Origin of the sequence: Amycolatopsis sp. w19 (genome assembly GCF_051373225.1) — a bacterium.
GTDB classification, from domain to species: domain Bacteria; phylum Actinomycetota; class Actinomycetes; order Mycobacteriales; family Pseudonocardiaceae; genus Amycolatopsis; species Amycolatopsis japonica.
In genome coordinates this window covers 1-56,739 of the sequence record NZ_JBPQFM010000014.1, presented here as the reverse complement: position 1 = coordinate 56,739, position 56,739 = coordinate 1, and the positions used below count along the sequence as shown (strand labels likewise).

Here is a 56,739-nt window from a genome sequence, read left to right as displayed (position 1 = left end):
CCGTCCGAAACGCCCGCCAGGTTGAGTTCGAAGGTGAATCCCTGCTCGAAGCGGTAGCTGCGGTGCACGGGCTGGACGTCGATGCCGTTGATGGCCTGTTTCGCGGCGCGGATCACGCGAGTGTCCTTCGCCGCGATCTGCCGCGCGACGCCGAGCGCGGTTTCGTCGAGTTCCTCCCGCGGGACGACGGCGTACACCGAACCGTGGTGGTGCAACTGGGCCGCGGTGATCGTGGAAGCCGTGTAGTACAAGGCCCGCATCAGATGCTGGGGGACCAGGCGTGCGAGATGGGTCGCCGCGCCCAGCGCGCCGCGATCGACCTCGGGCAGCCCGAAAGTGGCGTCCTCACTGGCGACCACGACGTCCGCGTTGCCGACCAGGCCGACCCCGCCGCCGAGACAGAAACCCTGTACCGCGGCGATCACCGGGACCGCGCAGTCGTACACCGCGGAGAACGCCGCCGCGCAGCCCTCGTTCGCGCCGATCAACGCGCCGTACCCCGGATCGCGCTGGATCTCCTTGATGTCGACCCCCGCGTTGAACCCGCGGCCTTCCGCGCGCAGCACCACCACATGGGTCGCGGGGTCGCGCCCGGCGTCGGTGACGGCGGAGGCGAGGGCGAACCATCCCTTCACGCTCAGCGCGTTCACCGGGGGCGCGTCGACCGTGACCACGGCGATGCCGGGCTCCGGTGAGTGGGTGGAAACGGTCATCGGGCACCCTTCTCCGCTACCAAACCTAGCACTTGCTTGGTACGTTAGCAGGACGTCCGGCCCGGGTACAGCGACCGTGAAGGAGGCCCGGCATGGCACTCGAACTCCGGCTCGATGGCGCCGTGGTGCTGGTGACCGGTGGGGTCCGCGGCGTCGGCGCCGGTGTCACCAGGACTTTCCTGCGCGCCGGCGCCGAAGTCGTCACCTGCGCCCGCACCGAACCCGAGCGGGCGGTGTGCGCCGGGGAGAAGGCGTCGACCTTCATCTCCTGCGACGTCCGGGACGCGGGCGAGGTCGACGCGCTCATCGAGGAGATCGTCCGGCGCCACGGCAGGATCGACGTCGTGGTCAACAACGCGGGCGGCGCGCCGTACGCCGAGGCGGCGCACGCCTCGCCGCGGTTCCACGAGAAGATCGTCGCGCTGAACCTGCTGGCGCCGCTGGCCGTCGCGCGTGCGGCGAACGCCGTCATGCAGGAGCAGGAAAGCGGCGGCGTCATCGTGAACATCAGCAGCGTCAGCGCGACGAGACCGTCGCCGGGGACGGCGTCCTACGGCGCGGCGAAAGCGGGCTTGGACAACCTGACCGCGTCGCTCGCCGTCGAGTGGGCGCCGAAGGTGCGGGTCAACGGGCTCGACGTCGGCATGGTGCGGACGGAGCACTCGCATCTGCACTACGGCGACGAGGCGGGAATCGAGGCCGTGGGCGCGACCGTCCCGTTAGGACGGTTGGCGGATCCGGACGAGATCGGTTCCTGTGCGGTCTTCCTGGCGTCCCCGCTGGCCTCCTATGTCAGCGGTGCCTGCCTGACCGTCCATGGCGGGGGAGAGGTGCCTGCCTTCCTCGCCGCTTCCAATTCCCTGGTGAAAGAACGAAAGGAGCCGGTGTGAGCGGGATCGCCGACGGCCGGATCGTGGTGGTGACCGGAGCCGGTCGCGGTATCGGACGGGCGCACGCGCTCGCGTTCGCCGCCGAGGGCGCGCGGGTGGTGGTGAACGACCTCGGCGCCGGGATCGACGGAAGCGGCGGATCGGCCGGGCCCGCGCAGGACGTCGTCGACGAGATCGAGGCGCTCGGCGGCAAAGCGGTGGCGAACACCGACGACATCGCTTCCTGGGACGGCGCCGCGGCGTTGGTGCGGACGGCCGTCGAGACCTTCGGCGGGCTGGACGTCCTGGTCAACAACGCGGGTTTCCTGCGCGACCGGATGCTGGTCAACCTCGGCGAGGACGAATGGGACGCCGTCATCCGCGTCCACCTGAAGGGGCATTTCGCGCCGACGCGGCACGCCGCCGAATATTGGCGAGCCGAGGCGAAAGCGGGCCGGACCCGGGTGGCGCGGGTGATCAACACCAGCTCCGGGGCCGGCCTGCTCGGCAGCGTCGGACAGGGGAACTACGCGGCCGCGAAATCCGGCATCCTGGGTCTCACGCTGGTCGCGGCGACCGAATTCGCGCGCTACGGCGTCACCGTGAACGCGATCGCCCCGGCCGCCCGCACCCGGATGACCGAAGTCGCCTTCGCCGACGACATGGCCGCCCCGGACGACGGTTTCGACGCCATGGCACCGGAAAACGTGTCGCCGCTGGTGGTGTGGCTCGGCAGCGAGGAGTCGTCCGGGGTCACCGGCCGGGTGTTCGAGGTCGACGGCGGACGCGTCTCGATCGCGCAGGGCTGGCGGCACGGCGCGGTGCGGGACAAGGGTTCCCGGTGGGAGCCGGGTGAACTCGGTCCCGTCGTGGCGGAACTGCTGGCGGACGCTCCCGTGCCTGAACCCGTTTACGGCACCGCACTCACGTGACGCTCTCGAGTACATGAAGGCCCCCTTCCTTGCGCCAGGCGCAAGGAAGGGGGCCTTCATGTACTGGGGAAGATGTGAAGGTCGGGTTTCCTCGGCTGAGCCGAGGGATGGGGGCCTTCACGCGTCAACGTTGTGACTGTTGTGGTCGCTGGTACGGGTGAGTTGCAGGTGACGAACCCCTGAGGAGTGGCGAAGGCCTCCTTGCCTACCTTCAGAGTAGGCAAGGAGGCCTTCACGGACCCGACCCGCGATCAGCCACAGCCAAAGTCCAGTAGGTACATAGGACACGGTTGACTCTAACCCGAAACGCCGCTCACGAGGCGTTTCGCGTCAGGTCCCGGGTCTCGGGCCACGGCCGGAACCCGCCCGATTTGTAGGTCGTCACGGCGCCGACGTTGGAACTGGGCGTGTTCACGGCCGCGCTCGACGAGCCGAGCTCCTGGAGCGCGGCAGCCGCGGCGACGGTGATCGCCCGGCCGTATCCGTGACCGCGCTGGTCCTGGTGCACGCCCATCGGTTCGAGCAACCCTGGCCTGCCGGGACCGGCCGACCACACGGCCACCGCCGCGACGGCGTCACCTCGGTCGTCGAAGCCGAGCAGGCACCGGGCATCGGCGTACGGCGCCGCGGCCGCCATCGTCCGCCACGTTTCGGCGGTGAACGTCGATCCGCCGAACGCCGCTCCGATCACGTCGGCCCACGCGGCCGCCAGATCGGGTCCGACCGTCTCGATCCGCAGGTCCGGGGCCTTCACCGGCTCGGTGAGGTCGAGGCTCAGCGGCGTCCATGGCTCTTCCTCGTCGACGTGCCAGCCGTGTCCGGGCAGCACGTCCTGGAGCAACGCGTCCATCGGCGCCTCGACGGAAACCTGCCCGGCCGGCAGGACACCACGCTCGGGCGCCGCCACATCCTCGGCCACACGCTGCGCCAGTTCCTCGTCCCGGCGGACGTCCGGCGCGGTCGTGAGCCGCAGGAGGTCGGCCCCGTCCAGGAATCCGACGGCGAGGATCCTGCCGTCCCGGCGCCAGATCCGGACCGCCTCGGCCGTCGCGGCCGCGCCCTTGCGCCAGTACCAGCCGAGGTCACCGGGATGCAATTGCCAAGCCACGCCTTCGGATTGCCACTCCCGCAGCGCCTCGACGGCCTCGTTCAGTCCGTCGGGTCCCGGCTTCTCCAAGCTGATCACCATCTCGTGATCACACACCATGTCGCGAAGCGCCGCATCCGGTTTTCGGCCAGGCAAGATGGGGGAGTGAAGTCACTTCAGCGCCGTCTCTGGGAAGCGGTCGAGCCGCTGCACGCCGTCGTCTACTTCGCCCCGGAGACCGCGGCCGCGGCCAAGGCGGCGGGACTGCCGGGCTGGTGGATGGGCTACTTCGCCGGCCGGGTCGCCCCGCTCGGGCCGCTGCCGGAACCACCCGCGACCGCGATGCTCTTCGGGTTCGCGCCGAGGATGGTGGCGCGATCCCTGCCCGACGCGTGGAAATACGCCGAACCGGAGGTCGTCCTCCAGAGCCGGTTGGAAGCCGTCGAGGAAGCCTTGAACCGGATCCTTCCCGCCGACGCGCCTCTCGGGGAACTCGCCGATCTGCTCGAACAGGCCGTCACCGGCTGCGATTACGCGGCCAGGCCGCTCGCCGCCGCCTGGTCCTCGGTCGCCAGGCCCGCGACGACGGCGGGCCGGGTCTGGCTCGCGGCGACGGTGCTGCGCGAGCATCGCGGGGACGGTCACGTGCTCTCCGCCGTCACCGCCGGGCTGCGCGGGCTTGACACGACACTGACCCACATCGGCAGCGGGGCGGTGACCCGCGAGGTCATCCAGATCAACCGCGGCTGGTCCGACGAGGAGTGGGACGCGAGTGTCGCGCGGCTGTCCGAACGGGGAATCCTCGACGGCGATCTCCAGCTCACCGGCCCGGGAATCGAGCTGCGCCAACGGATCGAGGACGAGACCGATCGACTCGCCGCCGGCCCGCTCGACGCCTTGGGGGAGGACGGGGTGGCCGAGCTGGTGCGGATCGCCGTCCCGCTGAGCCGCCGGATCTTCGACACCGGCGCGATCCCGCTGCCGAACCCGATGGGGGCGCCGCGGCCCTGACCGCTCGAAACTGTCGGACCCCGGTGGGACGCTGGTGCGCATGGCGACGTGGCAGCGGTTCAGTGAAGAGGCACCCGCGCTGGCGGAGAAGATCAAGGAACGGTTCACCGCGGTGAAGTCGCATGTGCTGGCGACGGTCCGGCGGGACGGTTCGCCCCGGGTCAGTGGCAGTGAGGTCGATTTCCGTGAGCAGGACCTGCTGATCGGTTCGATGATCGGCGCGATGAAGGCGAAGGATCTGCAGCACGACGGCAGATTCGCGATCCACGCCGCCTCGGCGATCGACGAGGGCGGCGCGGACGCGAAGGTGTCGGGAAAGGCCGTCGAGATCACCGATCCGGCGGAGGTCGCCCGCCTGCAGGGTGACGACGGGGAGGCACACGTCTTCCGGCTCGACCTCACCGAGGCGGTGCTGACCTGGGTCGAGGGCAACACCATCTATTTCGACTTCTGGAAGGAGGGTCAGGGGCTCAAAAGGCTCGCGAGGCCGGACAACGGTCCGGTGGTCGAGGTCGGCTCGAACTAGATCCGTTCGATGATCGTGCCGGTGGAAAGCGCGCCGCCGGCGCACATCGTCACCAGCGCGGTGCTCGCGTCGCGGCGTTCCAGTTCGTGCAACGCCGTGGTCAGCAGGCGGGCGCCGGTGCTGCCGACGGGATGCCCGAGCGCGATCGCGCCACCGTTCACGTTGACCTTGGCCTCGTCGGGCCGGTGCACCCGCTGCCACGACAACACGACCGAAGCGAACGCCTCGTTGACTTCGAAGAGGTCGAGGTCGCCGATCGTCATCCCCGCCTTGGCGAGGACGCGTTCGGTCGCCTGCACGGGGCCGTCGAGGTGGTAGTACGGCTCCGCGCCGACCAACGCCTGCGAGACGATCCGCGCTCGCGGCTTGAGGCCCAGTGCCTTGGCCCGGTCCGAGTCCATCAGGAGGAGCGCGGCCGCGCCGTCGGAGATCTGCGACGACGTCCCGGCCGTGTGCACGCCGCCTTCGAGGACGGGCTTGAGCTTGGAGAGGCCTTCGACGGTCGTGTCGCGAAGCCCTTGGTCGCGCGACACCAGCCGGGTCTCGCCGGTCGGCGTGCCGTCCTCGGCGAGCACGGGTGCCTTCACCGCGACCACTTCGCGGTCGAAACGCCCCGCGGCCCATGCGGCGGCGGCCTTGGCCTGCGACTCGGTCCCGAACCGGTCGACGTCGAGACGGGTGATCCCGCGGCGTTCCGCGATCCGCTCTGCCGCGCCGTACTGGTTCGGCATGTCGATCGACCACGACTGGGGCCTCGGCGTGCCGATGCCCTCGCCGCGGTTCGCGCCCAGCGGGACCCGGCTCATCGCCTCGACACCGCACGAGACGCCGGCGTCGATCGCGCCCACCGCGATGAGCCCGGCGATCAGATGCGTCGCCTGCTGCGCCGAGCCGCACTGGGCGTCGATGGTCGTCGCGCCCGTGGTCTCCGGGAGCCCGGCGTGCAGCCACGCCGTGCGCGTGACGTTGCCCGCCTGCTCGCCCGCCTGGGTCACGGCGCCGCCGATCGCCTGCTCGACCAGCGCTGGGTCCACGCCCGCGCGTTCGAGCAGGGCGCGCTGCGCCGCGCCGAGGATCTCGGCGGCGTGCAGCCCCGCCAGGTGCCCCCTGCGCTTGCCGATAGGGGTGCGGACCGCCTCGACGATCACCGGACTACCCACGTTCGCCTCCTGGGAAACACTGTTCACTACCGAGAAAAGTAGAACACGTTCTTGATTTGGGCAAGCGATCCCAGGGTTGGCCGGATTTTGATCACTGGTCGCCGTTCCCGCTTCTTACAGGGATCGCAAGATCCGCGTGGGCCGAGTAAACGGGTTTCACTGAAACTCTTCACTTGGTAAACGCCGTATGCTTCAATCGGGTCTAGAACGTGTTTCATTGGCGAACCGCGTAGGAGGTAGCCCGTGGCCGCTCCCCTGATCCCCGCCGGTTTCGATTTCACCGATCCGGATCTGTACGCCACCAGACTGCCTCTGGAGGAGTTCGCCGAACTCCGCCGCACGGCACCGGTCTGGTGGAACCCTCAGCCGCACAACACCGCGGGCTTCCGCGATGACGGCTACTGGGTGGTCAGCCGGCTCGATGACGTCAAGGCGGTGTCGAGGGACAGCGAGCTGTTCTCCTCGCGGGAGAAGACCGCGATCATCCGGTTCGACGAGAACATGACCGACGACAGTCTCGAAGCCAACCGTCTGGTCCTGCTCAACATGGACGCCCCGCAGCACACGAAGCTGCGCCGGATCGTGTCGAAGGGCTTCACTCCGAGGTCGATCGCGAAGCTCGAGGACACCCTGCGTGATCGCGCGGAGCGGATCGTCAGCGAGGCCAAGAAGAAGGGCTCCGGCGATTTCGTCGTCGACGTCGCGTGCGAACTTCCCTTGCAGGCCATCGCCGAACTGATCGGCATCCCGCAGGAAGACCGCCTGAAGATCTTCGACTGGTCGAACCAGATGGTCTCCTACGACGACCCCGAGTACGAGGTCGAACCGCTCGCCGCGTCGGCGGAGATCGTCGGCTACGCCTGGAACATGGCCGAAGAACGCCGAAAATGCCCGATGGACGACATCGTCACGAAGCTGGTGCAGGCCGACGTCGACGGCGAATCGCTGGCGTCGGACGAGTTCGGCTTCTTCGTCATCCTCCTCGCCGTCGCCGGCAACGAGACCACGCGCAACGCGATCACGCACGGGATGAAGGCGTTCCTCGATCACCCCGACCAGTGGGAGCTGTACAAGAAGGAGCGCCCGAAGACCGCGCCGGACGAGATCGTCCGCTGGGCCACCCCGGTGGTCGCCTTCCAGCGCACCGCGACCCGGGACACCGAACTCGGCGGGCAGCACATCCGCAAGGGCGACCGGGTCGGGATGTTCTACAGCTCCGCGAACTTCGACCCGGACCACTTCGAGCAGCCGGACAAGTTCGACATCCTCCGCGAGGACAACCCGCACGTCGGTTTCGGCGGCACGGGTTCGCACTACTGCATCGGCGCCAACCTCGCGCGGCTGGAGATCGACCTGATCTTCAACGCCATCGCCGACGTCATGCCGAACATCGCCGAGCTCGCCCCGCCCGACCGCCTCCGGTCGAGCTGGCTCAACGGGATCAAGCACTACCAGGTCCGCTACGCCTGACCGGCCGGGACCGCGGTCGTGGGGCACCATGGGGCCATGGGTCCCCACGTACAGGTCGACGTCGAAATGTCCTTCCGGGTCACGAAACCCGGCCCCGCCGCGTTCGTGATCGCGCTCGCCGGCGGGGCCGGGCAAGAGGAGTTCGCCTATCCCGCGCCGCCGCGCCAGGTGGCGTTCGAACACGGGACCCGGGCCCAGGTCGTCGATCTGCCGCCCGGTGACCACGTCGTGCGGTACCGGGCCGAACGCACACTCGACCCGGCCGACGCCGAGCCCGTCGGCCTGGACGACGTCATCCGCTACACCAGGCCCAGCCGGTACTGCCCCTCGGACCGGATGGGCGGGCTCGCGCTGTCCCGCTTCGGCGGCCTGCCCGACGCGCGCGCTCAAGTGGAGGCGATCGTCCGGCACGTGGGCGAGCACCTGTCCTATGTGGTCGGTTCCGGTTCGCCGACCGATGACGCCGTCGACACCTACCTCGCAGGGGAAGGGGTCTGCCGCGATTACGCGCACGTCTGCATCTCGCTGTGCCGCGTGCTCGACATCCCCGCCCGGTTCGCCGCCGTCTACGCGCCCGGACTGTCCCCAATGGACTTCCACGCCGTGTTCGAAGCCGCGATCGACGGCCGCTGGTACGTGTTCGACGCCACCGGCCTCGCGCCGAGGCAGAGCCTCTGCCGGATCGCCACCGGACGGGACGCCGCCGACACCGCGTTCCTCTCCACCCTCGGCTGTGAGCTGGACTTTCTCGGCAACACCGTGCTGGCGACCGCGGGCCCGTCGCTGCCGGAGGACGACGGCTCGCGGCTGATCGCGCTCGCTTGATCGCGTGTTGCCCACGAGCCGTGACCTCGCTGAGTGTCTGTCGGTGAACCCGCATCCGCGATCGACGTCGGCAGGGCACGGCCGGGTGGTCATGTCACGATGGGTGAACGGGTGCCCTGCCACCGCGATAGCGGGGCCTTCGGCCGGGGCGGGTTCACGCGTTTGGCCGCTTTGAGGGTGAGTCTCCAGCTCCGCCAACTGGCTCTGAGGTAGACATTGGCGTGTGAGGGAGAAGAAGGCACCGACGAAATGGCAGCGGCTGCGTGCCCGCCACCGCTGGCTGGACCACGTGGCGCGGGCGGTGAACCGCTACATCGAGTACGGCGGCTACCACTACGTCGCGTCGATCACCTATTTCAGCCTGTTCTCGCTGGTGCCCATCCTCATGGTCGCGGTTTCGGTGGCGGGTTTCGTGCTGGCGAGCCAGCCGCAGCTGATCGAGTCGATGCTGAACGCGATCACCGGCACCCTGCCCGGCGGCCTCGGTGACAAGGCGGGGGAGCTGCTCACCGGATTCGTCGAGCAGCGCACCAGCGTCGGGATCATCGGTCTGATCATCGGCTTGTACTCCGGCTGGAACTGGATGAACTCGCTGCGGGACGCGCTCACCGCGCTGTGGGGCCAGAACCGGTCGGATCTCCCGCTGCTGCGCACGATCGCCGCGGACCTGCTCGCGCTGCTCGGCCTCGCGAGCGCGCTGCTGCTCTCGTTCGCCATCACCATCTCGGGGTCCGCGCTCGGCCGGTATCTGCTGGGGCTGGCCGGGGTCGACGACACCGCCTGGGGCCACAACGTGCTGTCGGCGATCTCGATTCCGTTGGCGCTGCTGGCGAACTGGCTCGTGTTCCTCTGGGTGCTCACCCGGTTGCCGCGGAAACCGGTCGGGGTCCGCAGCGCGATGCGCGGCGCGGTCGCGCTGGCGCTGGGCTTCGAACTGCTGAAGCAGGCGGGTGGGATCTACCTGCGCCTGATCGGGAACTCGCCGACCGGGGTCGCGTTCGGTTCCATCATCGGTCTGATCTTCTTCATCTCGCTGGTGGCGCGGATGCTGGTGTTCGTCACGGCCTGGACGGCGACCGCGCGCGACGCCCCGCCGGACCCGGTCAAGCCGCCGCCTCCCGTGGTGGTCCGGCCGGTGGTCGCGGCACCCGACCGGCACGGGCTCAAGCCGGCGCTGGTCGGCGCGGTGACCGGGGTGGTGGCGACCTTGGCCGCGCAACGCCTCCGGCCCCGGCGTCGCCTCTGACCCGAAGGAGGATTCGATGTCGAGTGACCGGATACCGTCTCTGGCCGATCTCGAGGGTTCGCGGGTGGATGAGGCGCGCTCGATATGCGAGGCCGCCGGGGTTCGAGGTCCAGGTGGTCGACCGGGAACGCCACGAATTCGTGACCCTGGACCACCGCCCGAACATCGGACGGTCGCTGGTTCAGGAACCGGGCTTCGCCGACCCCACCACCCACATCGAGAAGAACTGCGAACCGCCGCCGTACGCGTGCCCGAGCGCGATCCGCGCGCCGTCGACCTGGTAGTCCCCGGCCCGGCCCATCACCTGCTTGGCCGCTTCGGAGAACCGGAGCATCCCGGACGCGCCGATCGGGTTCGACGAGAGCACCCCGCCCGACGGGTTGATCGGCAGCCGTCCGCCGAGTGCGGTCTCGCCCGCCTCGGTGAGCTTCCAGCCCTGCCCCTCGTCGGTGAAGCCCAGGTTCTCCAGCCACATCGGCTCGAACCACGAGAACGGCACGTAGATCTCGGCGGCGTCCACTTCGGACAGTGGATCGGTGATCCCGGCGTCGCGCCACAACGCGGCAGCGGCGTCCCGGCCCGCCTGGGGGTTGACCTGGTCGCGTCCGGCGAACGTGGTCGGCTCGGTGCGCATCGCGGCCGCGTGGATCCACGCGGCGCCACCGGGTACGGCGTCGCCCGACGCCTCGTCCCCGATCACCATCGCGCACGCGCCGTCCGAGGACGGGCACGTCTCGTCGTAGCGGATCGGATCCCACAGCATCTGCGACGCCTGCACCGACTCCACCGTGATGTCGGCCTGCCGCAGATGCGCGTACGGATTCAGCGCGCCGTTGCGGCGGTCCTTGGCCGCGACGATCGCGCCGACATGGTCGGGCGCGCCGGATCGCCGGATGTAGGACCGCACGTGCGGCGCGAAGTACCCGCCCGCCCCGGCGCCCACCGGCATCTGGAACGGCGGCAGGATCGACAGGCCCCACATCGCGTTCGACTCGGACTGTTTCTCGAAGGCCACGGTCAGCACGCGTTCGTGCACGCCCGCCTGCACCAGCGACGCCGCCACGAGCGCGGTCGATCCGCCGACCGAACCCGCGGTGTGCACGCGCAGCAACGGTTTCCCGGTCGCGCCGAGCGAGTCGGCGAGGAACAGCTCGGGCATCATCACGCCCTCGAACAGATCCGGCGCCTTGCCGAGGACGACCGCGTCGATGTCGTCCCAGCCGGTCCCCGCGTCGAGCATCGCGCGGTCGATGGCCTCCCGGAGCAGGCCGGGCATGGACACGTCGGTGCGTTTGGCCTTGTGGTGGGTCTGGCCGGTTCCCAGTACGGCCGCGAGGTGCTTCACGAGAGGACCTCCAAGGTCGCGACCAGGTTCTGCTGGAGGACGGGGCCGCTGGTCGCGTGGGCGAGGGTCTTGCGCGCGGTGCCGTCGAGGACGCGGTTCGCCGCCTCGCCGATCCGCGCCAGCCCCGCCGAGAACATCGGATTGCCGGTCAGGACGCCGCCGGAGGGGTTGATCCGCACCTGGTCGCCGAGGCCCAGCGCGTCACGCAGGATCAATTCCTGATGCGTGAAGGGCGCGTGCAGTTCGGCCACTTCGACACCGTCGAGGTCGAGCGCCCGCCCGGCGGCCGCCGTCGATGGCGACTTGGTGAGGTCCCGGACGCCGAGCGCGGGGGAGTCGACGCGGTGCTCGATCCCGGTGATCACCGCGGGGCTGTCGACGAGGTCCGCCGCCCGTTCGGCCGAGGCGAGCACGAGGACGGCGGCGCCGTCGGTGATAGGGGCGATGTCGTGGGCTCGCAACGGATCCGCGAAGTACGGGGCGTCGAGCAGCTCCGCGACTTCGACCGTTCCGGAGAGCTGCGCCGCGGGATTGCCCGCGGCGTCGGCGCGGCTGCGCGCGGCGACTTCGGCGAGGTCCTTTTCCGACCACAGCCCGGATTCGAGGCCCAGCCGCGCCTGGATCCCGGCGACGCTCACCGAATCCGGCCACAACGGCGCGACGACGTAGGGATCCATCTGCAGGGCGAGCACCCGCCGCAACTGCCCGGCGGACGACTTGCCGAAGCCGTAGACCAGCGCGGTGTCGACCTCGCCCATCCGGATCTTCAGCCACGCCTCGTACAACGCCCAGGCGGCGTCCATCTCGACGTGCGACTCGTGGATCGGCGGGAAGGCGCCGATCGCGTCGACCGCGGCGATGAACGAGAACGCGCGGCCGGCGAGGTAGTCCGAGGAACCCGAGCACCAGAACCCGATGTCCTCTTTGGACAGACCGGTGCGCTCGAAGACCTCGGCGAAGATCGGCACCAGCATTTCCACGCCGTTGGTGGTGCCCGGGGTGCTGCGGACGTTGGGGGCCTGCGCGAAGCCCACGACTGCTACATCTGGCACTGTGGTCCTCACAGATGGTGGGCGAAGGATTCGTACGGCGCGTCGGGTTCGCCGGTCGGTTCGAAATGGCCGATGTTCTCCAGCGACGTCCACCATTCGTCCCGCGGTTTCCAGGAGGCGCGGACCCGCATGCCCATCCGGACGTCGGCGGCGTCGCAGCCGAGGACGAGGTGCAGGAACGCGATGTCCGCGCCGTCGAGCAGGATGTACGCGGCCACGTACGGCGGTTTGATCTTCTGGCCGAGGAACGGCACGTTCACGATGCAGAACGTGGTGACGATGCCGGTGTCGGGCAGTTCGACCTCGTCGGTGGTCGGCACGCCGTCGGTCGGGCACGCGCCGCGCGGCGGGATGTAGACCTTCTCGCACGACGGGCAGCGCTGTCCGATCAGCTTCCCCTCCGCGAGCCCGCGCAGGTACCGGCTTTCCTCCGGCGACGCGGAATGCTCGTAGCGCAGGTGGATCGGCGTGATCACCACGCTGACCGGCGCGCCCTCCTCGCGTTTCGCGACCGGGGGAGGCGCCTCGGTGGGTTCGGTGTCGGGCCCGTCGGCGGGGACGAAGTAGGCGATGTCCCGGATGTGGCCGACGGTCTCGTCCGCCCAGCGGATCCGCACGCGTTGTCCGGTGTGGACTCCTCCGGGCGTGCCCGCGTCGACGGCGTGCAGGATCGAGGTGTCGGCGCCGTCGAGCCGGATCAGCGCCCACGCGAACGGCCGCGACAACGGCTGGCCGTCGACGGGTTCGGCGATCCAGGACCAGGAGACGATCTCGCCCTCGGAGGCCACCGGGACGAACTCGGACAGGGCTTCGGCGGTCACGGGGTCGTACTCCAAGGGGGGCACGTGGACGCGGCCGTCGCTGCCCCGGACGCCTTCGACGCGGCGCTCGCGCAGGGCGTCGACGAACCGGCCGAGTACCGGGCCGACCGAACGCGTGTAGTCGAAGCCCACGTTGAGCGGGGCCGACAGCGGGAGTTCAGGTGCGCTCACATCCTGAGTGAAACATGTTCTCGATTTTCCGGCAAGGCACATCATCTGGGCCGTGCTGGCGGTTGCTCTTGAGTGGAACGCGTTCTAGATTCGCGGGTATGTCGACTGCTACCGGGACCCTTGGGGTCTGGAATATCGCCGCGCAGGAGCCCGAGCGGGTCGCGCTCGTCGATCCGGACGGCCGCTCGATCGGCTACGGGGACCTCGCCGCGAAAGCGAACGCGTACGCCCGAGGCCTGCAGGCGCTCGGGCTGGAGGCCGGGGACGTGGTCGTCGTCCTGCAGCCCAACGGCGACGAACTCGTGGCGGCCTATTTCGCCGCCATCCAATCCGGTCTGTACATCGTGGTGGTCAACTGGCATCTCGTCGCGCCGGAGGTCGCCTACATCCTGTCCGACAGCGGCGCCAAGGCCTTCCTCGCGCACGAACGGTTCGCCGACGTCGCGATCGCCGCCGCCGACGAGGCCGGGATCCCGGAACGCGGCCGGTTCGCCGTCGGCGACGTCGAGGGCTTCCGCCGGATCGAGGAACTCGGCTCCGGTGAGGGCGACGGGCGTCCGGAGCGGCGCACGGCGGGCTCGCCGATGCTCTACACGTCGGGGACGACGGGGCGGCCCAAGGGCGTCCGGCGGCCGCTGACCGGCGCCGACCCCGACTCCGTACCGGCCGCGTCGACGTGGTTCTTCGGGATCTTCGGGCTGGCGCCGCACGACGCCCATGTGCATCTGTGCGGATCGCCGCTCTACCACACCGCCGTGCTCAACTTCGTCGCGATCTCCCTGCAGCTGGGCCATACCGCGGTGCTGATGGACCGCTGGGACGCGGAGGACATGCTGCGGCTGATCGACCGGCACCGCGTCACGCACAGCCACATGGTCCCGACGCAGTTCCGCCGCCTGCTCGCCCTGCCGGACGACGTCCGCGCGGCCTACGACCTGAGTTCGCTGCGCGTGATGATCCACGGCGCGGCGCCGTGCCCGCTGGAGGTCAAACGCCGGATGCTCGACTGGTGGGGCCCGGTCGTCACCGAGTACTACGCGGCCACCGAAGGCGGCGGGACGGCGATCTCGGGTGAGGAATGGCTGAAGAAGCCGGGTTCGGTCGGGCTGCCGTGGCCGGGTTCGACGATCAAGATCCTCGACGACGAGGGCACGGAACTGCCCGCCGGCGAGACCGGCACGGTGTACATGAAGATGGGCGACTCGAAGTTCGAGTACCACAAGGACCGGGCGAAGACGGACAAGGCGCGGGTCGGGGATCTGTTCACCCTCGGCGACGTGGGGCACCTCGACGAGGACGGCTACCTCTTCCTGCACGACCGCAAGGCCGATCTGATCATCTCGGGCGGGGTCAACATCTATCCGGCGGAGATCGAGGGCGAGCTGGTGATGCATCCGAAGATCGCCGACGTCGCGGTGTTCGGCGTCCCGCACGAGGACTGGGGTGAGGCGATCAAGGCCGTCGTCGAGCCCGCGGACGGGGTCGTACCGTCCGAGGAGCTGACCTCGGAGATCCTCGAGTACGCGGCGTCGCGGCTGGCGAAGTTCAAGCTCCCGCGTTCGGTCGACTACTTGCCCGAACTCCCGCGCGATCCGAACGGGAAGCTCTACAAGCGCAAGCTCCGCGACCCGTACTGGGAAGGCCATCGCACCCCCTGACGCGTTTCGTCCTCTGGATGCGGTAGTTCGCCGGTGAACTACCGCATCCAGAGGACGAAACGCAGGGGGTCAGCGGCCCCGGAAGACGGGCTTGCGCTTCTCGGCGAAGGCGCGGGGGCCTTCCTTCGCGTCATCGCTTGCGAAGACCTCGATGCCGTACTGGGCGTCGAGTTTGAAGGCCTCGTCCTCGTGCATGCCCTCGGTGTCGCGCATCGTCTTGAGGATCGCGCGGACCGCCAACGGCCCGTTGGCGGAGATGAGGCTTGCGAGTTCGAGCGCTTTGTCGAGTGCCTTGCCATCCGGCACGACGTGGCCGATCAGGCCGATCTCCAGCGCCTCGGGCGCGGTGATGTGGCGTCCGGTCAGCAGCAGATCGGCGGCGACGGTGTACGGGATCTGGCGGGGGAGCCGCACGGCCGAACCGCCCATCGGGAACAGGCTCCATCGAGCCTCGGACACGCCGAACTTCGCGCTCTCTCCCGCGACGCGGATGTCGGTACCTTGAAGGATCTCGGTCCCGCCCGCGATCGCCGGGCCTTCGACGGCCGCGATCAACGGCTTCGTCAGCCGCCGCCCCTTCAGCAGGCCCTCGATCTTGCTGGGGTCGAAAGTGCCCTTCTCGAACGAATCGGACGGCGAGTTCTTCGACATCGACTTCAGATCCGCGCCCGCGCAGAACGCGCCACCCGCTCCGGTGAGCACGCAGCACCGGACGTCGTCGTCCTCGTCGACCCGGTTCCACGCCTCGACCATGATCCCGAGCATCTCGCCGCTGAGCGCGTTGCGGGCCTCCGGTCGGTTCATCGTGACCACGAGGGTGTGTCCGATCTTTTCCACCAGCGCGTGCGGTTCGCCCACTTGAACCTCCCGTAGAGCGGCCATTGCCCAGAACGATAACATGTTCTACTTTGAGGACGTGGCACTCAACATCGCGGATCTACTCGAGCACGCCGTCGACGCCGTGCCGGAGCGCATCGCGGTCGTCTGCGGCGATCGGCGGGTCACCTTCGCCGAATTGGAAGAGCGCGCCAACCGGCTGGCGCACCACCTCGCCGCACACGGCGTGGGACCCGGATCCCACATCGGTGTCTATTCCCGGAACTCGATCGAGGCCCTGGAATCGATGATCGCCGCGTACAAGCTGCGCGCGATCGCGGTCAACGTCAACTACCGCTACGTCCACGGCGAACTGCGGTACCTGTTCGACAACGCCGACCTCGTGGCACTGGTCCACGAACGCGGGTATTCGGACAAGGTGGCCGCCGTCCTGCCGGAAACCCCGAAACTGAAACACGTTGTCGTCGTCGACGACGGAAGCGACGGCGACTACTCGTCCTACGGCGGCGTGGACTACGAAGCCGCTCTCGCCGAAGGCTCACCCGAGCGGGACTTCGCCGAGCGCAGCGCCGACGACATCTACATCCTCTACACCGGCGGCACCACCGGCTATCCCAAGGGCGTCCTGTGGCGCCACGAGGACATCTGGCGGGCGCTCGGCGGCGGAATCAACTTCGTCACCGGCGAGTACGTCCCGGACGAGTGGACGCTCGCCGAACAGGGCAAGTCGGGCAGCCTGGTCCGGCTCCCGGCCGCGCCGCTGATCCACGGCGCAGCGCAATGGGCCGCGTTCGGCGCGCTGTTCACCGGCAGCCCGGTCGTGTTCGTCCCGAGGTTCGACGCGCACGACGTCTGGAAAGCCGTGCAGGACAACAAGGTCCAGGTGCTCACCATCGTCGGCGACGCGATGGCGCGGCCGCTGATCGACGCCTATCGCGAGGGTGATTACGACGCGTCGTCGATCGTGGCGGTGTCGAGTCACGCCGCCCTGTTCTCCCAGTCGGTGAAGCAGGAATTCCTGTCGCTGCTCCCGCATGTGGTGATCACCGACGCGATCGGCTCGTCCGAAAGCGGGTTCACCGGTATCGGCATGGTCAGCAAGGACAGCGATCATTCCGCCGGTCCGCGGGTCAACTTCGGCAAGGACGCGATCCTCGTGGACGACGACGGCGCGCTCGTCGAGCCGAAACCGGGCGCGATCGGCCTGATCGCCCGGCGCGGGCACGTCCCGCTGGGGTACTACAAGGATCCCGCGAAGACCGAGAAGATCTTCGTCGAGATCGACGGCAAGCGGTACGTCGTCCCGGGTGACTACGCGCGCTACGAGGAAGACCTCACGGTGACCCTGCTCGGCCGGGGGTCGCAATGCGTGAATACCGGCGGCGAGAAGGTGTACCCGGAAGAGGTCGAGGGCGCGCTCAAATCGCATCCGGACGTCTTCGACGCGCTCGTCATCGGCATCCCCGACGACCGGCTCGGCCAGCGGGTGGCCGCGGTGGTCCAGCCACGGTCCGGCAAGGAGCTCGATTTCGCCGCGCTCGAAGCGCACGTACGGACCGAGATCGCCGGGTACAAGGTGCCGCGCAGTCTCTGGCTCGCGGAGGAGATCGGGCGTTCGCCCAGCGGGAAGCCGGACTATCCCTGGGCTCAGCGCTATGCCTCCGAGCACGAGCCCATCACCATCCAACCGGCGTAAGGAGTTTCATGCGGACGTCTCTGTGCGACCGGCTCGGGATCGACCTGCCGATCGTCGGGTTCACCCCGTCCGAGCACGTGGCCGCGGCGATCAGCCGGGCGGGCGGTCTCGGCGTGCTGGGCTGCGTGCGGTTCAACGACGCCGCCGAGCTCGACGCCGTCCTGTCCTGGATGGACGAGAACACCGGCGGGAAGCCGTACGGCGTCGACATCGTGATGCCGGCGAAGATCCCGGCCGAAGGGACGTCGATCGATCTCGCGAAGCACATCCCGCAGGAGCATCGCGACTTCGTGGAGCGGACGCTGCGCGACCTCGCGGTGCCGCCGCTGCCGGACTACACCGACGAACGCGCCGGTGTGCTGGGCTGGCTGCATTCGGTCGCCCGGTCCCATGTCGAGGTCGCGCTGAAACACCCGATCCGGTTGATCGCCAACGCGTTGGGGTCACCGCCGGTGGACGTCATCGAGCAATGTCACGCGAAGGGCGTGCCGGTCGCGGCGTTGGCCGGCAAGGCCGAGCACGCCGTCCGGCACGTCGACAACGGCGTCGACATCGTTGTGGCACAAGGCTATGAGGCGGGCGGGCATACCGGCGAGATCGCGTCGATGGTCCTGCTGCCCGAGGTGGTGGACGCCGTCGGCGACCGGGTCCCGGTGCTCGCCGCGGGCGGGATCGGCTCGGGCAGGCAGGTCGCGGCCGCGCTAGCGCTGGGCGCGTCCGGGGTCTGGATGGGCTCCTTCTGGCTCGCCACCGAGGAATACCTCCAGACCATGGGGGAGTCCGAGGCGATGCAGCGGGCGCTGGTCGCGGCGGGGTCGTCCGACACCGTCCGCACGCGGATCTACACCGGCAAACCGGCGCGGCTGCTCAAGACGCGGTGGACCGAGGCGTGGGCCGCGCCCGGCGCGCCCGAGCCGTTGCCGATGCCGTTGCAGAACCTGCTGGTCTCCCACGCGCACAACCGGATCCACCACGCGGCGGATCCGAGCGTGGTCTCGATGCCGGTGGGGCAGATCGTCGGGCGGATGGACCGGGTGCGCCCGGTCGCCGACGTGATCGCGGAACTCGTTTCGGGGTACGAAGAGACACTGTCGCGTTTGGACAAGACCCGCTGACGCGTGTCAGGTGAGCTGAAGGGGACTTTGCCCGCGTGCGATGCGGGGAAAGTCCCCTTCGCTTCGACTCCGCCGGGTGGCGGTTCCGGGGAAGGGTTGCGAAAGCCACTTTCGCAACCTTGAACGTTGCGAAAGTGGCTTTCGCAACGTCACGTTCGCGGAGCGAGCTGAAGGGGACCTTGCCCGCGTGCGATGCGGGGAAAGTCCCCTGCACCCGCCCAGGCTCCCTGAAAGAAGAAAGCCCCCTCCACCACGCCGTTGTGGTGAAGGGGGCTTTCATGGCATGCCGTGCGGTGGAACTACAACCCGGCGGCCGCGTTCTTGATCGCGGTCGCGAAGGTGCTCACCTCGGTGTAGACGCCGGGAGCGTGCGCCCGCGCGCAGCCTTCGCCCCAGCTGACGATGCCGACCTGGATCCAGGCCCCGGCGCTGTCGCGGCGGAACATCGGGCCGCCCGAGTCACCCTGGCAGGTGTCGACGCCGCCCGAGTTGATGTTGCCCGCGCAGATCTCGGCGCTGTCGATCAGGTCGGCGTAGCTGCCGCCCTGCGCCTTGCAGGTCGAGTCGGAGACGAACGGGACGGTGGCCTTGAGCAGGTACCGCTGCTGCGCGCCACCCTCGGTCGCGGCACCCCAGCCGGCGACGGTGAAGGTGCCGCTGTTGTAGGCGGTCGAGGTGGCGATCGGCAGCGTCGGGATACCGCTGACCGGGCTGGCGAGCTTGATCAGCGCCCAGTCACCACCGGTGGAGGTGGGGTAGGTCGGCGACCGGTACACGTAGGTCGACTTGACCTTCTTGGCCGCCGTGCTCTGCAGGTCCACCACGCCGAGGGTGGCGGTGATACCCGTGTTGGCCCCGGTCCGCGACACACAGTGCGCGGCCGTCAGCACGATCTGCGGGGTGTAGAGCGCACCGCCGCAACCCATGGAAAGCCTGACCATCCAAGGGAATTCGCCCTGAGCGGCCCGGGTGCCACCGACCACGTCGGTGGACGGCGGCTGCGCGGCGGCGGCTTGCGGAGCCGTGGCGAGGCCCGCCAGGGTTCCGGCCGCCGCGACGGCGATCAGGGTCTTTTTGAGCAGGCTGAACCGACGCTTGATGTTCAAGGGTTCATTCCTTCCGGCTGTCCACAGTGGAGGCAGGGAGACTGACTGCGGCCAACTGACTACAGCAGGTGGGCACACACGGGGACAACCAACTTTCTTCGGATCTTTCGGCCGATGGTGGTGATTAACGGACGTCCGGTCCTGGTCGCCGACGAATGGCGTAGGCCGGAGCGCCCAACGCCCCTACTCCCGGACCGGTGATCGCCGGAACCGCCGGAAGGCTGAACGACCGCGGAGGGCTGCCCTTTCGGCCACGAGTGTGAGCGTGGCATGAACACTTCGTTCGGGTCAGTACAGGCATGGGGAATCGGGCCTAGGATCTGGATCGTGAAAGCGCGTTCGCCTAGACTGCATCCCCCCGCCGACGGCCCGGTTCGGGACGGAATTCCCGAGCACGGCCGCATTCCCCGCTATTACGCGGTCAAAGTCGATCTGCTCGACGTGATCTCCGAATTAGGCCAAGGGGCGGTACTTCCCACGGAAAGGGAGCTGTCCGAAAGATTCGAGGTTTCCCGTGCGACGGTCCGCCAGGCCGTCGGCGAACTCGTGCTGGAAGGGCGGCTGAGCAGGCGGCAGGGGAGCGGCACGTATGTCGCGGGCCCCAAGCTCGTCCAGCCGCTCGCCTTGGTGAGTTACACGGAAGGACTCAGGAGGCAGGGCATTCAGCCGGGCCGGAATTTGATCTCTTTGGAACGCCGTGAGGCGGGTCCGTCGCTGGCTTCGGAACTGGAAATCGATCCCGAAGACGACGTCATCCACATCGAACGGGTACTGCTCGCCGACGACGAGCGGGTCGGGCTGGAATCGACCTATCTCACCGCCGCGCGATTCCCGACGCTGATGGATGTGTTCGATCCCACACAGTCGCTCTACGCCTGTTTGCGGGAACGGCTGGGGGTGGTCTTCGACGGCGCCGAGGAGCGGGTCGAGACCGTGCTCGCCACGCCGCGGGAGGCCCTGCTGATCGGGACGAACCCAGCGCTGCCGATGCTGTTGATGCACCGGACCTCGTGGGGGACCGACGGGGTCCCGTTCGAACGTGTCCGTTCGCTGTTCCGCGGCGACCGGCTCTCCTTCGAGACCCGACTGGGCCGCGTGGAGTAGCCACCTTCCGCATTCAGTCCTCTGAACGCGATATTTGCGGATTCAACGACCGCATCCCGAGGACGAAACGCGGGGTAAAGTAACGCGAAGATAACAGGTCTGGTCCACATTTCGGAGGCACTTCACCTGGGGTTAGGGCGGGGGTCACGGAGCGTTGGTGCGCGCAGGCGAGCGTCTGCGGTGTGCGAATCCTCATCATCGGCGGCGGAGTGCTCGGCACCCAGCACGCCTGGCAGGCCGTCGAACGCGGCCACGACGTCGTCCAGATCGAACGGGAACCCGAGGCCAGGGGCGCGTCCGTGCGCAACTTCGGCCTGGTCTGGGTCGGTGGCCGCGCCGGCGGTCCCGAACTGGAGACGGCCGCCAGGGCGCGGGTGCTGTGGGAGCGCATCGGGGAACGCGTCGAAGGGATCGGCTTCCGGCCGAACGGCTCGCTCACCGTCGTCCGCACCGAGGCCGAACTCGCCGTCGCGCGGGCGGCCGCCGACGCAGTCGAAGACCGCGGCTTCAAACTGCTCGACGCCGCCGAGACCCGCGAGCTGAACCCGGCCCTGCGCGGCGAATTCCTCGGCGCGCTCTGGTGCGACCGCGACGCCGCCGTCGAACCGCGCGTCGCCCAGCCCGCCCTGCGCGCCGAACTCGCGAAAAGCGGCCGCTACACCTGGGTGCCCGGCCGCGAGATCCGCGACCTGACCGACCGTGGTGTCGTCGACGACACGGGCCAGGCCCACGAGGGTGACGTCGTGGTGCTGTGCACCGGCGCGTGGACCGGCGGCCTGGTCAAGGAGCTCGCCGGGGCGACGCCGGTCCGCCGCGTGCGGCTGCAGATGGCCCAGACCGAGCCGCTCGGGGAAGCCCTCACCACCACGGTCGCCGACGCGGACAGCTTCCGGTACTACCCGGCGTACCGTGGCGAGGCGCTCGACGGCCTCAACGCGGGCCAGCCGCAGGGCGAGGTCGCCGCGGCCGCCAAGATGCAGCTGCTCATGGTCCAGCGCCTCGATGGCTCGCTGACCATCGGCGACACCCACGAGTACGACGAGCCGTTCTCGTTCGACACCACCGAGGCGCCGTACGACCACCTCGCCGAGGTCGCCGGGGCGTTGCTCGGCCGGCCGCTGCCGCGGATCACCCGCCGCTGGGCGGGGGTCTACGCCCAGACCACCGACACCTCCCGGATCGTGCACCGCGCCCGCGTCGCGGACAACGCCTGGCTCGTCACCGGGCCGGGCGGCCGCGGCATGACCTGTTCCCCCGCCATCGCCGAAGACACCGCCGAGGAGCTGTCCTGGTGAACACCGAACTCGTCGTCCTGGACATGGCAGGCACCACCGTCGCCGACGACGGCCTGGTGATCCGCGCCTTCACCGCCGCGATCGCCGCCGCCGGAGTGTCCGAAAAGGACAGCCGCTTCCCCGGCATGCTCGACTACGTCGTCGAAACGATGGGGCAGTCCAAGATCGTCGTCTTCCGCGCCCTGCTCGACGGCGACGAGGAGCTCGCCCAGCGCGCGAACACCGCCTTCCAGGACGCCTACGGGAAACTCGTCGCCGACGGCCACTGCGAGCCGATCCCCGGCGCCGAGCAGACGATCCAGGAACTGCGCGCCCACGGCGTGAAGGTCGCGCTCACCACCGGCTTCGCGCCGGACACGCAGAACGCGATCCTCGACGCGCTGGGCTGGCACGGCCTCGCCGACGCCGTGCTGGCGCCGGGCGACGGGGTGCGCGGCCGCCCGTTCCCCGACCTCGTCCTCGCCGCCGCGCTGCGGCTCGAAGTCACCGATGTCCGCCGCGTCGCCGTCGCCGGTGACACCCCTTCGGATGTCCAGACGGGGCTGCGGTCCGGTGCCTCGCTCGTCGCCGGCGTGCTCACCGGGTCGGCGAAGAAGCCGGAACTCGAAGCCGCCGGCGCCACCCACGTCCTCGAATCCGTCCGCGACCTCCCTGCCCTGCTGTCCTAAAAGGAGCTTTGACGACATGAAGAAACTCGCGGCCACCGCCCTCGCCGGTCTGCTCGCCCTCACCCTGGGCGCCTGCGGCGGGACCGCCGGTGGCGCGTCCGGCGACCGGACCGTCACCCTGTACACAGTGGACGGTCTGGAGGACTGGTACGCCCAGCGCATCGAGGAGTTCAAGGCCAAGACCGGGATCACCGTCCAGGCGGTCACCGCCGGATCCGGCGAGGTCGCCTCGCGGGTGGAGAAGGAGAAGGCCAACACCCAGGCCGACATCCTGGTCACGCTGCCGCCGTTCATCCAGCGGGCCGCGTCGCAGGGTCTGCTCGCCGCCACGGCACCCGCCGGGATCGACCAGGTGCCCGCCGGGCAGAAGGACGGCCAGGGCCGCTACTTCGCCCTCATGAACAACTACCTCAGCTTCATCCGCAACCCGCAGGCCTCGCCCAAGACCTGGGACGACCTCCTGTCCCCGTCGCTCAAGGGCAAGCTCCAGTACTCGACGCCCGGCGAAGCGGGCGACGGCACCGCGGTCCTGCTGCAGCTGCAGCACGTCCTCGGTGATCAGGGCGCGCTCGACTACCTCGCCAAGCTCGAAGCCAACAACGTCGGCCCGTCGTCCTCCACCGGCAAGCTCCAGCCGAAGGTGGCCAAGGCCGAGATCCTGGTGGCCAACGGCGACGTCCAGATGAACCTCGCCGAGATCGAGAAGAGCGGCGGTTTCGAGGTCTTCTTCCCGGCCGACGCGCAGGGCAAGCGCTCCACCTTCGCGCTCCCGTACTACGCGGGTCTGGTGAACAACGCGCCGCACGCCGAGAACGCCAAGAAGTTCCTGGACTTCCTGCTCTCGCCCGAGGTGCAGGGCAAGGCCGTCGACGCCTTCGGTGCCCCGTCGCGGACCGACGTCACGCCGTCCGGCCCGCGCGCGGACAAGGTGAAGGCCGCCCTCGCCGGAGTCGAGATCTGGCAGCCGGATTGGGACGCCGTCCTCGCGAAGCTCGACGCAGACCTCGCCGCGTACAAGAAGGCCGTGGGCCGATGACCCCGGCGGTCGAATTCCGCGGCGTGTCGGTCCGCTTCGGCCGGACGACCGCCCTCTCGCCACTGGACCTCACCGTGGCGAGAGGGGAGACGCTGGCGTTGCTCGGGCCGTCCGGCTCCGGCAAGTCGACGGCCCTGAAGGCACTCGCGGGCTTCGTCGTGCCGAGCACCGGCCGGGTCCTGCTCGACGGCGAGGACGTCACCGATCTGCCGCCGCACCGGCGCGGCCTCGGCGTGGTCGTGCAGAGTTACGCGCTGTTCCCGCATATGCGGGTCGAGGCCAACGTCGCTTTCGGCCTCAAGGCACGGAAAACGCCCCGGGCCGAGACGGCGGGGCGGGTCGCCGAGGCACTGGAGCTGGTCGGGATGGGCGAGTACGCCCGTCGTTACCCGCGTGAGCTTTCGGGCGGGCAGCAACAGCGCGTCGCGCTCGCGCGGGCACTGGCGATCCGGCCGCGGGTGCTGCTGCTCGACGAACCACTGTCCGCTTTGGACGCCGCCCTGCGCGAGGACATGGTCGCGGAACTGCTGCGGCTGCGGGCCGAACTGCCCGACACCACGCTGATCTACGTCACCCACGACCAGGGCGAGGCGCTGGCGCTGGCCGACCGGATCGCCGTCATGCGCGACTCGAAGCTCGTCGAACTCGGCCCGAGCCGTGAGCTGTACCAGCGGCCGTCGACGGAGTTCACCGCGAGCTTCCTCGGCGCGTCCAATCTCATCCCGGTCGAGCTGATCCAGGCCGACGGCACCAGGGTCCGCCTCGGCGACCGCGAACTGGCGGCCGATCCGTCCGGGACCTTCCGGGCGGGCCAGCCGGTCGCGCTCGGCGTCCGGCCGCACCGGGTCGGGATCACCGCGGCGGACGCCCCCGGCGCGCTGCCCGCGGTCCTGCGCGGTGTCCAGTGGCGTGGCACGGGTTTCCGGCTGGACCTCGAATTCGCACACGACGGGAACGAGGTCCGCGCCGAGGTGCCGGACCTCGACGGCCTTCCGAACGTGGGGCAGCGGGTCGGAGTGTCCATTCCGGACGGTTGCCCGCTGGTGGGCGTCGGATGACCGGCCTCGCGCTCACCGCCGTGACGGCACCGGCGCGGCGGCGGGAGAAACGACCCGGCCGCGGCTGGCTCCTGCTGCCGCCGGTGCTCGTCCTGCTCGGCTTCTTCGGCTACCCGCTGCTGCTGGTCGTCCTCCAGTCCCTCGAATCGAAGACGGGTGAGTTCGGGCTTTCGGTGTGGCTGGACGTCCTGGGCTCGGCGGAATTCCGGGACGCCGCCTGGAAGACCGTCGCGCTCGCGCTCGGCGCCACCGCGGGCTGTGTGGTGCTGGGAACGTTCCTCGCGCTGGTGATCGCGTTCGTGCCGTTCCCCGGCGCGCGGACGCTCTCGCGGCTGGTGGACACCGTGCTCGCGTTCCCGTCGTTCCTCATCGCGCTCGCGTTCACCTTCATCTACGGCAGCGCCGGCATCTTGGGCGCGGGCGGATTCCTGTACTCGCCGTTCGGGATCCTGCTGGCGGAGATCACCTTCTACACGCCGTTCGTGATGCGGCCCGCGCTCGCCGCGTTCGGCCAGGTGTCGTCGGCGCAGATGGAGGTCGCGGCCAGCCTCGGCGCGAAACCCGGCCGCGTGCTGCGTCAAGTGATCCTGCCGGAGGCCTTGCCGTCACTGGCTTCCGGAGCATGCCTGACCATGCTGCTGGCGATGAACGAGTTCGGCATCGTGCTGTTCCTCGGCGCCAAGGACGTCACGACGCTGCCGATGCTGGTCTACGGCAAGGGGATCGTCACGTTCGACTTCCCGCAGGCCTGTGTCATCGCGGTGGTCAACGTGGTCTTCTCCCTCGCCCTGTACGGAACCTACCGGCGACTGACGAAGGGAGGCCGCCGTGCTGCTGTGGACCAGGCGTAGCCGCGTCCTGCTGTGGGCGGTGTTCGCGGTGCTGTTCACCGCGATCGTGCTGGCGCCACTGCTGATGATCGTGCTGGCATCGGTCGCCGGGAACTGGACGGGATTGCTGCCGGGCGCGCTCACCGGCTCGCATTTCGCGCAGGCGCTGTCCGGGGAGACGTTCGCGAGTCTCTCGGTGAGCATCCAGACGGGTGTCATCGCGTCACTGGTGTCGGTACTGCTCGGCACATGGGCCGCGCTCGCGTCGCGGTCGGCGCCGCCGAAGCTGCGCAAGGCCGTCGACACCCTGTTCCATCTGCCGATCGCGGTGCCGTCGGTGGTGCTGGGGCTGGCGCTGCTCGTCGCGTTCAGCCGTCCGCCGCTAGCCTTCAACGGCACGCGCTGGATCGTGCTGCTGGGGCACGTGATGATCCTGCTCCCGTTCTCCTACAGCACGGTCTCCGCCGCGATCGCACGGATGGATCCGCTGCTGGCACAGGCGGCGGCGAGCCTCGGCGCCTCCCCGGTCCGGGTGCTGCTGCGGGTGCGGCTGCCGGTGCTGCTGCCGTCGATCTCGGCGTCGGCGAGCCTCGCGCTGGCGATGTCGATGGGCGAACTGGGCGCGACGATGATGCTGTACCCGCCGGACTGGCGCACGCTGCCAGCGAGCATCTTCGCGCTCACCGACCGGGGCCAGGTGTTCCTCGCGTCGGCGAGCACCGTGCTGCTGCTGGCCGTCACGCTCGCCGGGGTGGTGCTCCTCGGGCTGGCGCGCGGCCGCGCGGCCCAGCGGTGATGCAACCATTCGTCCGCTTCGTTCCGTCTCGACACCATGATGAACGCAGCGAAGACGCTGGGTGCGGTGATCGTGCTCGCCGCGACGACGGCGGCCTGCGGCGCGGGCGGCCCCGGAGCTCCGGCGAACACGAGCACCCCTCCGGTCGTCACCACACCTTCGGACCTGCCCACCTCGCTCCCGGCGAGCCCTCCGGTCGCGAAACCGCCGATGTCACGGCCGACCGTCGGCCCGCCGCCCTCGGACAAGATGCTGCCGCCGTCCCAGGTCGAGACCGCACTGCCCGTGCAGGTCAGCGCCGAGAACGACGGCCTGGCCGTGCACATCGAACTGAGCGGCTGCGACGAGGCGAGGGCGAACCTCGCCGAAGAGAACGCGCAGCGGGTCGTGGTCACCGTGACCATCGACCACGCGAAGCCGGGGCAAATGTGCCCGCAGGTGATCCGCTACGCCGTCCTGCCGGTGAAACTCGCCCAGCCGCTCGGCACCCGGACCGTCGTCCTTTGACCGGGTTCGGGATGCAACCCGATGGCGGCTTCGTTCCGTCCCAGTCACATGAGGTACTTAACGAATGCCATCGGCCTTGGCCTGATCGTCGTTGCGGTATCCGCCTGCGGGGCGCAGAACCAGGCGGCGGAACCCGCGGCCGGACCCGGGAGCGGCACCCTGAGTACCGTGCCGCCGTCCCCGACCGCGCCGCCTTCGTCGTCGGCTCCCGCGCCGACCAGCAAGCCGGGAAGCCAGCCGGGTGTGCCCGGCGCGCCGCGCCAGGAGGTGCCCGAAGGCAGCACCAAGCTGCCGGACAAGCAGCTCGACGCGTCGGCATTGCCCGCGGACTATCCGCGTGAGGTGTACACCAGCAACGGCGGGACGATCCTGAACATCCGCGGCCAGGAAGGCGGCTGCGGGCACGCGACGGCGGAGGCCGCGCAGCAGGACGGGACCAGGGTCACCGTCAACCTGACCGAACTCAAGGGCCAGACCGGCCAGATGTGCACGATGGACATCCGGCATCCGGTGATCTCGGTGGCGCTTTCGGCGCCGCTGGGGGAGCGGACCGTGGTCCTGAAGCAGATGCGCTGACCCCCAACGCGCGCTATGAAAGGTCCTTTCCTTGCAAATTTTGCAAGGAAAGGACCTTTCATAGCGTCCTGCACCTGACGAACGTACATGAAGGCCCCCTTCACTGCGTCTAGCGCAAGGAAGGGGGCCTTCATGTACTGCGACATGGTGCGAAGGTCGAGTTTCCTCGGCTCAGCCGAGGGAAGGGGGCCTTCACGCGCAGCCGTTGCGACTGTTGGTGCGTTCGGGGCGAACGTGACGATCCACCGAGTCCGTGAAGGCCTCCTTCCCTACCTTGAAGGTAGTGAAGGGGGCCTTCACGGACAGGATCGTGGACTACCGGAAGCTGATCTGCAGCACCGGTTCCGACGTGGCCTCGAAGAAGTCGTTGCCCTTGTCGTCGATGACGATGAACGCGGGGAAGTCCTCGACCTCGATCTTCCAGACCGCTTCCATCCCCAGCTCGGCGTACTCGAGCACGTCGACCTTCTTGATGCAGTCCTGCGCGAGCCGCGCGGCCGGGCCGCCGATCGAGCCGAGGTAGAACCCGCCGTGCTCGTTGCACGCGGCGGTCACCTTCTTGGACCGGTTGCCCTTCGCCAGCATCACCAGCGAACCGCCCGCGGCCTGGAACTGCTCCACGTAGGAGTCCATGCGGCCCGCGGTCGTCGGCCCGAAGGAACCCGACGCGTAGCCCTCGGGCGTCTTCGCGGGGCCCGCGTAGTACACGGGGTGGTCGCGAAGGTACTGAGGCATCTCTTCACCCGCGTCGAGCCGCTCGGCGATCTTCGCGTGCGCGATGTCGCGGGCGACGACGAGCGGACCGGTCAGCGACAGGCGGGTCTTCACCGGCAGCTGCGAGAGCTGGGCGCGGATCTCGGCCATCGGCCGGTTCAGGTCGACGGTCACCACCTCGTCGGACAGGTCGTCCTCGGTGACGTCCGGCAGGAACTGCGCCGGGTCGCGCTCCAGCTGCTCCAGGAACACGCCGTCGGCGGTGATCTTCGCCTTCGCCTGGCGGTCGGCCGAGCACGACACGGCGACGCCGACCGGGCAGGACGCGCCGTGGCGCGGCAGGCGGATCACGCGGACGTCGTGGCAGAAGTACTTGCCGCCGAACTGCGCGCCGATGCCGAACTGGCGCGTCATCTCCAGCACCTGCTGTTCGAGGTCGACGTCGCGGAAACCGTGACCCAGCTCGGAACCCTCGGTGGGCAGGTCGTCGAGATAACGGGCGGAGGCCAGCTTCGCGACCTTCAGGTTGAACTCCGCCGACGTGCCGCCGACGACGATCGCGAGGTGGTACGGCGGGCAGGCCGCGGTGCCGAGGCTGCGCAGCTTCTCGTCGAGGAACTTCGCGAGGCGCTTCGGGTTCAGGACGGCTTTCGTTTCCTGATAGAGGAACGTCTTGTTCGCGCTGCCGCCGCCCTTGGCCATGAACAGGAATTCATAGCTCGGGTCACCTTGACCGTCTTTGTGATAGAGCTCGATCTGCGCGGGCAAGTTGGTGCCCGTATTGCGCTCATCCCAGAAATTCACCGGCGCCATCTGCGAATAGCGCAGATTCAACTCCTGATAGGCGTCGAAAATACCGCGCGAGAGAGCACGCTCGTCGTCGGCGCCGGTGAGCACGCCTTCGCCGCGTTTGCCGATCACGATCGCGGTGCCGGTGTCCTGGCACATCGGCAGGACGCCGCCGGCGGAGATCGCCGCGTTGCGCAGCAGGTCCATCGCGACGAACCGGTCGTTGCCACTGGCCTCGGGATCGTCGACGATCGCCCGCAGCTGCGCCAGGTGTGACGAGCGCAACAGGTGCTGGATGTCGGTGATCGCGGTCTTGGCGAGCTTGGTCAGCGCCTCGGGCTCGACCTTGAGGAACTTCCGGCCCGCGGCTTCGACGACCTCGACACCTTCGGTGCCGATCAGCCGGTACTCGGTGCGGGTGTCCTTGGCGAGCGGAAGGACTTCGGTGTGCTGGAACGTGGTGGGCGCCACTGCGCGGGCTCCTTTGCCGGCATCGGGAACCCGCTCACGGTACCCAAGCTCGGGCAAGACGTCCGCGAGGCCACGGCTGAAGTAACCGGGGCCACTGCCGGTGGGTGCTGGGTCCAGTGGGTCGTGAGTGGTAAGTGTCGTTAGAACGACACTTACCACTCACGACCCACGGGACCGACTGCAATTCCCGCCCTGCATTTTGTCGCCGCGCCCCACAAATAGTTCGGGAGGCCGGGCCCACCCCGACGGACCCGACCTCCCGGGGAAAGCGATCCGGGCGCGAACACCCGACCGCGAAGACTTTTTACCTGCTCGACGGTCTCGTGACGCAGGTCATAAGTCAACGCTGCCGAACGGGTGTTGCTTTTTCCGCGCCGAAAGGCTCTGTGGCACTACGAAGCGTAGGCGCGCAGGCGGTCCGCCCGCTCACCCTGACGCAGCTTCGACATGACCTCTCGCTCGATCTGCCGAACGCGCTCACGGGAAAGGCCGAAGTGCTTGCCGATCTGGTCGAGCGTGCGCGGCTGGCCGTCGTCGAGGCCGTAGCGCAGACGGATCACCTGGGACTCGCGGTCGTCCAGCGTCGCGAGCACGCGGCGCAGGTCGTCCTGGAGCAGACCGGAGATCACGGCGCTCTCGGCGTCGGTCGCCTCGGAGTCCTCGATGAAGTCACCGAGCGGGGCGTCCTCCTCGGTGCCGACCGGCATGTCGAGGCTCACCGGGTCACGCGAGTGGTCGAGCAGGTCGGAGATCTTGTGCGCCGGGATACCCGATTCGGCGGCCAGTTCCTCGTGGGTGGCGTCCCGGCCGAGCTGCTGGTGCAGGTCGCGCTTGATACGGGCCAGCTTGTTCACCTGTTCCACCAGGTGGACCGGCAGCCGGATGGTGCGTCCCTGGTCGGCCATCCCCCTGGTGATGGCCTGGCGGATCCACCAGGTGGCGTACGTCGAGAACTTGAACCCCTTGGAGTAGTCGAACTTCTCCACCGCGCGGATCAGACCCAGGTTCCCCTCCTGGATCAGGTCGAGCAGCGGCATCCCCCGGCCGGTGTAGCGCTTCGCGAGCGAGACCACGAGGCGGAGGTTGGCCTCCAGGAGGTGGTTCTTCGCGCTGTGGCCGTCACGCACGAGGGCGGACATCTCCGAACGCCGCTTCGGCGTGAGACCCTCGGCGGTGTCCAGCATGTGCTGGGCGAACACGCCGGCTTCGATGCGCTTGGCCAGTTCGACCTCGTCGGCGGCGGACAGCAGCGCCGTCTTGCCGATTCCGTTGAGGTACACGCGAACGAGGTCCGCGGCCGGGCTCTGGGCGTCGAGGTCGGCGTCGGTGAGCGCCCCCGTGCTCACCGGCTCCTGGGTGGATTGCGCCGGGATACGGCGCTCGCGAATCCCGCGCGCTTCGCGTTCGAGAGTCTGGACTGACATTCTGCCTCCCCGGTCACGGGCTGAACGTGCTGCGATGTGTCCGCCGGATCCGCCTCGGCGTAACAGGCCCTGTGGAAAACCCGCTACTCCTCGTCGGCCCAGCTTGGCTGGACACTTGGCTCAACGCCGGGAGGTCCGAAAACGTTCCCGGCCGCTACAGAGGAGACGGGCGGCTGACCTGGGGCGTTGCTCGACCAACCCTGAGCTTTTCCTGAGAATGCCCGTGCGGGGGAGAAAGAAACGTGGTCTAGACCTCTATGAGGAGGGTGAACGGACCGTCGTTCACGCTCCGGACCGCCATCATGGCCCCGAACCGGCCGGTTTCGACCCGGGCCCCGCGTTCGCGCAACGTGTCGACGACGGCCGTCACGAGCGGTTCGGCGACCTCGGGCCGGGCGGCGGCGGTCCAGGAGGGACGGCGGCCTTTGCGGGTGTCGCCGTAAAGGGTGAACTGGCTTACGACGAGAAGCGGGGCGCCGGTGGTGGCGCACGACTCCTCGTCGCGAAGTATGCGAGCTTCGTGCAGTTTGCGGGCCATCGTCGGCACCTTGGACACGTCGTCGTCGGCGTGGATCCCCAGCAGCACCAGCAAACCCGGCTCGTCGATGGCGCCGGTCACCTCGTCCCCGACGGTCACGCTCGCTTCCGTGACCCTCGCCACCACCGCCCGCATCAGACGGCGGGCAGCAGCATGCCGTGCCGGACCAGTTCCCGGACGACGGGCAGCGCGGCCTCGGCCAGCTCCTCCGGTTCCAGGCCCTGAGCGGCCGCCAGGAGCACGATCAAATCCTCCAGCGGCAAAGCGCCCTGGCAGCCGGCGAGCAGCCGTGTCGCGAGCTCGTCCACTTCGTGCGACCAACCGGGACCATCGGTGCGATGCAGCCGCTGGACGGTCGTGGCCCAGCCCTCTTCACCCGGCTCGGCGACGCTCTCCAGAAGAACGGTCTCCGGGACCCGGAACCGGACATCGAGGAGCGAATCCCCGTTGGTGCGAAGCCATTCCACCCGGTCCAGCCAGTTCGCGGCCTCGGCGCCCAGTGGGTCGTCGTAGGCCTGGCGCAGGTCCTCGCACACGATCGTCGGGGTCGCGCCGTCCGCCCGGCGCAGGGTGACGAAGCCGAAACCGATGCCCTGGACGTCGTTCTCGGCGAACCAGTCGAGCCACGCGCCCGATTTCGCGCGGCCTTCGGGGGAGCGGGGGTCGATGCCCGCGTCACGCAGCCACGTGCCGACGTAGAGGCCCGGATCGGCGATGTCCCGCTGGACGAACCACGCGTCGGTCTCGGCGGGCAGCCAGCGGGTCACCCGATCGCCCCAGTCCTCGCCCTTCACGTGCAGCCAGGACGCCAGGAGCTGGCCGGTGCCGCCGTCGTTGAGGAACCCGGGCAGCTGCCGCACCACGAGCGCGCTTGCGTCGTCACCGGCGAGACCGGAGTCACGGTAGGTGTAGTCGACACGCGGCGGGCCCACCACGAACGGCGGATTGCAGACGATCTGGTCGAACCGGCGCCGCGCGACCGGCGCGAACCATTCGCCCCGGACGAGTTCGACGTCCAGTTCGTTGAGCCGGAACGTCGCCGCGGCGAGCGCCAGCGCACGGGCCGAGACGTCGGTCGCGGTGACCTTCTTCGCGTGCCGGGTGGCGTGCAGCGCCTGGACGCCGTTGCCCGTGCCGACGTCGAGCAGGGTGCCGACTTCGCGGCGGCTGGTGGCCCGGATCAGGCTGAGGGAGGCGTGCCCGACGCCGAGCACGTGGTCTTCGGGCACGGTCCGGCCCAGGATGTCGGCGTCGAGGTCGGCGACGACCCACCATGAGCCTTCGTCGTCGCCGTGCGGGCGGACGTCGAGACCGGCGCGGTAGCCGTCGGCCGCGGGCACGAGCAGGGTGGCGGCGACCGCGTCATCGAGGGAAAGCGGCGCGAAAGCGGCCTCGACATCCTTCTCCGGTTCGGTCGAACCCAGGAGGAACAGCCGGATCAGTGTGCCGAGTTCACCCGCGTCGCGCGTCGCCCGGTAGGCGAGCTCGGGTTCGCCGCGTCCGAGTGCGCCGTGCGCGGAGCCGAGGGCGCCGACCACGCCGTCGGCGTCGTAACCCGTCCGGCGGAAGGCGTCACGCAGCCTCGCGCAGACGTCGTCGGACAGGTCGGGGAGGGCGGCTCGTGTGCTCACGGTGGGTAATTGTGACGGATAGGGTGTGACGGATCTTTTGCTCACGGTGGGTAATACTGCCAGGATGCCGCTGTGAGCCTCGAAAGTGTCCTGGCGCCGCTACAGGCGGCGCTGCCCGGACTGGAAGACCTGTACATCGACCTCCACCGGCATCCGGAGCTGTCGTTCGCCGAAACCCGTACCGCCGCCGAACTGGCGCGGCGCCTGGAGGCGGACGGTTACGAGGTGCACACCGGCATCGGGCGCACCGGCGTCCTGGGCGTGCTGCGCAACGGCCCCGGCCCGAAGGTGATGCTGCGTGCCGACATCGACGCGCTGCCGGTCGAGGAGACGACCGGCCTGCCGTACGCGAGCACCGCGCGCGGGGTCGACGCCGACGGCCGCGACGTCCCGGTGATGCACGCCTGCGGTCACGACATGCACGCCACCTGGCTTTCCGGTGCCGCGTCGCTGCTCGCGGCCGGCCGCGAGCACTGGTCCGGCACGTTGATGGTCGTCTTCCAGCCGGGGGAGGAGGCCGGGGACGGCGCCGCCGGCATGGTCCACGACGGCGTATTCGCACCCGCCGGGAAGCCCGACGTGGTGCTCGGCCAGCACGTCGTGCCCGGCCCCGCGGGCTGGGTGCTGACCAGGCCGGGCGTGATCATGGCGGCCACCGACGCGCTCCGCATCACCCTGCACGGCCGGGGCGGCCACGGCTCGCGCCCCGAGACCACGGTGGACCCCGCCGTACTCGCCGCGTCCGTGGTGCTCAAGCTGCAGACCATCGTGTCGCGGGAGATCTCGGCGACCGAATCGGCGGTGGTGACCGTGGGGTCACTGCACGTCGGCACCGCGCACAACATCATCGCCGACCACGCCGTCCTCGAGCTCACCATCCGGTCGTTCGACCAGGCCGTGCGGGAGAAGGTCGTCGCGGCGGTCGAGCGGATCGTCCAGGGCGAGGCGGCCACCGCGGGCGCGCCGAAACCGCCGGAGATCGAGCGGATCGGCGCCTTCCCGGTCACCGAGAACGACGACGCGGCCACCGAGGGGCTCACCGCCGCCTTCCGCGACCACTTCGGCGAGGGCCGGGTGATGCCAGCGCCACTGGTCACCGGCAGCGAGGATTTCAGCGAATTCGGCCGCGCCGCCGGGGTGCCGTCGGTGTTCTGGCTGGTCGGCGGCCTGGACGAGGACAAGGTGATCGCCGCGATGACCGCCGGGCGTTTCGAACAGGACATCCCGTCGAACCACTCGCCGCTCTTCGCGCCGATCCCGCATCCGACGCTTTCGGCCGGCGTCGAGACGCTCGTGGTCGCGGCTTTGCACCGGCTCACCCACCCGGGTGTCGGATGAGCCCGGCGAGTGGGACCATGGAAGCCGGAGGTGGTGCTGTGAACGCGCCCGCCCACGGTCCCGAACCGAGGGAACCCGCTCCGGTGCTGATCACCGAAGCCGCCCCGTCCTACGAAGACCAGCTGGCCAAGCGGAAGCGGAAGTACATCATCATGATGTCGTTCCGCATCCCGTGCCTGATCCTCGCCGGGATCTTCTACCAGACCTGGTGGCTCGCGCTGGCGCTGATCGCGATCTCGATCCCGCTGCCGTGGATCGCCGTGCTGGTGGCCAACGACCGGCCGCCGCGCAAGAGCGAGAAGGTCAACCGGTACCAGTCGGAGCCGACGCGCATCGAAAGCTCCGGTCACCGCGTCATCGACGGCGGCTGACTCGTTTCGCGCGTGCTATGAAAGGTCCTTTCCTGGCAAATTTTGCAAGGAAAGGACCTTTCATAGCGCTCGGTGAGGGGCTACGGCTGCGGCCCGACCTTCGCGACCGCCTGGGCACCCAGCCGCGTCCCGGCCCGAAGCACCTCCACCGTGGACTCGCCGCGCAGCCACGCCGCCAGCACACCGGCGTCGAAGGCGTCCCCGGCGCCGGTCGAGTCGACGCACTCCGCCGGCTGCGCGGGCACCGAGGTGATGGTGCCGCTCGCGTCCACCCAGCTGGCGCCGTCGAGACCGGCGGTGACCACGACCTCGCCGACGTAGTCCAGCAGTTCCTTCGCCGCCTCGGGATCACTCGACCCGGTCAGCGCGACCAGCTCGCTGGTGTTCGGCATCAGCAGGTCCACGCCGCGCACGTCGTCGAGGAAGGCCGCGGGATCGGTGATCAGCGTCGCCGCCTGCGGGTCGACCGACGTCGTCAGCCCGGCCTTCTTCGCCGCCGCCAGCGACGCGAGCGCCGCGGGCCGTGACGACGGGTACAGCAGGACGTAGCCCGAGAGGTGCAGGTGACTCGCCCCGGCCAGGGCCGCCTCGGTGATGTCCTCCGGGCTGAACTTCGCGTTGGCCGCGCGGTCGGCGAGCATGCTCCGCTCACCCGCCCCGTCGACGAGCACGACGACGCAGAACGTCGGTTCCGCGGGGTCCACCGCGAACTCGCAGCGGACGCCCGCCGCCTCCAGTTCGCTCTTCACCATGCGGCCGCCGGAGTCGTCCCCGATCCGCGCGACCAGCGTGGTCTCCGTGTCCTCGGCCCGCAGCCACAGCGCGGTGTTCGCACCGGCGCCGCCGCTGGTGAAGTGGACCTTCGCGCGGATGTCGCCACCGTGCGGGATGGGTCCTTCGTGCCGTGCGACGACGTCGAGACCGACGTCGCCCACGACGACAATGCCGCTGCTGCCGCTCATGCCGCGTTCCCGGCGAGCGCGACGGCGACCTCGGTGGCCAGTTCCGCGTTGGACAGCACCAGGGCTTCGTTCGCGTCGAGGCTCACGCCTTCGCTGGCGGTGTGGAAGTGCTCCAGCAGCACCGGCGTGACGTCCTTCCCGTGCACGCCACGGGTCTTGAGGAGTTCCAGCCCTTCGGCGAGCAGCCGGTCGTGCAGCTCCCGGTCCATTTCGGACGCTTCCGGGATCGGATTCGCCAGCAGCACACCGGAAGACGCGTGCGCCCGGTGCGCGGCGATGACCGCGGCGGCCTGCGCGGCGTCGTCGACCCGCCACGGCACCTCGAAACCTGACGAGCGGAGGTAGAACGCCGGGAACTCGCCGGTGCGGTAACCCAGCACGGGCACCGAGTTGGTCTCCAGCACCTCGAGGGTCGCGGCGATGTCGAGTACCGACTTCACGCCCGAGCAGACGACCGTGGTGGGCACCTTCGCGAGCACGCCCAGATCCGCCGACACGTCCCAGCTCTGCGCGGCGCCCTTGTGCACGCCGCCGAGCCCGCCGGTGGCGAACATGCCGATCCCGGCCGCGGCGGCCAGCGCCGCGGTGCTGGCGACCGTGGTCGCGCCGGAGCGGCCGAGGCCGACGGCCGGGCCGATGTCGCGCAGGGAGAGCTTGTCCAGGTCCGCGCCGGGCGCGCACACGCGTTCCAGCTGCTCGCCGGTGAGGCCGATCAGGGGGACGCCGTCGAGGACGGCGATGGTCGCGGGGACGGCGCCGCCGTCGCGCACGACCTTCTCCAGCCGCCGCGCGACGTCGAGGTTGCGACCGGGCGGGAGACCGTGGGAGAGGATGGTGCTCTCCAGCGCGACGACGGGGTCACCGGCGGCGAGGGCGGAGGCGACCTCTTCGTGAAGGGACAGTTGCGGAGTCACGAACGAACATCATCGGTGATGTGGGTCCGCGCCACGCCATCGGGTCAGTTCGTTCGAGAGGTTCTCGCGTGCCTTGCCCTCCCAGCGTGCCCGCGCGATGTCGCTGCGGTACAGCCGCGGCCTGGCCAGCAGGTTTTCGAGCACGGCCGCGCGGCCCGCCCGCCAGTCCTCGTCGGAGTAGATCGAGTACTCCTCCCGGACACCGTTCGCGTACTGCTCGTAGTCCTCCGGCGTGGCGCCGAGGATCGCGAGGTCGGCGTCCAGCAGTGCCGTGGCGAGGAGGTCTTCGTCGGGGGCGGCGTGGTGGATCGTGCTGAGGACCAGCTCGCCGGCACGTTCGACGTCGGCCGCGGGGACACCGGCGTTGGTGAGTTCGTCGCGGGTCCAGGCGGCGCTGGCCTGCTCGTCCTCGCCGGGGCGGGCGTCGTAGACGACGTCGTGCGTCCACGCCGCGATGGCGACGAGCGCGCGCTCGCGGGCGCCCAGGCCGAAGGCGACGGCGAGGGCCCCACTGTCCCGGGCGACGGCCGTGACGTGCCGGAGATCGTGGTAGCGGCGGTGTGGTTCGGCGTAACGGGTCTGGAGGTCGTCCCACGCGACGGCGGCGATCCGGTGATCGCCACCCAGCCGGGTGATCGCGGTCGGCCAGTCCATCAGTCGAAGATCCCGCGTGCCTTGGCCACCTCGTGCAGCCAGCCCTCGAGCTGAGGCTCCCACTTGACCCGTTCCACCGCGGCGTGGTCGACCTTGAACAGGCCGAGGAACTCCTGGCCGCGTCCGCCGAAGCCGCCGCTCTTGGACACCCGGACCCGTTTGGTCACCTCCAGCACGACCTGCGTCTCCGACGGCGAGGACAAGAAGGTCACCGCCACCGAGGTGAAGACGGGCGCGAACCGCGGCGAGGGGGTGAAGCGGATCTCCTGGAAGAAGGGAAGCTGCTGGACCGCGCCGTCGACCCGGCCGCGTTCCAGCACGGCCTCGCGGAAGACGAAGCCGATCCGGCTGAAGGCGTCCAGTATCCGTTTCTGCGCGGGCAGCGGCTCGATCGCGGCGGCGTCGACGTCGACCGGGTCGGTGACGGAGTTCGCGATGTCGAGACTGGTCTGCAGGCCAACGGCCATCCCGTTCAGCGGTTTGCCGAAGACGCTGGAGATCGGCGTTTCCCAGGGCAGGGCGACCTCGAACGGGATCCGGACCTGCTGGCCGGGCCCGATGCGCTCGTTGCCCGCGAGCTGCTGGGTGCCGAACTCGAGGTCCTCGACGCCGGGGCGGCGCTCGTCCGGGAGCGTGACCCTGGCGAGCAGCTTCACCGAGAGACCGTTGATCTCTTGATCGACTTCGCCGCCGAGCAGCAGGACCTCGCCGCGCAACGGGCGGCCGGGGGAGACAGTGCGGTCGAGCAGCCGGGCGTCGATCTTCGCCCCGCCCGAGCCGAACGTCGCGAGCACCTTCTGGAACATGGGCGAGATCCTGCCAGGTCGTCGGTGTGCGCAGGAGGATTTGGGGCATTATGGAGGGGTGAGTACACAGACCCTTCCGAAGCCGGATACCCGTCCCGAGGGCACCGACGGCACCGACGACGATTCGCCGAAGATGTTCCACTACGTGCGCAAGAACAAGATCGCCGAAAGCGCGGTCATGGGCACGCACGTGGTGGCGCTGTGCGGTGAGGTCTTCCCGGTGACGAAGTCGGCGAAGCCCGGTTCGCCGGTCTGCCCGGACTGCAAGAAGATCTACGACGGTCTCAAGCCCGGCGACTGAGTGTCCGTCCGGTGTCCGATACCGGACAAAATCTGAAAATCCTTCACATGGCGGCTGCCCGTCCCGGACTTCGCTGGTAATCAGTACCCGCCAGCGAAACTCAGCCGGGACGGAGCCTTCATGCGTAGAACCGGGATCGTGCTCGCCATCGCCGCGTTGGTCGCGGTGTTCTCACCCGCCGCCGCCCAAGCCGTCACCGGCTGGACCACGGTCGGTTCGGACAACGCCCGCCCGCTCGACGAGGGCCAGGGCCTCGCCACCATCGAACGGCCGTCCGGGACGATCTACCGCTACACCGGGATCGCGACCGTCCCGATGAGCCTCTCGACCCAGGGCTGGAACCACGTCGGCGACCCGGGCTCCGCGCAAGGCTGGTACGTCGAGCCGTACCAGCGCGACGACCGGGGAGCGAAGCTCTTCCGCGTCGAGTCGCCCGACGGGAAGTGGGCGAACTACACGCACACGCTGGAATCGTGGGAGGCGAACAACAACTCGTTCGCCGCCGTGACCCCGGACGCGCGCTGGATGGTGGCGGGCGAGTGGGGCACGATGGACCGGCTCCTCGTGCACCCGATGCCCGGCGTCGCGCACACGAACCCCTCGGCGAACCTGCCGTACTCGTCCGCGATCCGGCTCGACAAGCCGGTGCGAGACATCCAGGGCTGCGACTTCGTCACCGCGACCCGGCTGCTGTGCTCGTCCGACGACCCCGAGGGCTCGCTGTTCGGGACCACGAAGCCGCTGCTGCAGGTGGATCTTTCCGGCGCGCTGTCCGGTTCGGACGTGACCGGGCGGGTGACGTCGCTGGGGCAACTGCCCCTGAAGAGCACCTGCAGCGGGAACTTCGAGACCGAGGGCATCGACGTCGCCGCCGACGGGACCCTGCGGGTCGTCGTGCTCTCGCCTTCGTGGTGCGTGGCCTTCGACAGCAAGACGTGGCGGTTCCGTAAGGCGTGACTCGCTCGGGCTCGTGAGTGGTAGGGACGGTTCTAACCGTCCCTACCACTCACGAGACCCTACGCGCTGGGCTCCGGCGTCAGCGTTTCCGACGTGGGTGCCTCCGCAGGGGACCGGCGCGCCGCCTTCTTCGCGCGGCGCTTCTCCTTCCGCGTCTCGACCATCGTGTACAGCGTCGGCACCAGGATCAGCGTCAGCAGGGTCGAGCTGACCAGCCCGCCGATGACCACGATCGCCAGCGGCTGCCCGATGAACCCGCCCTGCCCGGTCAGCCCGAGCGCCATCGGGACCAGCGCGAAGATGGTCGCCGCCGCGGTCATCAGGATCGGCCGCAGCCGTCGCCTGCCGCCTTCGACGACGGCGTCGGCGACGCTCATCCCCGAAGCCCGGTACTGGTTGATCAGGTCGATCAGCACGATCGCGTTGGTCACCACGATGCCGACGAGCATCAGCATCCCGATCAGCGCGGGCAGGCCCAGGGCGGTCCCGGTGGCCAGCAGCAGCCCGATCGCGCCGGTCGCCGCGAACGGGATCGACACCAGCAGGATCAGCGGCTGGATCAGGCTGCGGAACGTCGCCACCATGATCAGGTACACGATCGCGACCGCGGCCAGCAGCGCGAGGAACAGGTTCCCGAACGCCTCCTGCTGATCCTCGCTGACCCCGCCGAGCTTGTACGCCGCGCCGCCGGTGAAGGTCAGTCCGTCCAGTTTGGACTGGATGGCCTTCGTGGTGGCCGCCAGGTCGGCGCCGGTGTTCTTGGCGGTGACCGTGGTGCTCAGCTCGCCCGAGGTGCGGTGCACCGCGGCCGGGCCGTCCACTGTGGACACGGTGGCGACCGAGTCGAGCCGCACCACGCCGGTCGCGCTCGGGATGGGCAGCGCCTTGACCGCGTCGACCGACACCGGCGCCGTGCCCGCGCGCAGCACGATGTCCGTGCGCTGACCGTCGACCGGCAGCTGGGTCACCGTGCGTCCGGCGATGGCCTGGTTCGCGATCTGGCCGATCGTGGTCGCCGAAAGCCCGCTCGCGGCGGCCTTGGCGGCGTCGACCTCGACCTGCACGCGCGGCGAGCCCTGCGCGAGGTCACTGGTCACCTCGGTGAGGTCCGGGACGCCTGCCAGCGCCTGGCGGACCTGCTCGGCGGCGGGCTTCAACGCCGCCTCGTCCGGTGCGGTGACGGTGATCGAGACCTGGTCGGAGTTGAACCCGCCGGCTTCCGCGCCGATCTTGACCTCGCCGAGTTCCGGCTTGTCCAGCTTGCCTCGCAAGCGATCCGACAGCGCGTCGAGATCGGTGTCCTTGGCGACGGTGACCTGGATGCTGGTCGCCGTCCCGCCACCGCCGAAGAAGTTCCCTCCGCCGATACTGACCTGATACGTCTCGACGGCCGGTTCGGCGGCGAGCGCCTGCTCCACCGCGCCCGCGGCCTTCTCCTTGGCCTCGGGGCTGGTGCCGGGCGGCAGCTTCTGCGAAAGGCTCAGCGTCGTCGAGCCGGACTGGTCGAGGAAGTTCGTGTTCAGCTGCGAGGCCAGCCCGACGGTGCCGCCGAAGATGATCAGCGCCAGCAGCACGACGGTGACGCGGCGCCGGGTCGCGAACCGGATCACCGGCACGTACCCGCGCTGCAGCAGCCCGCGGCGTTCCTTGTCCTCGGCGGCCTGGCGCGTGAGCTCGGCCTCGCGTTCGTCGGCCGGGGCCTTGGGCGGCTTGAGGAACCAGTACGCCAGCACCGGGACGATCGTCAGCGAGACCAGCAGCGACGCCAGCAGCGCCACGGTGACCGTGATCGCGAACGGTGAGAACAGCTCGCCGACGAATCCGCCCACGAAGGCGATCGGCAGGAACACCGCGACCGTGGTGAAGGTGGACGACGTCACGGCACCCGCGACCTCGCGCACGCCGTCGAGCACCGCGCGCTGCTTCTCCTCGCCGTAGGCCAGATGTCGTTTGATGTTCTCCAGCACCACGATCGAGTCGTCGACCACCCGCCCGATGGCGATGGTGAGCGCGCCGAGGGTGAGCAGGTTGAGCGAAAGATCGCCGGTCCACAACGCCAGCAGCGCCACGACCACCGAAAGCGGGATCGACACCGCCGTCACCAGCGTCGAGCGCACCGACATCAGGAACAGCAGGATCACCACGACCGCGAACGCCAGTCCCAGCAGGCCTTCGGTGGTCAGGCCGCTGATCGCGTCCTTGACCGGGGTGCCCTGGTCGAACACGACGCTCATCTCGGCGCCGATCTTCTTCGACAGCTCGGGCAGCTTGTCCCGTACCGCTTCGGAGATCGCGACCGCGTTCCCGTTCTCCACCATGGTGATCGAGAGCCCGAGGCTCGGCTTGCCGTTGGTGCGCGTGATCGACGTCGGCGGCGCGAAGCCGGCCTGGACGTCCGCGACATCACCGAGCTTCACCGGCTTGGCAGCCTGCGCCCCGGGACGGGAAGGCTGCGAAGGTGTCAGGTACAGGTTCTTGATCGTGTCCACTGTGGTCGGTCCGCCGCCGACCTGGACGGTGAGCGTCTTGTCGCCTTCGGTGAGCGTCCCGGCCGGGACGGCGGCACCGGCGGTCTGCAGCGTGGTGGCGATGGACGACGGGTCGACCCCCGCGGCCGCCAGCTTCGCGTAGTCCAGCGCGATGGTGACCCGCGGCTGCCGCACACCGGTCACGTCGACCTCGCGGACGCCGTCGATCTTGCGCAGTTCCGGCGCGACCTCCCCGGTCAGCGCGGGCGCGAGCGCCTGCGGGTCACCGGTGGTCCCGGCGGCGAGCAGGACGACCGGGAGATCGTCGGTGGACCCCGCGGACACCGTCGGCTCGCTGTTCTGCGGCAGGCGGGCCTTGAGCCCGTCGATGACGCGCTGGATCTGCCCCACGGCCGCGTCGATGTCCGTGCCGAACTCGAACTGCGCGGTGATGCGCGACAGCCCCTCCGACGACGTCGAGCTCAGTTCTTCGAGCCCCTTCAAACCCTGCAGCCCGCCTTCGAGCGGCTCGGTGACCTGACGGTCGACCGCGTCCGGCGACGCGCCCGCGTACGGCGTGATGACCTGCGCCTGCGGGAACTGCAGTGACGGGAACAGTTGCTGCTTCAGCTGCGGCAGGGCGAAGGCGCCGAAGCCGATCACCACCAGGGCGAGCAGCCCGATGAGACTTCGGTTGCGCAGGCTCAGTCTGGCCAGCGTGGACATGACGGGATCCCCCAGGAAGACAACTCGGGAACGTGCGGATTACCGCGAGCTTTTCATGGCGACGGGTGGACTGGATTCACACCACGGGTGGAATCGGAGTACGACTTCGGGATGAGGTTCCCTCAGCTTCGCCGTTCGGACACCTGATCGGCTTCGCCCTGCGTTTCCTCGTTCACCGATTGTTCTGATTCGGTATCGCCGTTCTGGCGGGGACGGCGGAGCGGGACGGTCGTCCGTTCCCACAGTTTGCGCCCCTCTTCGGCACGGATCCGTTCGCTGGCGCGTTCCATTTCCAGCCGCCGCCATTTCCGGCGCTGGCGTTTCGTCGCCTTGGCGGGCCACAGTTCCTGGATCGCGCTGTTGAAGTACGCGCCGCCGACCACCGCGAGCCCGATGAAGAACATCAGCAACAGGAACGCGATCGGCGCGGCGAGCGCGCCGTAGGTGTAGCCGGTCTTGGTGATCCAGTTCAGGTAGATCCGCAGCCCGATGCTGGAGAGCAGGAACACGACCATGGCGAGCATCGCGCCCGGCAGCCCGCGGTGCCACGGCAGCCTGCGCGGCAGGGCCAGCTTGTACAGCGTCGTCAGCGCCAGCACGATCATCACGGCCAGCACCGGGTAGTACAGCGTGCCGACCCAGTACGAGACCGTGCCGCGCCAGTCGGTGGGGAAGAACTGGGGGAGCAGGTCCGGTCCGATCGCCAGCAGCGGCAGCCCGACCACCAGGATGACCAGCCCGGCCAGGTACAGCAGGAGCGCGAAGATCCGCTGCCAGACGTCGTTGCGGACGCCGTACTGGTCGTGCGCGACGGTGATCGCGTCGACGAACGACGACATCGCCGACGAACCGGCCCACAGGGAGATCAGGAAGCCGACGGAGACGATCTCGCCCTTGCCGACGAACAGGATGCTGTTGACCGTGGGCTCGATGATGTCGTGGACGGCGTTGTCGCTGAAGATCGTCTTGCTGAAGGTGATGATCCGGTCGTGGACCGCGGTCACGACCTCCTGGCCGAACCAGTCGCCGACGAAACCGAGGCAACCGAGGAGTCCGAGCAGCAGCGGCGGCAGCGACAACGTCTGCCAGAACGCGGCTTCGGCGGCTTCGGAGAAGATGTTGCCGTCCCACGCCTTGCTGAGCGTGCGGCTGAGCAGGCGCAACGGCCCCCTGCGGCCCTTCGCGACCTCGGCGGCCGTGTCGGGACGGCCGTTCTCCTCGCTCATGCAGCTCCTCCGCCGGCGCCGAGCGCCCTTGACGGTGTCCAGCATGGTCCATGCCGCGCCATTCGGCTCGCCACCCCTGGGTTTTCGGGTGAGTAAACCGACAACGGGGGTGGCGCTTCCCGCGTTCCACGGGGCTCCGAGGTAGGCTCTTCGGAGTGCCCTCACCTCAGGCGCCGGCGTCGCGGCCGGATACCCAAGTGGGGGTTTTCGCTTGTGTCAGGGTGGATGACCAGGCGTTTCGAGTGAGGGAGGAGGGGGACCTGCATGTCGGAAACCGTTGAACGCGATCGAGGCGAGCTGGGCGCGCCTCCCGCCGCGAAGGACAGCACGGCCCGCCCGCTGCGTGCCTGGCAGCGGCGAGCGCTGACGAAGTACCTCACGAAGAAACCGCAGGACTTCCTGGCCGTGGCGACGCCGGGCGCGGGCAAGACGGTGTTCGGTCTCCGGATCGCCGCCGAGCTGCTGAGCGACCGGACCGTCGAGAAGATCACCATCGTCGCGCCGACCGAGCACCTGAAGCACCAGTGGGCCGCCTCGGCCGCGGCCGCCGGTATCGCGATCGATTCGAACTTCCGCAACGGCACCGGTGTCACCTCGCGTGACTACCAAGGTGTCGCGGTCACCTACGCGCAGGTCGCCGCGCATCCGACGCTGCACCGCGTGCGCACCGAGAACCGCAAGACCCTGGTCATCCTGGACGAGATCCACCACGGCGGTGACGCGAAATCGTGGGGCGACGCGATCCGCGAGGCGTTCACGCCCGCCGTCCGCCGTCTCGCGCTCACCGGGACGCCGTTCCGCAGCGACGACTCGCCGATCCCGTTCGTCAGCTACGAGGCCGACGGCTCGGGTTTCCAGCGCAGCAAGGCCGACCATTCGTACGGCTACGCCGACGCGCTCGCCGACGGCGTGGTCCGGCCGGTCGTCTTCCTCGCCTACTCGGGTGAGGCCTCCTGGCGCACCAGCGCTGGGGAGGAGTTCACCGCGCGGCTCGGCGAGCCGCTGACCGCCGAGCAGAACGCGCGGGCCTGGCGTACGGCGCTCGACCCGGCCGGCGAGTGGATCCCGTCGGTGCTGCAGGCCGCGGACACGCGTCTCGCGCAGCTGCGGGCCAACGGCATCCCGGACGCGGGCGGTCTGGTGATCGCCACCGACCAGGACTCGGCGCGCGCCTACGCCAAGATCCTGGAGCGCATCTCCGGCCAGAACCCGACGGTCGTCCTCTCCGACGACCCCAAGGCGTCCGGGCGGATCAAGGAGTTCTCCGACTCGACCGACCGCTGGCTCGTCGCGGTCCGGATGGTGTCCGAAGGCGTCGACGTCCCGCGTCTCGCCGTCGGTGTCTACGCCACGAGCGCGTCGACCCCGCTGTTCTTCGCGCAGGCCATCGGCCGGTACGTGCGTTCGCGCAAACCCGGCGAGACGGCTTCGGTCTTCCTGCCGAGCGTGCCGGTGCTGCTGGAACTGGCCAGCGAGCTGGAGGCGCAGCGCGACCACGTCCTCGGCAAGCCCCACCGCGAGAAGGAGGGCTGGGACGACGAACTCCTGGCCCAGGCCAACCGCACCGAGGACGAACCGGGCGAGGAGGAGAAGGCGTTCACCTCGCTGGGCGCCTCCGCCGAGCTCGACCAGGTCATCTACGACGGCAACTCGTTCGGCACCGCGGTGTTCTCCGGCTCCGACGAGGAACAGGAGTACCTCGGCCTGCCGGGGCTGCTGGAGCCGGACCAGGTCCGCGCCCTGCTGCGGAAGCGGCAGGAGGAGCAGCTCTCCGACGAGAAGCGGCGCAAGCCCAAGGCCGAGGAGGCGGCGCCGGTCGCGCGGCCGCAGTCGGTCAGCGAGCGGCTCGGCAGCCTGCGCAAGGAGCTGAACGCGCTGGTGGGCGTGCACCATCACCGGACGAAGAAGCCGCACGGCGCGATCCACAACGAACTGCGCCGCGTCTGCGGCGGTCCGCCGACCGCGATGGCTTCGGTGGAGCAGCTGGAAGAGCGGATCGTCACCCTGCGTTCCTGGTGACCGCTCTCGAGCAAGCGCTATGAAAGGTCCTTTCCTTGCAAAATTTGCAAGGAAAGGACCTTTCATAGCATTCGGGGGCGGAGAACCGGAGCTGCGCTGATCACGCTCAGTGAGTGGTGGCGGTCACACCGTCAGCGCACCTAGACTTCGTACGTCTTGCTACGGCCACGTTGCCAAACCGTGTCCATTTGATGAGGCTTAATCGATTCAGCCGTCTTCCGCGAAACCCGTTCGGCGGCATATGTTGTCGCCCACAACATATGCGCGATGGTGCGACCGGTCCTCCAGGATCGCCGCCCGCGAGCAAGATCCGGAAGGACAGAGGATGCGCAGCAGAACCCTTACCCTCCTCGCCGCGACGGTGGGCGCCGGCCTGGTGCTCTCCGCCTGTGGCGCCAACACCGCCGACTCGGGCAGTGGTAACTCCTCGCAGTCCGCACCCGCCCCCGGCGGTGCCGCCGCCGGTGGCAAGGTCGGCGTCATCCTGCCGGAGACCGCCACCTCCGCGCGCTGGGAGTCCTTCGACAAGCCGTTCCTGACCAAGGCGCTCAAGGACGCGGGCTTCGACGCCGACGTCCAGAACGCCCAGGGCGACGTCCAGAAGTTCACCACGCTGGCCGACGGCATGATCGCGCAGAACGTCAAGGTCCTGATCATCGCCGCCATCAACGGCGAGGTCGGCGGGGCGGTCGCCCGCAAGGCGCAGGCCGCGGGCATCCCGACGATCGACTACGACCGCCTCAACCTCGGCGGCAGCTCGGACTACTACGTCTCGTTCGACAACGAGAAGGTCGGCCAGCTCCAGGGCCAGGGCCTCGCCGACGCGCTGAAGGACAAGAAGGGCGCCGAGGTCGTCATGATCGAGGGTGCCCCGACCGACAACAACGCGACGCTCTTCGCCAACGGCCAGAAGTCCGTCCTGCAGCCGAAGTTCGCCAGCGGCGACCTGAAGCTCGTGCGCGAGCAGGCCATCGACAACTGGGACAACCAGAAGGGCGGCCAGACCTTCGAGCAGATCCTGACCGACAACAAGGGCAGGGTCGACGGCGTCGTCGCCGCGAACGACGGTCTCGCCGGCGCGGTCATCACCGTGCTGAAGAAGAACGGCCTCAACGGCAAGGTCCCGGTCACCGGCCAGGACGCCACCGCGGACGGCCTCATGGCGATCCTGCGCGGCGACCAGTACATGACCGTCTTCAAGCCCATCAAGGAAGAGGCCGAGGCCGCGGCGAAGCTCGCCGTCCTGCTGGCCAAGGGCGACAAGGCGGGCGCCGACGCGCTGGCCACCGGCAAGGCGAAGGACCCGAAGGGCAACCGCGAGGTCAAGTCCGTGCTCCTCGAGCCGAAGCTGACCACCAAGGAAGGCGTCAAGGAGGTCGTGACGCAGGGCTACGTCAAGGCGGCCGAGATCTGCGGCGGCGACCTGGCCGCGGCGTGCACGCAGCTCGGTATCTCCTGACCCGTTAAATCCAGACGACCGGGCCGGTGCGTTCCCCCGACGGAGCGCACCGGCCCGGTACCCAGCCGGGAGAACCCCCATGAGTGAACCCATCCTCGAACTGAAGCAGCTGAACAAGAGCTTCGGGCCGGTCCACGTCCTCCACGACGTGGACTTCAACGTGCGCGCCGGCGAGGTCACCGCGCTGGTCGGCGACAACGGTGCCGGTAAGTCCACTTTGGTCAAGTCGATCGCCGGGATCCACGGCTACGACTCGGGAACGGTGACGTTCCAGGGCAAGCAGGTGAACATCCACGGCCCGCGCGACGCCGCCGATCTGGGCATCGAGGTCGTCTACCAGGACCTCGCGCTCGCCGAGAACCTCGACATCGTGCAGAACATGTTCCTCGGCCGGGAACGCGGCAGCAAATGGCTGCTCGACGAGGCCAGCATGGAGAAGGCCGCCCGCGAGACGCTCGCCTCGCTTTCGGTCCGCACCGTGAAATCCGTCCGCACGCCCGTTTCGGCCCTCTCGGGCGGGCAGCGGCAGACCGTCGCGATCGCGAAATCCGTGCTGTGGGACTCGAAGGTCGTCCTGCTCGACGAGCCGACCGCCGCGCTCGGTGTCGCGCAGACCCGTCAGGTGCTCGACCTCGTCCGCCGTCTCGCCGAACAGGGCCTCGGTGTGGTGCTGATCAGCCACAACATGGCCGACGTCTTCGAGGTCGCCGACCGGATCGCGGTGCTCTACCTCGGCCGTCTCGTCGCCGAGGTGCACACCAAGGACGTCACCCACGGCCAGGTCGTGGAACTGATCACCGCCGGTCGCTCCGGCGACCTCGGCCTTGCCCGCCCCGAAGCCGCCGTCCTCTGAGCAGAGGCGAGAAAGAACCGGAAATGACTGAGACACCTGCAAAGCCCGCCTCGCCGGAGGGGGGCAAGTCGGCGGCCGCCGCGCTCAACCCGTCGGCGGCCATCACGGACTTCGGCATCGACACGACATCGATGTCGACGCGCGAAGCCGTCGGCGACTACTTCTCCCGGCTCAAGGCCGGACAGCTGGGTTCGCTCCCGGCGCTGCTCGGCCTGCTCGTGCTGGTGATCGTGTTCGCCTCGCTGTCGGACACCTTCCTGACGATGAACAACATCGCGAACCTGATGGCGCAAGGCGCCGGCAAGGCGATCATCGCGATGGGCATCGTGTTCGTGCTGCTGCTCGGCGAGATCGACCTGTCCGCGGGTACCGCGTCCGGCGTCACCGCCGCGGTGCTGGCGATGCACTACGTGCGCAACGGAAACCTGTTGGGCGGCATGGGGAACGGCGTGTTCATCGCGTTCCTGGTCGTCCTCGCCATCGCCGCCCTGCTCGGCGTGATCCTGCGGATCTGGGCGGGTGTCGGATTCGCCGTGCTCGCCATCGCGCTCGTGCTTTCGGGAACCGCGGCCAACGCGTGGATCGAGATGCTGCTCGCGATCTCCGTCGGCGGCGCGATCGGTGTCCTCACCGGCTTCCTCGTCTCGAAGATCGGCATGCCCTCGTTCGTCGTGACGCTGGCGCTCTTCCTCGCCTGGCAGGGTGTCATCCTCCAGTTCATCGGTGAGGGCGGCACGCTCGGCATCAGCACCTCCGACGTGCTGTTCAAGGTCGCCAACGGCAATCTGTCCACTGTGGGCAGCTGGGTCCTGTTCCTGATCGCCGCCGGTGGTTTCGCCGCGGTGACCTTGGGCCAGCACTTCTCGCGGCTCAAGCGCGGCCTGGTCACCCAGCCGACACCGATGGTGCTGTTCAAGGTCGGCGCGATCGGCGTGGTCGCCGCGATCGCGACCTATCTGCTCACGCTGAACCGCGCGCCGAACCCGAACATCGTCATCTCCGGCGTCCCGTACGTCGTGCCGATCGTGCTCGGCCTGCTGGTGCTCGGCACCTACGTGCTCAACCGCACGCAGTACGGCCGCCACATCTACGCCGTCGGCGGCAACCGCGAGGCGGCCCGCCGCGCCGGTATCAACGTCGAGAAGATCCGCGCCTCGGTGTTCGTCATCTGCTCGGCGGTGGCGGCGGTCGGCGCGATCGTCTACTCGTCGAAGGTCGGTTCGGTCGACCCGCAGGCCGGTGGCCTCAACACGCTGCTGTTCGCGGTCGGCGCCGCCGTCATCGGTGGTACGTCGCTGTTCGGCGGCAAGGGCCGGGTCGTCGACGCGGTGATCGGTGGTCTCGTGCTGGCGGTCGTCGAGAACGCGCTGGGCCTGCTGAAGCAGTCGGCGGCGGTGGTCAACATCGTCACCGGTCTGGTGCTGCTTCTCGCGGCCACGGTGGACGCGCTGTCCCGGCGCCGCGCGGCTGCGTCGCCGCGCTGAGTCCGCATGGAATGATGAAGCCCGTGACCAGCACACCCGTTGCACGACCAGACGAGGTGCGCAGGCACAACCGCACGACCTTGCTCCGGTTGCTGCACGTCAGCGGCCCGAGCACCAGGGCGACCCTCGCCACCGAGCTGGGGCTCAACCGCAGCACCATCAAGACCCTCGTCGACGGCCTCGCGGAAGCGGGGGTCGTCGAGGAGCGGGTCCCGAGGCCGGGACGAGGGGCGGGCCGCCCTTCGCTCCTGGTCCTGCCGCAGCCGCACGCGGCGGTGGTGCTCGCGGTCGATCTCCAGGTCGAACACGTGGCGATCGCGCTGGTCGGGTTCGGCGGCCAGATCCTCGGGCGCAACAGCTGGAACCTCCACGGCCGGATGCGCGAGGCCGACGAGGTGATCACGCACGTGATCGAGTCGACCACCGTGCTGGCCGGCGACCTCGGCGTACAGCCGATCGCCGCGGGCGTGTCCGTGCCCGGCGTCGTCCGCCGGGCCGACGGGCACGTCCACGAGGCCCCCAACCTGCGCTGGACCGACGTGGCGCTCGGGGAACGGCTCGGCGGTGTGCTGCGCATCCCCATCCTGGTCGGCAACGACGCCGAACTAGGCGCCATCGCCGAACACCTGCGCGGCGCCGCGCGGGGTTCCTCCGACGCCGTGTACGTCTCCGCCGACGTCGGTGTCGGGGGCGGGATCATCGCGGACGGCTCGTCGCTGCGCGGCGGCGCGGGCTACGTCGGCGAGATCGGGCACATGGCGATCCGGCCGGGCGGCCGTCCCTGCTACTGCGGGTCCAGCGGCTGCTGGGAGACCGAGGTCGGCGAGGCGGCGCTGTGCCGCGCCCTCGACCTGCCCGAGGACACCCCGCGCGGGGCGATCCTGTTCGAGCTGCGCGAGCTGGGCCGGGATCCGCACGCGGCCGAGGAACGGCTCTCGGAGTTCGCGGAATGGCTGACGCTGGGCCTGGTGAACGTGGTCAACCTGCTCGGCCCGCAGCTGGTGGTGCTGGGCGACCTGCTCACCGTGCTGCCCGATTCGGTCGTGAAGTCGGTGGCGGCCGAGGTCCGGCGGCGGAGCCTGGTCAGCCGGGCCGTCGGCGGGACGCAGATCGTGAGTTCGGCGCTCGGGGCGGACGTGAAGCTGCTGGGTGCGGCCGAGGCGGCGTTCGAAATGATCCTGGACACCGTGTAGTTCGCATTTAGTCCTCTGGATGCGGTAGTTGCACACGCAAGGACCGCATCCAGAGGACTAAATGCGTTCTGTCACGAGGCCGGACAGCAGGGCCACCAGGGCGGCCAGGGCTTTCTCCTTCGCGGCTTCGCGGTCTTCCGCGTGCGCGATCATCAGCGCGGCCTCCGCGCAGGCGCTCAGCACCAGTTGCGCCAGCTCCGGGATGGGCGCGTCGATCAGCAGCCCGTCCGCCGCGGCGGACTCCAGGATCTCCGTGATCAAGCCCAGCCCGTACCGGTTCTCCAGCTCACGCCATTCCTGCCAGCCGAGGACGGAGACGGCGTCGGTGAGCGCGATCCGCACCACCTCGGGCCGCAGGCACAGGTCCAGGAACCGGCTCAGCACCCCGAGCGCCCCCGTCCACGGGTCGCCCGCGGCGCCCAGGACGGTCTTCAGATCCTCGGTGATCTCCGTTTCGATCTGCTCGATCACGGCACGGAACAGCCCCTGTTTGTCCCCGAAGTGGTGATACAGCGCGCCGCGGGTGACACCCGCCGCCCGGACGATCTCGTCGGCGGGCACGGCGGCGTAACCCTGGTCGGCGAACAGCGTCCGCGCCGCCGTGATCAACGCGGCCTGCGTCGATTGCGAGCGTTCGGTCTGGCTACGTCGTGGCGTGGGCACGCAGGAATTCCACCATCATGCCGCTCAGCCGCTCCGGCTGGTCCTCCGGCACGAAGGCGTAGGAGTCCTCGATCGTCTCCAGTTCGGCGTTCGGCAGGACCCCGGCGAGCTTGCGGCCCAGCCACAACGGGAAGTGCCGGTCTTCGGGTGCCCAGGCCAGCAGTACGGGCTTGGTGAAGGCGGGCAGCCGCTCGGCGGCGGTCAGGGTGTAGCGGTTGTCGACGCTCGCCATGAACCGGCGCAGATCGTCGCGGATCTCCGCGCTCCGGCGGCTGGGCAGCAGATAGGCGTCGAGGATGTGGCCCGGGACCGGGTGTTTGGCCAGCCAGAGGAAGTCGGTCGTCTTCAGCAGCCACCGCCAGCGCAGCGCCGCGGTCACCAGCCCGACACCGCCGGGGATCCGGGCGAGCGGGCTCAGACCCGCGAACAACGGCGGCAGGAAGCGTTCGAAGGAGTCCGACGGGGTCAGCACGACCCGGCCCACCCGTTCCGGACGCGTGGTCATGAGCAGTTGCGTCAGCGCGCCGCCGGTGTCGTTCGCGACCACGGTGACGTCGGTCAGGTCGAGCGCTTCGAGGAACCGCGCGATGAGCGCCGCGACCCCGGGCGGGCTCAGGTCGGCGCGGGGGACCGGGATCTCGTGCGAACCCAGTGGCCAGTCCGGGGTCAGGCAGCGGAAGCCCACGTCGGCGACGGCGGGGGCCACCTTGCGCCAGAGCAGGCCGTTGGTGAGGAGTCCGTGCACGAACACCACGGGAGGGCCTTCGCCGCGGTCGCGGTAGCGGATGCGGGCGTCGCCGAGATCCACGTCGCGTGTCTCGCCCAAGAGGTCGTAGGTCGTCATGGCAGCCAACATACATTCTGTCTGTATGTTTTTGGAAGACGTCGAGGGCTGGCGCTCAGGTGAGTTTCTTGGTCCGGATGTCCCCAATGTCGCATTGGAGACGCTCAGCGACACCAATGCGACATTGGGGACACCGAGCGAGGCGGCAGCAGGCGGAAACCAGGGCGGCCGCAGGCAAAAACAGGGCGGCCGGCTCTCTCCCTGGGGAGTAGCCGGCCGCCGGTGGTCGTGGACTGGTGGGTTACCGCTGAATGTCCGCGGACATTTCCTTGAGCTTCGTCTCGTGTGCGCGGGCGTGGTGACCACAGAAGAGCAACTCGCCACCGGTGCTGAGAATGGCTCGAACCTGGGCTGCAGCTCCACACCGGTCGCATCGGTCGGCAGCGGTCAGTTCGGGGCGGGTGAGCGTCGGTGAAGTCATTGGAGTCTCCCTCCGTCCCGGCACCGGTGGCCCGGTGCCATCGATCCAGCTACGACCACTTCGGCACTGATGCCGGCAACGTTCGTTCCCGGCCCCGCCGTGTTCGTGCTTCCACTCTTCCAGACGTTTGGCGACCCGCAAGTGTTCCCGTGCGGGTGTCTCATTTGTCACTGGTAATTACCTCGGATGCCGTAGCGTAATCACGCAACGTGGGAGAAGACTCCCCGCCGAAGGCTCTTTTCCCATGTCAGGCACCATGCTGGGGTGGGAATCGCAGTCGTCCGGAACCGTCTTCCGAGCGTGCCGTCGCCGATCTTGTTCGTTCTCAGCGGAATTTCGATGTACGCCGGTGCGGCCGTCGCCGTAGGTCTCTTTTCGGTCGCCTCCCCCGCGGGGGTGGCCTGGCTTCGCTGTCTCGGGGCGGCAGTGGTCCTTCTCGCGTGGCGCAGGCCACCTCGCTCGGCGTGGACCGGCCGCACGTTCCTGCTCGCGGGCGCCTTCGGCGTCGTCACCGCCGGGATGAACGTGCTCTTCTACGAGGCGATCGCGCGGCTGCCGCTGGGCACCGCGGTCGCCCTCGAGTTCACCGGGCCCGTGGTGGTGGCCGCGTTCGGCTCGCGGACCCGCCGCGACGTCTTCGCGCTGCTGCTGGTGGTGGCGGGCGTGGTCGCCATCGCGGACGTCCGGCTCGAAGGCAGCCTGCTCGGCGTGCTGTTCGCCCTCGGCGCGGCGGCCGCCTGGGCGGGCTACATCCTGCTCGGGAAGCGGGTCGCGGTCGGCGGGAACGGGATCGACGGGCTGGCCGTCGGGTTCGCGGTCGGCACCGTGGTGCTGTCGCCGCTGGCGCTCGGCACCGGCGCGGTGTGGGGTTCGCCACGTTTGGTGCTGCTCGGTGTCGGGGTGGGCGTGCTCGCCACCGTCGTGCCGTACGCGCTCGACCAAGTGGTCCTGCGCAAGGCCGGGCAGGCCCGGTTCGCGCTGCTGCTCGCGTTGCTGCCGGTCACGGCGGGCGTCATCGGCTTCCTCTGGCTCCGTCAGGTCCCGGCGCTGCCCGAGGCCCTCGGCACGCTGGCCGTCGTCGCCGGGGTCGCGCTGCGCTCTCCGGGGAAACGTGATGACTCGGCGCCCCTCTGAGCGGGATACTGAGCGGTCTGTGGCGCTTTCAGCACCGGGAGGACACGTGGCCGAGATCCGGCGGGCCGGCACCGTCGAGGAGGTCGTCGCCGCTCAGCACCTGTTCGACGGCCCCGCGCACCGTGAGGCGTCCGAGAAGTTCCTCGCGGGGGAGGAGAACCACCTCCTCATCGCCTACGAGGACGGCGAGCCCGCGGGGATGATCACCGGTACCGAGGTGACGCATCCGGACAAGGGCACCGAGATGTTCCTCAACGAACTCGACGTCAGCCCGGACTACCAGCGGCGCGGGATCGGCCGCGACCTCGTCGACGCGCTGGCCGGGATCGCGCGGGAGCGCGGCTGCCGGGGGATGTGGGTCGGGGTCGAAACGGACAACAAGGCCGCGTTGGCGACCTACACCTCGGCCGGGGCGTCGAACGACGGCCCGTTCATCATGCAGTCGTGGACGTTCGAAGACTGATGTCCTCCGGAATCGACGGCGACCGGACGGGACTGTCCGATCGCCGCTGGCTGCCAGGGGGCGAGCACCTCGTCGCCGTCGCGCGGGCCGAACTCCCGCAGCGGGACGGGCTCGCCGGTCCCTTCACGGCGTTGGCCGCCCTCCGCGCGGCGGGTTTCGACGTCGCGGGCCAGGACGAGGTCGCGGCGCTGGCGGGCACCACGCCGGAAGGACTGGCACGGGCGATCGGGACGTTGTCGGGCGGACGGCTCGTCGCCGTGCCCGCCACCGGGAACTGGGCACCGCACTCGGTGTTCATGCTCCTCGCGGCCCTGTGGCGGCTGCCGAGGGTCGCGTTGATCGCGGAGGTCGACCCGGCCGAATTCGGCGCGCACGACACCCCGGCGCGAGCGCTGCTCGACTACCTCGACACCGGTATCCCGCCGCTGTGGTCGTCGCGCTGGCGCCCGCCCGAGGGGCATTTCGTGCTGGCGGCCGGGATGCGCATCGGGGCCGAAGGCACTCTCGTGTCCATTATGGACGGTTATCCGTCCTTGGGGGACAACGGTTTGCACGACCAGCCGGTGGAGTGGGTGGCCGCCGCGCTGAAGCGGATGCTGGTCGTGGTGGACGACGGCGACGCCGAGGCCGCCGTCGCCGCGATCACGACGGCCGGTCTGTGGAGCTGAGTTCGTCCTTCGCGAAGCGGGAATGCTTGCGTCCGTAGAAGAGATAGATCAGCATGCCGAGGCCCAGCCATGCGGCGAACCGCAGCCACGTCATCACGTCCAGGTTCAGCATCAGGTAGAAGCACGCCAGCGCCGCCACGATGGGCAGATACGGCGAGAACGGCACGGTGAACGGACGTTCCAGGTCCGGGCGGCGTTTGCGCAGCACCGGGACGGCCAGCGCGACGATGATCATCGCCGACAGGGCGCCGATGCTGACCATGTCGGCGAGTTCGGAGATCGGGACGAACGCGGCCAGCACCGCGATCAGCACCGCGCCGGCGATGGTCATCCGGTGCGGGGTGCCCCAGCGCGGATGCGCCGTGCCGAACTTCTTCGGCAGCAGGCCGTCGCGGCCCATCGCGAAACCGATCCGGCCGATCGTCACCAGTTCCACCATCATCACCGACGTCAGCCCGGTGACCGCGCCGAGCGAGATCAGCGCGCCCACCCAGTGCTGCCCGACGCGGTCGAAGGCGTCGGCGAGCGGGGCGCCCGCGTCGATCTCGGCGAACGGCACCATCCCGGTCAGCACCAGCGAGACCCCGATGTAGAGCAGCGCGCAGACGCCGAGCGCGCCGAGGATGCCGACCCGCAGATCGCGTTTCGGGTTCACGGTCTCCTCACCGAGGTTGGCGAGCGCCTCGAAACCGGTGTAGGCGAAGAAGACGACGGCCGCGGCGGTCACCATCCCGGCGACGCCGTAGACGGACTGTTCGAGCCCGAGCGCGGCTTGCACGATCGGCTGATGCAGGGTTCCGGCGGTCTCCGTCGGCGGCTGCGCGGCGGGGATGAACGGGGTGAGGTTCTCGCCGCGGATGTAGAACACGCCGACCGCGAGGATCAGCACGCACACCGCGACCTTGACCAGCACGAGAAGGTTCGTCACCCGCGCCGATTCCTTGATCCCGACGACGGCGATCACGGTCAGCACGGCGATGATCACGACCGCGCCTATGTTGACCTTCGCGTCTTCGCCGAACCAGTCGGGGGAGAGCCCCATCAGATTCGCGAGATAGCCGGACCAGCCACGGGACACGACGGCCGCGCCGAGGGCGAACTCGAGCAGCAGGTCCCAGCCGATGATCCAGGCGAAGGTCTCGCCGAGGGTGGCGAACGCGTAGGTGTAGGCGCTTCCGGCCGTCGGCACGCTGGACGCGAGTTCGGCGTAGCAGAGGGCGGCCAGCCCGGCCACGACGGCGCCGAGCACGAACGACAGCGTGACCGACGGGCCCGCGTGGGTCTTCGCCTCGACCCCGGCGAGGGTGAAGATGCCGGTGCCGATGATGATGCCGACCCCGAACCCGATCAGGTCGCGCCCGTGCAGGCGGCGTTTCAGCTCACCGGAATCCTGCCGTTTCAGGACCTCGTCCACGTCCAGAGTTCGCCGCATGAAGGGTCACGCTAGAAGATCGCCGTCGACCTCGCAGATCGGTGGGATCGGTACAGCTGGTCGTGAGACCGCACTCACGTGATCAGGCACGTAACTCGCGTGATCAGAGGCGGAACACCCCGAGTGCGGCGTCCAATCACGCGAGTCACGTGCCTGATCACGTGAGTCACGCCTTGGCTCACGCCGCGCCTGTGTGCCTAGGGCGTGTCCTGTAAGTGATCTAGCTGGGGTTCGGTTGGATTGCGGGTGTGGTTGGTCGTGGTGAGTTGACGGATAAGGCATGGGCGGTGATCGAGCCGTTGCTGC

General features: G+C 69.3%; 53 protein-coding genes (1 of these 53 only partly in view). 31 read left to right on the top strand and 22 right to left on the bottom strand.

Going from position 1 to position 56,739, the window contains the following annotated elements; translation table 11 throughout:
• Positions 1-713: the 5' portion of an enoyl-CoA hydratase family protein gene (locus ACSMFO_RS25420; RefSeq protein WP_125687948.1), read on the bottom strand. It extends 37 nt beyond the left edge of the window; the window shows 713 of its 750 coding nt (coding positions 1-713); it begins with the start codon at positions 711-713; the stop codon falls past the left edge of the window.
• Between the two features lie 92 nt (positions 714-805).
• Between ACSMFO_RS25420 and ACSMFO_RS25415 the strand changes: the two genes are divergently transcribed.
• Both ACSMFO_RS25415 and ACSMFO_RS25410 read left to right on the top strand, forming a co-directional pair.
• Positions 806-1,603, top strand: a complete 798-nt coding sequence (locus ACSMFO_RS25415; RefSeq protein WP_436460760.1) for an SDR family oxidoreductase — start codon at positions 806-808, stop codon at positions 1,601-1,603.
• A complete protein-coding gene (locus tag ACSMFO_RS25410) occupies positions 1,600-2,514 on the top strand; it encodes an SDR family oxidoreductase (protein WP_436460759.1) in 915 nt (304 codons plus the stop codon). Before ACSMFO_RS25415 ends, ACSMFO_RS25410 begins: the two co-directional genes overlap by 4 nt.
• Positions 2,515-2,827: 313 nt before the next feature.
• Here ACSMFO_RS25410 and ACSMFO_RS25405 read toward each other — a convergent pair whose 3' ends face one another.
• The gene (locus ACSMFO_RS25405; protein WP_436460758.1) at positions 2,828-3,703 is read right to left on the bottom strand and encodes a GNAT family N-acetyltransferase; all 876 of its coding nucleotides are present in this window, start codon (positions 3,701-3,703) and stop codon (positions 2,828-2,830) included.
• 63 nt (positions 3,704-3,766) lie between these two features.
• Here ACSMFO_RS25405 and ACSMFO_RS25400 point away from each other — a divergent pair, with 63 nt between their 5' ends.
• The gene (locus ACSMFO_RS25400; protein WP_436460757.1) at positions 3,767-4,612 is read left to right on the top strand and encodes an SCO6745 family protein; all 846 of its coding nucleotides are present in this window, start codon (positions 3,767-3,769) and stop codon (positions 4,610-4,612) included.
• 40 nt (positions 4,613-4,652) lie between these two features.
• Positions 4,653-5,138, top strand: a complete 486-nt coding sequence (locus ACSMFO_RS25395; RefSeq protein WP_436460756.1) for a pyridoxamine 5'-phosphate oxidase family protein — start codon at positions 4,653-4,655, stop codon at positions 5,136-5,138.
• Here the strand turns inward: ACSMFO_RS25395 and ACSMFO_RS25390 are convergent.
• Entirely contained in the window at positions 5,135-6,298 is a 1,164-nt protein-coding gene (locus ACSMFO_RS25390) for a steroid 3-ketoacyl-CoA thiolase (RefSeq protein WP_436460755.1), read from the bottom strand. The two genes, ACSMFO_RS25395 and ACSMFO_RS25390, sit on opposite strands and share 4 nt — an antisense overlap.
• A 243-nt stretch (positions 6,299-6,541) precedes the next feature.
• On the opposite strand from ACSMFO_RS25390, the gene ACSMFO_RS25385 reads away from it, so the two are divergent.
• From ACSMFO_RS25385 to ACSMFO_RS25375, 3 genes are all read left to right on the top strand, one after another.
• Positions 6,542-7,768 carry a cytochrome P450 gene (locus ACSMFO_RS25385; RefSeq protein WP_360089583.1) on the top strand — a complete coding sequence of 409 codons (1,227 nt, stop codon included), beginning with the start codon at positions 6,542-6,544 and terminating at the stop codon, positions 7,766-7,768.
• 36 nt (positions 7,769-7,804) lie between these two features.
• Positions 7,805-8,593 (top strand): transglutaminase-like domain-containing protein, encoded by a 789-nt coding sequence (locus ACSMFO_RS25380; protein ID WP_360089580.1) that lies wholly within the window; start codon positions 7,805-7,807, stop codon positions 8,591-8,593.
• A 223-nt stretch (positions 8,594-8,816) separates the two neighbouring features.
• Positions 8,817-9,839: a YhjD/YihY/BrkB family envelope integrity protein gene (locus ACSMFO_RS25375; RefSeq protein ID WP_436460754.1), complete on the top strand. Its 1,023-nt coding sequence runs from the start codon at positions 8,817-8,819 to the stop codon at positions 9,837-9,839.
• Positions 9,840-10,020: 181 nt separating this feature from the next.
• On the opposite strand, the gene ACSMFO_RS25370 is transcribed toward ACSMFO_RS25375, so the two are convergent.
• The 3 genes from ACSMFO_RS25370 to ACSMFO_RS25360 are packed head-to-tail and all read right to left on the bottom strand — an operon-like array spanning position 10,021 to position 13,270.
• Positions 10,021-11,184, bottom strand: a complete 1,164-nt coding sequence (locus ACSMFO_RS25370) for a thiolase domain-containing protein (protein ID WP_436460753.1) — start codon at positions 11,182-11,184, stop codon at positions 10,021-10,023.
• Positions 11,181-12,236, bottom strand: coding sequence for a thiolase domain-containing protein (locus ACSMFO_RS25365; protein ID WP_436460752.1), 1,056 nt, complete (start codon positions 12,234-12,236; stop codon positions 11,181-11,183). The genes ACSMFO_RS25370 and ACSMFO_RS25365 overlap by 4 nt, the downstream gene beginning before the upstream one ends.
• An 8-nt stretch (positions 12,237-12,244) precedes the next feature.
• Positions 12,245-13,270 (bottom strand): Zn-ribbon domain-containing OB-fold protein, encoded by a 1,026-nt coding sequence (locus tag ACSMFO_RS25360; protein WP_360089640.1) that lies wholly within the window; start codon positions 13,268-13,270, stop codon positions 12,245-12,247.
• 56 nt (positions 13,271-13,326) lie between these two features.
• Here ACSMFO_RS25360 and ACSMFO_RS25355 point away from each other — a divergent pair, with 56 nt between their 5' ends.
• Positions 13,327-14,886, top strand: a complete 1,560-nt coding sequence (locus tag ACSMFO_RS25355) for an acyl-CoA synthetase (protein ID WP_436460751.1) — start codon at positions 13,327-13,329, stop codon at positions 14,884-14,886.
• A gap of 69 nt (positions 14,887-14,955) precedes the next feature.
• On the opposite strand, the gene ACSMFO_RS25350 is transcribed toward ACSMFO_RS25355, so the two are convergent.
• Positions 14,956-15,744 (bottom strand): crotonase/enoyl-CoA hydratase family protein, encoded by a 789-nt coding sequence (locus ACSMFO_RS25350; protein ID WP_436460750.1) that lies wholly within the window; start codon positions 15,742-15,744, stop codon positions 14,956-14,958.
• Between the two features lie 58 nt (positions 15,745-15,802).
• Here ACSMFO_RS25350 and ACSMFO_RS25345 point away from each other — a divergent pair, with 58 nt between their 5' ends.
• The gene (locus tag ACSMFO_RS25345) at positions 15,803-17,419 is read left to right on the top strand and encodes an acyl-CoA synthetase (RefSeq protein ID WP_436460749.1); all 1,617 of its coding nucleotides are present in this window, start codon (positions 15,803-15,805) and stop codon (positions 17,417-17,419) included.
• An 8-nt stretch (positions 17,420-17,427) separates the two neighbouring features.
• Entirely contained in the window at positions 17,428-18,534 is a 1,107-nt protein-coding gene (locus tag ACSMFO_RS25340; RefSeq protein WP_436460748.1) for an NAD(P)H-dependent flavin oxidoreductase, read from the top strand.
• Positions 18,535-18,833: 299 nt separating this feature from the next.
• On the opposite strand, the gene ACSMFO_RS25335 is transcribed toward ACSMFO_RS25340, so the two are convergent.
• Positions 18,834-19,640, bottom strand: a complete 807-nt coding sequence (locus tag ACSMFO_RS25335; RefSeq protein ID WP_038515905.1) for a S1 family peptidase — start codon at positions 19,638-19,640, stop codon at positions 18,834-18,836.
• Between the two features lie 327 nt (positions 19,641-19,967).
• Here ACSMFO_RS25335 and ACSMFO_RS25330 point away from each other — a divergent pair, with 327 nt between their 5' ends.
• The 9 genes from ACSMFO_RS25330 (at position 19,968) to ACSMFO_RS25290 (ending at position 27,510) form a co-directional block, all read left to right on the top strand.
• Positions 19,968-20,744, top strand: a complete 777-nt coding sequence (locus tag ACSMFO_RS25330) for a GntR family transcriptional regulator (protein ID WP_016332909.1) — start codon at positions 19,968-19,970, stop codon at positions 20,742-20,744.
• Positions 20,745-20,926: 182 nt separating this feature from the next.
• The gene (locus tag ACSMFO_RS25325; protein ID WP_436460747.1) at positions 20,927-22,039 is read left to right on the top strand and encodes a TIGR03364 family FAD-dependent oxidoreductase; all 1,113 of its coding nucleotides are present in this window, start codon (positions 20,927-20,929) and stop codon (positions 22,037-22,039) included.
• The gene (locus ACSMFO_RS25320) at positions 22,033-22,707 is read left to right on the top strand and encodes a phosphonatase-like hydrolase (RefSeq protein WP_073847173.1); all 675 of its coding nucleotides are present in this window, start codon (positions 22,033-22,035) and stop codon (positions 22,705-22,707) included. The genes ACSMFO_RS25325 and ACSMFO_RS25320 overlap by 7 nt, the downstream gene beginning before the upstream one ends.
• Positions 22,708-22,723: 16 nt before the next feature.
• Positions 22,724-23,743: a 2-aminoethylphosphonate ABC transporter substrate-binding protein gene (locus tag ACSMFO_RS25315; protein ID WP_436460746.1), complete on the top strand. Its 1,020-nt coding sequence runs from the start codon at positions 22,724-22,726 to the stop codon at positions 23,741-23,743.
• A complete protein-coding gene (locus tag ACSMFO_RS25310; RefSeq protein ID WP_436460745.1) occupies positions 23,740-24,801 on the top strand; it encodes an ABC transporter ATP-binding protein in 1,062 nt (353 codons plus the stop codon). Before ACSMFO_RS25315 ends, ACSMFO_RS25310 begins: the two co-directional genes overlap by 4 nt.
• A complete protein-coding gene (locus ACSMFO_RS25305; protein WP_436460744.1) occupies positions 24,798-25,652 on the top strand; it encodes a 2-aminoethylphosphonate ABC transporter permease subunit in 855 nt (284 codons plus the stop codon). The genes ACSMFO_RS25310 and ACSMFO_RS25305 overlap by 4 nt, the downstream gene beginning before the upstream one ends.
• Entirely contained in the window at positions 25,630-26,427 is a 798-nt protein-coding gene (locus ACSMFO_RS25300) for an ABC transporter permease (protein WP_436460743.1), read from the top strand. Before ACSMFO_RS25305 ends, ACSMFO_RS25300 begins: the two co-directional genes overlap by 23 nt.
• Positions 26,428-26,463: 36 nt before the next feature.
• Complete coding sequence (locus ACSMFO_RS25295; RefSeq protein ID WP_360089544.1) at positions 26,464-26,934, top strand: hypothetical protein; 471 nt, start codon at positions 26,464-26,466, stop codon at positions 26,932-26,934.
• 168 nt (positions 26,935-27,102) lie between these two features.
• Positions 27,103-27,510 (top strand): hypothetical protein, encoded by a 408-nt coding sequence (locus ACSMFO_RS25290; RefSeq protein ID WP_037343662.1) that lies wholly within the window; start codon positions 27,103-27,105, stop codon positions 27,508-27,510.
• Between the two features lie 315 nt (positions 27,511-27,825).
• On the opposite strand, the gene ACSMFO_RS25285 is transcribed toward ACSMFO_RS25290, so the two are convergent.
• The 4 genes from ACSMFO_RS25285 to ACSMFO_RS25270 all read right to left on the bottom strand — a co-directional run bounded on the left by ACSMFO_RS25285 (position 27,826) and on the right by ACSMFO_RS25270 (position 33,077).
• A complete protein-coding gene (locus ACSMFO_RS25285; protein WP_038515883.1) occupies positions 27,826-29,484 on the bottom strand; it encodes a fumarate hydratase in 1,659 nt (552 codons plus the stop codon).
• A 392-nt stretch (positions 29,485-29,876) separates the two neighbouring features.
• Positions 29,877-30,908, bottom strand: coding sequence for a sigma-70 family RNA polymerase sigma factor (locus ACSMFO_RS25280; RefSeq protein WP_016332919.1), 1,032 nt, complete (start codon positions 30,906-30,908; stop codon positions 29,877-29,879).
• Positions 30,909-31,155: 247 nt separating this feature from the next.
• On the bottom strand, positions 31,156-31,581 hold the full coding sequence (dtd, locus tag ACSMFO_RS25275; protein ID WP_436460742.1) for a D-aminoacyl-tRNA deacylase: 426 nt from the start codon (positions 31,579-31,581) through the stop codon (positions 31,156-31,158).
• Positions 31,581-33,077, bottom strand: a complete 1,497-nt coding sequence (locus tag ACSMFO_RS25270) for a DUF7782 domain-containing protein (protein ID WP_436460741.1) — start codon at positions 33,075-33,077, stop codon at positions 31,581-31,583. Before ACSMFO_RS25270 ends, dtd begins: the two co-directional genes overlap by 1 nt.
• A 72-nt stretch (positions 33,078-33,149) precedes the next feature.
• Between ACSMFO_RS25270 and ACSMFO_RS25265 the strand changes: the two genes are divergently transcribed.
• Both ACSMFO_RS25265 and ACSMFO_RS25260 read left to right on the top strand, forming a co-directional pair.
• Positions 33,150-34,415, top strand: coding sequence for an amidohydrolase (locus ACSMFO_RS25265; RefSeq protein ID WP_436460740.1), 1,266 nt, complete (start codon positions 33,150-33,152; stop codon positions 34,413-34,415).
• Positions 34,416-34,432: 17 nt separating this feature from the next.
• On the top strand, positions 34,433-34,786 hold the full coding sequence (locus tag ACSMFO_RS25260) for a DUF3099 domain-containing protein (protein ID WP_038515872.1): 354 nt from the start codon (positions 34,433-34,435) through the stop codon (positions 34,784-34,786).
• A gap of 80 nt (positions 34,787-34,866) precedes the next feature.
• Here the strand turns inward: ACSMFO_RS25260 and ACSMFO_RS25255 are convergent, their stop codons facing one another.
• The 4 genes from ACSMFO_RS25255 to ACSMFO_RS25240 are packed head-to-tail and all read right to left on the bottom strand — an operon-like array spanning position 34,867 to position 38,122.
• Positions 34,867-35,748, bottom strand: a complete 882-nt coding sequence (locus tag ACSMFO_RS25255) for a carbohydrate kinase family protein (RefSeq protein ID WP_436460739.1) — start codon at positions 35,746-35,748, stop codon at positions 34,867-34,869.
• Positions 35,745-36,662, bottom strand: coding sequence for a pseudouridine-5'-phosphate glycosidase (locus ACSMFO_RS25250; protein ID WP_436460738.1), 918 nt, complete (start codon positions 36,660-36,662; stop codon positions 35,745-35,747). The genes ACSMFO_RS25255 and ACSMFO_RS25250 overlap by 4 nt, the downstream gene beginning before the upstream one ends.
• Before the next feature lie 9 nt (positions 36,663-36,671).
• Complete coding sequence (locus ACSMFO_RS25245) at positions 36,672-37,316, bottom strand: HD domain-containing protein (protein WP_436460737.1); 645 nt, start codon at positions 37,314-37,316, stop codon at positions 36,672-36,674.
• A complete protein-coding gene (locus ACSMFO_RS25240; protein ID WP_436460736.1) occupies positions 37,316-38,122 on the bottom strand; it encodes a sporulation protein in 807 nt (268 codons plus the stop codon). Before ACSMFO_RS25240 ends, ACSMFO_RS25245 begins: the two co-directional genes overlap by 1 nt.
• 58 nt (positions 38,123-38,180) lie before the next feature.
• Between ACSMFO_RS25240 and ACSMFO_RS25235 the strand changes: the two genes are divergently transcribed.
• Both ACSMFO_RS25235 and ACSMFO_RS25230 read left to right on the top strand, forming a co-directional pair.
• On the top strand, positions 38,181-38,423 hold the full coding sequence (locus tag ACSMFO_RS25235) for a DUF3039 domain-containing protein (RefSeq protein WP_007033595.1): 243 nt from the start codon (positions 38,181-38,183) through the stop codon (positions 38,421-38,423).
• A gap of 120 nt (positions 38,424-38,543) precedes the next feature.
• Positions 38,544-39,380 carry a hypothetical protein gene (locus tag ACSMFO_RS25230; RefSeq protein WP_037343687.1) on the top strand — a complete coding sequence of 279 codons (837 nt, stop codon included), beginning with the start codon at positions 38,544-38,546 and terminating at the stop codon, positions 39,378-39,380.
• A 59-nt stretch (positions 39,381-39,439) separates the two neighbouring features.
• Here ACSMFO_RS25230 and ACSMFO_RS25225 read toward each other — a convergent pair whose 3' ends face one another.
• On the bottom strand, positions 39,440-42,574 hold the full coding sequence (locus ACSMFO_RS25225) for an efflux RND transporter permease subunit (protein WP_436460735.1): 3,135 nt from the start codon (positions 42,572-42,574) through the stop codon (positions 39,440-39,442).
• A 122-nt stretch (positions 42,575-42,696) separates the two neighbouring features.
• Positions 42,697-43,800 (bottom strand): YihY/virulence factor BrkB family protein, encoded by a 1,104-nt coding sequence (locus ACSMFO_RS25220; RefSeq protein ID WP_436460734.1) that lies wholly within the window; start codon positions 43,798-43,800, stop codon positions 42,697-42,699.
• 264 nt (positions 43,801-44,064) lie between these two features.
• On the opposite strand from ACSMFO_RS25220, the gene ACSMFO_RS25215 reads away from it, so the two are divergent.
• The 5 genes from ACSMFO_RS25215 to ACSMFO_RS25195 all read left to right on the top strand — a co-directional run bounded on the left by ACSMFO_RS25215 (position 44,065) and on the right by ACSMFO_RS25195 (position 50,808).
• On the top strand, positions 44,065-45,819 hold the full coding sequence (locus ACSMFO_RS25215; RefSeq protein ID WP_436460733.1) for a DEAD/DEAH box helicase: 1,755 nt from the start codon (positions 44,065-44,067) through the stop codon (positions 45,817-45,819).
• A 325-nt stretch (positions 45,820-46,144) separates the two neighbouring features.
• The gene (locus ACSMFO_RS25210; RefSeq protein ID WP_436460732.1) at positions 46,145-47,278 is read left to right on the top strand and encodes a sugar ABC transporter substrate-binding protein; all 1,134 of its coding nucleotides are present in this window, start codon (positions 46,145-46,147) and stop codon (positions 47,276-47,278) included.
• A gap of 79 nt (positions 47,279-47,357) precedes the next feature.
• Positions 47,358-48,131, top strand: coding sequence for an ATP-binding cassette domain-containing protein (locus ACSMFO_RS25205; RefSeq protein ID WP_005164482.1), 774 nt, complete (start codon positions 47,358-47,360; stop codon positions 48,129-48,131).
• Positions 48,132-48,154: 23 nt separating this feature from the next.
• Complete coding sequence (locus ACSMFO_RS25200) at positions 48,155-49,615, top strand: sugar ABC transporter permease (protein ID WP_038515845.1); 1,461 nt, start codon at positions 48,155-48,157, stop codon at positions 49,613-49,615.
• 11 nt (positions 49,616-49,626) lie between these two features.
• Complete coding sequence (locus ACSMFO_RS25195) at positions 49,627-50,808, top strand: ROK family protein (protein ID WP_436460731.1); 1,182 nt, start codon at positions 49,627-49,629, stop codon at positions 50,806-50,808.
• A gap of 57 nt (positions 50,809-50,865) precedes the next feature.
• Here ACSMFO_RS25195 and ACSMFO_RS25190 read toward each other — a convergent pair whose 3' ends face one another.
• From ACSMFO_RS25190 to ACSMFO_RS25180, 3 genes are all read right to left on the bottom strand, one after another.
• Positions 50,866-51,471, bottom strand: a complete 606-nt coding sequence (locus ACSMFO_RS25190) for a TetR/AcrR family transcriptional regulator (protein ID WP_436460730.1) — start codon at positions 51,469-51,471, stop codon at positions 50,866-50,868.
• Positions 51,452-52,315 (bottom strand): alpha/beta fold hydrolase, encoded by an 864-nt coding sequence (locus tag ACSMFO_RS25185; protein WP_436460729.1) that lies wholly within the window; start codon positions 52,313-52,315, stop codon positions 51,452-51,454. Before ACSMFO_RS25185 ends, ACSMFO_RS25190 begins: the two co-directional genes overlap by 20 nt.
• A 241-nt stretch (positions 52,316-52,556) precedes the next feature.
• Positions 52,557-52,736, bottom strand: coding sequence for a DUF7455 domain-containing protein (locus ACSMFO_RS25180; protein ID WP_016332937.1), 180 nt, complete (start codon positions 52,734-52,736; stop codon positions 52,557-52,559).
• Positions 52,737-53,075: 339 nt separating this feature from the next.
• Here ACSMFO_RS25180 and ACSMFO_RS25175 point away from each other — a divergent pair, with 339 nt between their 5' ends.
• Genes ACSMFO_RS25175 through ACSMFO_RS25165 form a run of 3 tightly spaced genes read left to right on the top strand, consistent with a single transcriptional unit; the run spans position 53,076 to position 55,001 of the window.
• On the top strand, positions 53,076-53,870 hold the full coding sequence (locus tag ACSMFO_RS25175) for an EamA family transporter (protein ID WP_436460850.1): 795 nt from the start codon (positions 53,076-53,078) through the stop codon (positions 53,868-53,870).
• Between the two features lie 46 nt (positions 53,871-53,916).
• Positions 53,917-54,333 carry a GNAT family N-acetyltransferase gene (locus tag ACSMFO_RS25170; RefSeq protein WP_038515839.1) on the top strand — a complete coding sequence of 139 codons (417 nt, stop codon included), beginning with the start codon at positions 53,917-53,919 and terminating at the stop codon, positions 54,331-54,333.
• The gene (locus ACSMFO_RS25165) at positions 54,333-55,001 is read left to right on the top strand and encodes a DUF6885 family protein (RefSeq protein WP_436460849.1); all 669 of its coding nucleotides are present in this window, start codon (positions 54,333-54,335) and stop codon (positions 54,999-55,001) included. The genes ACSMFO_RS25170 and ACSMFO_RS25165 overlap by 1 nt, the downstream gene beginning before the upstream one ends.
• On the opposite strand, the gene ACSMFO_RS25160 is transcribed toward ACSMFO_RS25165, so the two are convergent.
• Entirely contained in the window at positions 54,976-56,415 is a 1,440-nt protein-coding gene (locus ACSMFO_RS25160) for an APC family permease (protein WP_436460848.1), read from the bottom strand. The genes ACSMFO_RS25165 and ACSMFO_RS25160 overlap by 26 nt on opposite strands.
• Positions 56,416-56,739 lie beyond the last annotated feature (324 nt).

Excerpts from the sequence above, each read along its gene's own strand:
- ACSMFO_RS25255 (WP_436460739.1), bottom strand. The coding sequence starts at position 35,748 with ATGAGCGGCAGCAGCGGCATTGTCGTCGTGGGCGACGTCGGTCTCGAC.
- ACSMFO_RS25315 (WP_436460746.1), top strand. The coding sequence starts at position 22,724 with ATGAAGAAACTCGCGGCCACCGCCCTCGCCGGTCTGCTCGCCCTCACC.
- ACSMFO_RS25220 (WP_436460734.1), bottom strand. The coding sequence starts at position 43,800 with ATGAGCGAGGAGAACGGCCGTCCCGACACGGCCGCCGAGGTCGCGAAG.
- ACSMFO_RS25305 (WP_436460744.1), top strand. The coding sequence starts at position 24,798 with ATGACCGGCCTCGCGCTCACCGCCGTGACGGCACCGGCGCGGCGGCGG.
- ACSMFO_RS25415 (WP_436460760.1), top strand. The coding sequence starts at position 806 with ATGGCACTCGAACTCCGGCTCGATGGCGCCGTGGTGCTGGTGACCGGT.
- ACSMFO_RS25355 (WP_436460751.1), top strand. The coding sequence starts at position 13,327 with ATGTCGACTGCTACCGGGACCCTTGGGGTCTGGAATATCGCCGCGCAG.
- ACSMFO_RS25260 (WP_038515872.1), top strand. The coding sequence starts at position 34,433 with ATGGAAGCCGGAGGTGGTGCTGTGAACGCGCCCGCCCACGGTCCCGAA.
- ACSMFO_RS25240 (WP_436460736.1), bottom strand. The coding sequence starts at position 38,122 with ATGTTCCAGAAGGTGCTCGCGACGTTCGGCTCGGGCGGGGCGAAGATC.
- ACSMFO_RS25195 (WP_436460731.1), top strand. The coding sequence starts at position 49,627 with ATGATGAAGCCCGTGACCAGCACACCCGTTGCACGACCAGACGAGGTG.
- ACSMFO_RS25165 (WP_436460849.1), top strand. The coding sequence starts at position 54,333 with ATGTCCTCCGGAATCGACGGCGACCGGACGGGACTGTCCGATCGCCGC.
- ACSMFO_RS25205 (WP_005164482.1), top strand. The coding sequence starts at position 47,358 with ATGAGTGAACCCATCCTCGAACTGAAGCAGCTGAACAAGAGCTTCGGG.
- ACSMFO_RS25175 (WP_436460850.1), top strand. The coding sequence starts at position 53,076 with ATGTACGCCGGTGCGGCCGTCGCCGTAGGTCTCTTTTCGGTCGCCTCC.
- ACSMFO_RS25405 (WP_436460758.1), bottom strand. The coding sequence starts at position 3,703 with ATGGTGATCAGCTTGGAGAAGCCGGGACCCGACGGACTGAACGAGGCC.
- ACSMFO_RS25210 (WP_436460732.1), top strand. The coding sequence starts at position 46,145 with ATGCGCAGCAGAACCCTTACCCTCCTCGCCGCGACGGTGGGCGCCGGC.
- ACSMFO_RS25295 (WP_360089544.1), top strand. The coding sequence starts at position 26,464 with ATGATGAACGCAGCGAAGACGCTGGGTGCGGTGATCGTGCTCGCCGCG.
- dtd (WP_436460742.1), bottom strand. The coding sequence starts at position 31,581 with ATGCGGGCGGTGGTGGCGAGGGTCACGGAAGCGAGCGTGACCGTCGGG.
- ACSMFO_RS25180 (WP_016332937.1), bottom strand. The coding sequence starts at position 52,736 with ATGACTTCACCGACGCTCACCCGCCCCGAACTGACCGCTGCCGACCGA.
- ACSMFO_RS25245 (WP_436460737.1), bottom strand. The coding sequence starts at position 37,316 with ATGGACTGGCCGACCGCGATCACCCGGCTGGGTGGCGATCACCGGATC.
- ACSMFO_RS25215 (WP_436460733.1), top strand. The coding sequence starts at position 44,065 with ATGTCGGAAACCGTTGAACGCGATCGAGGCGAGCTGGGCGCGCCTCCC.
- ACSMFO_RS25280 (WP_016332919.1), bottom strand. The coding sequence starts at position 30,908 with ATGTCAGTCCAGACTCTCGAACGCGAAGCGCGCGGGATTCGCGAGCGC.
- ACSMFO_RS25185 (WP_436460729.1), bottom strand. The coding sequence starts at position 52,315 with ATGACGACCTACGACCTCTTGGGCGAGACACGCGACGTGGATCTCGGC.
- ACSMFO_RS25395 (WP_436460756.1), top strand. The coding sequence starts at position 4,653 with ATGGCGACGTGGCAGCGGTTCAGTGAAGAGGCACCCGCGCTGGCGGAG.
- ACSMFO_RS25230 (WP_037343687.1), top strand. The coding sequence starts at position 38,544 with ATGCGTAGAACCGGGATCGTGCTCGCCATCGCCGCGTTGGTCGCGGTG.
- ACSMFO_RS25225 (WP_436460735.1), bottom strand. The coding sequence starts at position 42,574 with ATGTCCACGCTGGCCAGACTGAGCCTGCGCAACCGAAGTCTCATCGGG.
- ACSMFO_RS25360 (WP_360089640.1), bottom strand. The coding sequence starts at position 13,270 with ATGTGCCTTGCCGGAAAATCGAGAACATGTTTCACTCAGGATGTGAGC.
- ACSMFO_RS25340 (WP_436460748.1), top strand. The coding sequence starts at position 17,428 with ATGCGGACGTCTCTGTGCGACCGGCTCGGGATCGACCTGCCGATCGTC.
- ACSMFO_RS25310 (WP_436460745.1), top strand. The coding sequence starts at position 23,740 with ATGACCCCGGCGGTCGAATTCCGCGGCGTGTCGGTCCGCTTCGGCCGG.
- ACSMFO_RS25380 (WP_360089580.1), top strand. The coding sequence starts at position 7,805 with ATGGGTCCCCACGTACAGGTCGACGTCGAAATGTCCTTCCGGGTCACG.
- ACSMFO_RS25200 (WP_038515845.1), top strand. The coding sequence starts at position 48,155 with ATGACTGAGACACCTGCAAAGCCCGCCTCGCCGGAGGGGGGCAAGTCG.